General features: G+C 56.4%; 46 protein-coding genes and 2 tRNA genes (2 of these 48 cut by a window edge). 20 read left to right on the forward strand and 28 right to left on the reverse strand.

What is annotated here, in order from left to right; translation table 11 throughout:
• The 4 genes from ACXJJY_RS03925 to rnc form a co-directional block, all read right to left on the reverse strand.
• Positions 1-1,000, reverse strand: partial view of an endonuclease/exonuclease/phosphatase family protein gene (locus tag ACXJJY_RS03925; protein WP_456385402.1) — the 5' portion only. Its footprint begins 203 nt before the window's first position; the window shows 1,000 of its 1,203 coding nt (coding positions 1-1,000); it begins with the start codon at positions 998-1,000; its stop codon lies off the left edge, out of view.
• Between the two features lie 163 nt (positions 1,001-1,163).
• Positions 1,164-3,131 carry an ABC-F family ATP-binding cassette domain-containing protein gene (locus ACXJJY_RS03930; RefSeq protein WP_456385403.1) on the reverse strand — a complete coding sequence of 656 codons (1,968 nt, stop codon included), beginning with the start codon at positions 3,129-3,131 and terminating at the stop codon, positions 1,164-1,166.
• Positions 3,132-3,232: 101 nt separating this feature from the next.
• Positions 3,233-4,270, reverse strand: a complete 1,038-nt coding sequence (locus tag ACXJJY_RS03935) for an elongator complex protein 3 (RefSeq protein WP_456385404.1) — start codon at positions 4,268-4,270, stop codon at positions 3,233-3,235.
• On the reverse strand, positions 4,267-5,028 hold the full coding sequence (rnc, locus tag ACXJJY_RS03940; RefSeq protein WP_456385405.1) for a ribonuclease III: 762 nt from the start codon (positions 5,026-5,028) through the stop codon (positions 4,267-4,269). The genes ACXJJY_RS03935 and rnc overlap by 4 nt, the downstream gene beginning before the upstream one ends.
• A gap of 59 nt (positions 5,029-5,087) precedes the next feature.
• On the opposite strand from rnc, the gene ACXJJY_RS03945 reads away from it, so the two are divergent.
• Both ACXJJY_RS03945 and ACXJJY_RS03950 read left to right on the forward strand, forming a co-directional pair.
• Positions 5,088-5,162, forward strand: a tRNA-Cys gene (locus ACXJJY_RS03945).
• A 110-nt stretch (positions 5,163-5,272) separates the two neighbouring features.
• Entirely contained in the window at positions 5,273-5,761 is a 489-nt protein-coding gene (locus tag ACXJJY_RS03950) for a GNAT family N-acetyltransferase (RefSeq protein WP_456385406.1), read from the forward strand.
• Here ACXJJY_RS03950 and thpR read toward each other — a convergent pair.
• From thpR to ACXJJY_RS03990, 8 genes are all read right to left on the reverse strand, one after another.
• A complete protein-coding gene (gene thpR / locus ACXJJY_RS03955) occupies positions 5,719-6,267 on the reverse strand; it encodes an RNA 2',3'-cyclic phosphodiesterase (protein ID WP_456385407.1) in 549 nt (182 codons plus the stop codon). The genes ACXJJY_RS03950 and thpR overlap by 43 nt on opposite strands.
• 13 nt (positions 6,268-6,280) lie before the next feature.
• Positions 6,281-7,117, reverse strand: a complete 837-nt coding sequence (gene nadC, locus ACXJJY_RS03960) for a carboxylating nicotinate-nucleotide diphosphorylase (RefSeq protein ID WP_456385408.1) — start codon at positions 7,115-7,117, stop codon at positions 6,281-6,283.
• Positions 7,118-7,206: 89 nt separating this feature from the next.
• A complete protein-coding gene (locus ACXJJY_RS03965) occupies positions 7,207-9,870 on the reverse strand; it encodes a valine--tRNA ligase (protein ID WP_456385409.1) in 2,664 nt (887 codons plus the stop codon).
• Between the two features lie 48 nt (positions 9,871-9,918).
• Positions 9,919-10,992 (reverse strand): deoxyguanosinetriphosphate triphosphohydrolase, encoded by a 1,074-nt coding sequence (locus tag ACXJJY_RS03970; protein WP_456385410.1) that lies wholly within the window; start codon positions 10,990-10,992, stop codon positions 9,919-9,921.
• A 152-nt stretch (positions 10,993-11,144) separates the two neighbouring features.
• Positions 11,145-12,428 carry a (Fe-S)-binding protein gene (locus tag ACXJJY_RS03975; protein ID WP_456385411.1) on the reverse strand — a complete coding sequence of 428 codons (1,284 nt, stop codon included), beginning with the start codon at positions 12,426-12,428 and terminating at the stop codon, positions 11,145-11,147.
• A protein-coding gene (gene prfB / locus ACXJJY_RS03980; RefSeq protein WP_456385412.1) for a peptide chain release factor 2 occupies positions 12,428-13,541 on the reverse strand; the annotation gives its coding sequence in 2 pieces (ribosomal slippage) (positions 12,428-13,456 and positions 13,458-13,541; 1,113 coding nt in all). The genes ACXJJY_RS03975 and prfB overlap by 1 nt, the downstream gene beginning before the upstream one ends.
• A gap of 142 nt (positions 13,542-13,683) precedes the next feature.
• On the reverse strand, positions 13,684-15,264 hold the full coding sequence (gene lnt, locus ACXJJY_RS03985) for an apolipoprotein N-acyltransferase (RefSeq protein ID WP_456385413.1): 1,581 nt from the start codon (positions 15,262-15,264) through the stop codon (positions 13,684-13,686).
• Positions 15,265-15,482: 218 nt separating this feature from the next.
• On the reverse strand, positions 15,483-16,343 hold the full coding sequence (locus ACXJJY_RS03990; protein ID WP_456385414.1) for a hemolysin family protein: 861 nt from the start codon (positions 16,341-16,343) through the stop codon (positions 15,483-15,485).
• Positions 16,344-16,706: 363 nt separating this feature from the next.
• Between ACXJJY_RS03990 and ACXJJY_RS03995 the strand changes: the two genes are divergently transcribed.
• The 3 genes from ACXJJY_RS03995 (at position 16,707) to ACXJJY_RS04005 (ending at position 20,673) form a co-directional block, all read left to right on the forward strand.
• On the forward strand, positions 16,707-18,110 hold the full coding sequence (locus ACXJJY_RS03995; RefSeq protein ID WP_456385415.1) for a biotin carboxylase N-terminal domain-containing protein: 1,404 nt from the start codon (positions 16,707-16,709) through the stop codon (positions 18,108-18,110).
• Between the two features lie 93 nt (positions 18,111-18,203).
• On the forward strand, positions 18,204-20,471 hold the full coding sequence (locus ACXJJY_RS04000; RefSeq protein ID WP_456385416.1) for an acetyl-CoA carboxylase carboxyl transferase subunit alpha/beta: 2,268 nt from the start codon (positions 18,204-18,206) through the stop codon (positions 20,469-20,471).
• Between the two features lie 126 nt (positions 20,472-20,597).
• A tRNA-Lys gene (locus ACXJJY_RS04005) sits at positions 20,598-20,673 on the forward strand.
• A 156-nt stretch (positions 20,674-20,829) separates the two neighbouring features.
• On the opposite strand, the gene ACXJJY_RS04010 is transcribed toward ACXJJY_RS04005, so the two are convergent.
• Together ACXJJY_RS04010 and ACXJJY_RS04015 are read right to left on the reverse strand one after the other, a co-directional pair.
• Positions 20,830-21,033, reverse strand: a complete 204-nt coding sequence (locus ACXJJY_RS04010; protein WP_456385417.1) for a DUF2905 domain-containing protein — start codon at positions 21,031-21,033, stop codon at positions 20,830-20,832.
• Between the two features lie 118 nt (positions 21,034-21,151).
• Entirely contained in the window at positions 21,152-22,120 is a 969-nt protein-coding gene (locus ACXJJY_RS04015) for a DMT family transporter (protein ID WP_456385418.1), read from the reverse strand.
• On the opposite strand from ACXJJY_RS04015, the gene ACXJJY_RS04020 reads away from it, so the two are divergent.
• The 6 genes from ACXJJY_RS04020 to pgeF all read left to right on the forward strand — a co-directional run bounded on the left by ACXJJY_RS04020 (position 22,112) and on the right by pgeF (position 31,775).
• Positions 22,112-24,571, forward strand: a complete 2,460-nt coding sequence (locus ACXJJY_RS04020) for a hypothetical protein (protein ID WP_456385419.1) — start codon at positions 22,112-22,114, stop codon at positions 24,569-24,571. The genes ACXJJY_RS04015 and ACXJJY_RS04020 overlap by 9 nt on opposite strands.
• Positions 24,568-25,926 (forward strand): DNA polymerase III subunit delta, encoded by a 1,359-nt coding sequence (holA, locus tag ACXJJY_RS04025; RefSeq protein ID WP_456385420.1) that lies wholly within the window; start codon positions 24,568-24,570, stop codon positions 25,924-25,926. The genes ACXJJY_RS04020 and holA overlap by 4 nt, the downstream gene beginning before the upstream one ends.
• Before the next feature lie 95 nt (positions 25,927-26,021).
• Positions 26,022-26,339 carry an ATP-dependent Clp protease adapter ClpS gene (gene clpS, locus ACXJJY_RS04030; protein WP_456385421.1) on the forward strand — a complete coding sequence of 106 codons (318 nt, stop codon included), beginning with the start codon at positions 26,022-26,024 and terminating at the stop codon, positions 26,337-26,339.
• 349 nt (positions 26,340-26,688) lie between these two features.
• Entirely contained in the window at positions 26,689-28,962 is a 2,274-nt protein-coding gene (gene clpA, locus ACXJJY_RS04035; RefSeq protein ID WP_456385422.1) for an ATP-dependent Clp protease ATP-binding subunit ClpA, read from the forward strand.
• Between the two features lie 328 nt (positions 28,963-29,290).
• Complete coding sequence (locus ACXJJY_RS04040) at positions 29,291-30,907, forward strand: DUF3373 family protein (RefSeq protein ID WP_456385423.1); 1,617 nt, start codon at positions 29,291-29,293, stop codon at positions 30,905-30,907.
• 142 nt (positions 30,908-31,049) lie between these two features.
• Positions 31,050-31,775 (forward strand): peptidoglycan editing factor PgeF, encoded by a 726-nt coding sequence (gene pgeF / locus ACXJJY_RS04045; protein ID WP_456385424.1) that lies wholly within the window; start codon positions 31,050-31,052, stop codon positions 31,773-31,775.
• Between the two features lie 34 nt (positions 31,776-31,809).
• Here the strand turns inward: pgeF and ACXJJY_RS04050 are convergent, their stop codons facing one another.
• The 3 genes from ACXJJY_RS04050 to ACXJJY_RS04060 form a co-directional block, all read right to left on the reverse strand.
• A complete protein-coding gene (locus ACXJJY_RS04050) occupies positions 31,810-32,571 on the reverse strand; it encodes an endonuclease/exonuclease/phosphatase family protein (protein ID WP_456385425.1) in 762 nt (253 codons plus the stop codon).
• 21 nt (positions 32,572-32,592) lie between these two features.
• Positions 32,593-33,960, reverse strand: a complete 1,368-nt coding sequence (locus ACXJJY_RS04055) for a tRNA nucleotidyltransferase/poly(A) polymerase-related protein (protein ID WP_456385426.1) — start codon at positions 33,958-33,960, stop codon at positions 32,593-32,595.
• A gap of 217 nt (positions 33,961-34,177) precedes the next feature.
• On the reverse strand, positions 34,178-35,161 hold the full coding sequence (locus tag ACXJJY_RS04060; RefSeq protein ID WP_456385427.1) for an NAD(P)H-dependent flavin oxidoreductase: 984 nt from the start codon (positions 35,159-35,161) through the stop codon (positions 34,178-34,180).
• Positions 35,162-35,549: 388 nt separating this feature from the next.
• Between ACXJJY_RS04060 and hisS the strand changes: the two genes are divergently transcribed.
• Both hisS and aspS read left to right on the forward strand, forming a co-directional pair.
• Positions 35,550-36,863: a histidine--tRNA ligase gene (hisS, locus tag ACXJJY_RS04065; protein ID WP_456385428.1), complete on the forward strand. Its 1,314-nt coding sequence runs from the start codon at positions 35,550-35,552 to the stop codon at positions 36,861-36,863.
• 89 nt (positions 36,864-36,952) lie between these two features.
• Complete coding sequence (gene aspS, locus ACXJJY_RS04070; RefSeq protein ID WP_456385429.1) at positions 36,953-38,734, forward strand: aspartate--tRNA ligase; 1,782 nt, start codon at positions 36,953-36,955, stop codon at positions 38,732-38,734.
• Between the two features lie 48 nt (positions 38,735-38,782).
• On the opposite strand, the gene ACXJJY_RS04075 is transcribed toward aspS, so the two are convergent.
• From ACXJJY_RS04075 to ACXJJY_RS04100, 6 genes are all read right to left on the reverse strand, one after another.
• Positions 38,783-39,880 carry a permease gene (locus ACXJJY_RS04075; protein ID WP_456385430.1) on the reverse strand — a complete coding sequence of 366 codons (1,098 nt, stop codon included), beginning with the start codon at positions 39,878-39,880 and terminating at the stop codon, positions 38,783-38,785.
• A gap of 5 nt (positions 39,881-39,885) precedes the next feature.
• A complete protein-coding gene (locus ACXJJY_RS04080) occupies positions 39,886-40,236 on the reverse strand; it encodes an ArsR/SmtB family transcription factor (RefSeq protein ID WP_456385431.1) in 351 nt (116 codons plus the stop codon).
• A gap of 190 nt (positions 40,237-40,426) precedes the next feature.
• Positions 40,427-40,627, reverse strand: a complete 201-nt coding sequence (locus ACXJJY_RS04085; RefSeq protein WP_456385432.1) for a heavy-metal-associated domain-containing protein — start codon at positions 40,625-40,627, stop codon at positions 40,427-40,429.
• A gap of 71 nt (positions 40,628-40,698) precedes the next feature.
• Positions 40,699-41,802 carry a nitrilase-related carbon-nitrogen hydrolase gene (locus ACXJJY_RS04090; protein ID WP_456385433.1) on the reverse strand — a complete coding sequence of 368 codons (1,104 nt, stop codon included), beginning with the start codon at positions 41,800-41,802 and terminating at the stop codon, positions 40,699-40,701.
• The gene (locus ACXJJY_RS04095) at positions 41,799-42,506 is read right to left on the reverse strand and encodes a DVU0298 family protein (protein ID WP_456385434.1); all 708 of its coding nucleotides are present in this window, start codon (positions 42,504-42,506) and stop codon (positions 41,799-41,801) included. Before ACXJJY_RS04095 ends, ACXJJY_RS04090 begins: the two co-directional genes overlap by 4 nt.
• 28 nt (positions 42,507-42,534) lie before the next feature.
• The gene (locus ACXJJY_RS04100) at positions 42,535-43,044 is read right to left on the reverse strand and encodes a ferritin (RefSeq protein WP_456385435.1); all 510 of its coding nucleotides are present in this window, start codon (positions 43,042-43,044) and stop codon (positions 42,535-42,537) included.
• A 463-nt stretch (positions 43,045-43,507) separates the two neighbouring features.
• Between ACXJJY_RS04100 and ACXJJY_RS04105 the strand changes: the two genes are divergently transcribed.
• On the forward strand, positions 43,508-44,272 hold the full coding sequence (locus ACXJJY_RS04105) for an SDR family oxidoreductase (protein ID WP_456385436.1): 765 nt from the start codon (positions 43,508-43,510) through the stop codon (positions 44,270-44,272).
• Positions 44,273-44,278: 6 nt separating this feature from the next.
• Positions 44,279-45,493 carry a beta-ketoacyl-ACP synthase I gene (fabB, locus tag ACXJJY_RS04110; protein ID WP_456385437.1) on the forward strand — a complete coding sequence of 405 codons (1,215 nt, stop codon included), beginning with the start codon at positions 44,279-44,281 and terminating at the stop codon, positions 45,491-45,493.
• Positions 45,494-45,549: 56 nt separating this feature from the next.
• Here the strand turns inward: fabB and ACXJJY_RS04115 are convergent, their stop codons facing one another.
• The 3 genes from ACXJJY_RS04115 to thiC form a co-directional block, all read right to left on the reverse strand.
• The gene (locus tag ACXJJY_RS04115) at positions 45,550-46,635 is read right to left on the reverse strand and encodes a cyclic nucleotide-binding domain-containing protein (RefSeq protein WP_456385438.1); all 1,086 of its coding nucleotides are present in this window, start codon (positions 46,633-46,635) and stop codon (positions 45,550-45,552) included.
• A gap of 78 nt (positions 46,636-46,713) precedes the next feature.
• Positions 46,714-47,085, reverse strand: a complete 372-nt coding sequence (locus tag ACXJJY_RS04120; protein WP_456385439.1) for a hypothetical protein — start codon at positions 47,083-47,085, stop codon at positions 46,714-46,716.
• Positions 47,048-48,388 carry a phosphomethylpyrimidine synthase ThiC gene (gene thiC / locus ACXJJY_RS04125; protein WP_456385449.1) on the reverse strand — a complete coding sequence of 447 codons (1,341 nt, stop codon included), beginning with the start codon at positions 48,386-48,388 and terminating at the stop codon, positions 47,048-47,050. The genes ACXJJY_RS04120 and thiC overlap by 38 nt, the downstream gene beginning before the upstream one ends.
• 570 nt (positions 48,389-48,958) lie before the next feature.
• Here thiC and ACXJJY_RS04130 point away from each other — a divergent pair.
• The 5 genes from ACXJJY_RS04130 to ACXJJY_RS04150 all read left to right on the forward strand — a co-directional run bounded on the left by ACXJJY_RS04130 (position 48,959) and on the right by ACXJJY_RS04150 (position 54,022).
• Positions 48,959-49,297, forward strand: coding sequence for a P-II family nitrogen regulator (locus ACXJJY_RS04130; RefSeq protein WP_456385440.1), 339 nt, complete (start codon positions 48,959-48,961; stop codon positions 49,295-49,297).
• 57 nt (positions 49,298-49,354) lie between these two features.
• A complete protein-coding gene (locus ACXJJY_RS04135) occupies positions 49,355-50,692 on the forward strand; it encodes an ammonium transporter (protein WP_456385441.1) in 1,338 nt (445 codons plus the stop codon).
• A 131-nt stretch (positions 50,693-50,823) separates the two neighbouring features.
• Positions 50,824-51,567: a type 1 glutamine amidotransferase gene (locus ACXJJY_RS04140; RefSeq protein ID WP_456385442.1), complete on the forward strand. Its 744-nt coding sequence runs from the start codon at positions 50,824-50,826 to the stop codon at positions 51,565-51,567.
• Positions 51,568-51,578: 11 nt separating this feature from the next.
• Positions 51,579-52,889, forward strand: coding sequence for a hypothetical protein (locus ACXJJY_RS04145; protein WP_456385443.1), 1,311 nt, complete (start codon positions 51,579-51,581; stop codon positions 52,887-52,889).
• Positions 52,883-54,022 carry a LeuA family protein gene (locus tag ACXJJY_RS04150; protein ID WP_456385444.1) on the forward strand — a complete coding sequence of 380 codons (1,140 nt, stop codon included), beginning with the start codon at positions 52,883-52,885 and terminating at the stop codon, positions 54,020-54,022. Before ACXJJY_RS04145 ends, ACXJJY_RS04150 begins: the two co-directional genes overlap by 7 nt.
• A gap of 20 nt (positions 54,023-54,042) precedes the next feature.
• On the opposite strand, the gene ACXJJY_RS04155 is transcribed toward ACXJJY_RS04150, so the two are convergent.
• A complete protein-coding gene (locus ACXJJY_RS04155; RefSeq protein WP_456385445.1) occupies positions 54,043-56,031 on the reverse strand; it encodes a hypothetical protein in 1,989 nt (662 codons plus the stop codon).
• Between the two features lie 29 nt (positions 56,032-56,060).
• Positions 56,061-57,671, reverse strand: partial view of a hypothetical protein gene (locus ACXJJY_RS04160; RefSeq protein WP_456385446.1) — the 3' portion only. The gene runs 162 nt beyond the window's last position; the window shows 1,611 of its 1,773 coding nt (coding positions 163-1,773); the start codon falls outside the window, past its right edge — the gene reads right to left on this strand; the stop codon is at positions 56,061-56,063.

The raw sequence follows: 57,671 nt of genomic DNA on the forward strand, positions 1-57,671 counted from the left end.
AAGTATATCCTCTGGTCTCTCTTTCTTTCATGGTCCAGACGTCACGATAGCCGTATTCGAGTGCAAGCGCATAAGGCTGACTTTCGGGATCCTTCGGAGAACTGTTGAAGTCTCCTGCCAGGATGACAGGTTTCGTTTCCAGTGACAGGATTTCCAGAAGCTCCTGCATCTGAGCTGCCTGAACCAGAGAAAATGGACTGTAACGAGTCGCTCCGCCAATCTCAAGGTGGGTATTGACAAAACGATAGCTCGCTCCCCTTACCTCCACATCCACAGCAGCAAAGCCTCGACTGAACGGAACGACAACCCCTTCACTGATGGGCAAGCTCAACCTGTGTGAATAGCTGTATGTCTGAGGATTCGCGGTAAGCACATCTCCGCGGACCAGTATCACATCATGATCTGTGAGCCGGACATCATCAAAAAGAGGCTGGTCGTCGTCATCCTGTCCTGTCAACATGGGAAGCTCTACATCTGCATTTGTTACCACTGCGGCAACCCGGTAATCAAGCCCGCGGGCGGCCAAAGCATCATTTAATATCTCAAGATAATCGTATACAACTTCACTGGCATTCAATTCGGTATTTCCCTGCATAAAATCACCAGGACTCTGACGGCGAATTCTCGTCACCTCCTGCAGACCGATAAGATCAGGACTGAATCGTTCGATCTCGTCGGCAATCGCCTCGGCCCGCTTAGTGAAATCAGTGTATTGCATGATATGGTAAATCTCGGCCACGGTCCGTGGAACAGCCAGGGGATCCGGATCAACGAGGGCATCGACAATTCTGAAAATGTCCGCCCCGAGATAGAGATTTCTGGTCATAACCCTGACCCTGTCACCCCGGGCAGTGAGTTCACTTGCCAACGACAAAGAAACAAAGACAGAGAAAACAGACATAATGATGCCCATAAACAGGACACTGACAACAACTTTGCTCCTGAACAGCGAACCCTTATTTCCACATGAATCAATTATGATGGTTCTTTCTGCTTTCATGGCTATCCTCCTTAACTTTGAAAGAGCCGTCCGTTGCCCTCTGGATGAACCTGAAACCTGCTTTACAAATCACTTCATATCAGATTGATATTAGGCACCCTTCTTTTTGTCAAGTGTTACACCGGGATTAAACAGATATGCCAGCCGGCTGATTTCACCATCCTCAATCATTAAGTTGTGCTTCAATACGCTCTATTTTTCCCTGGACTTCTTCCCACTTCTGGTAGTTGCGTTCCAGCCGGCGTTCCACTTTGGCATATTCCTTACTTACCTTGCTCCAGCGATGCGAATCGGAATACAGTTCAGGATCGGCCATCAGCTGTTCAAGCTCTGATTTGCGCTTTTCCAGCTGGTCAATTTCCTTCTCTGCCGCCTGGGCCTGCTTCTTCCAGGGCCCCAGCTTCCTGCTCTGCTCCTGCCTGAGCTGAGCACGCTGACGACGGAGATTTTTTTTATCCCTGGATTTGCCGGGTCTGGAGCGGTCATCGGAATTCCGGGCTGAAGACTCCTCAATCATTCGGCCTGGCTCGTCTTTCTTCAGCTTCAGATAGTCGTCGATATTGCCCTGGTACAGCGTTGCCCTGCCGTCACGGATCTCCAGCACCTTGTTGACAAATGAATTGGTGAAGTAGCGATTATGGGAGACCACGACAATGGTACCCTCATACTGGGTCATGGCCTCCTGCAGAACCTCCTGCGAGGAGATATCGAGATGGTTGGTAGGCTCGTCAAGGAGCATCAGGTTGGCTGGCCGCACCAGCATCCTGGCCAAAGCCACCCTGCTCTTTTCACCGCCGGACAGGACCTTGACCTTTTTTTCCACCTCGTCGCCGGAAAAAAGAAAGGCTCCGAGCAGAGAGCGGACCTGGGTGATGGTCATATCCTTAGCCCCGTGGTAGACCGTATCAAGCACACTCTGCTCACCCGGCAGCTCCTGAGCCTGGTGCTGACCGAAATAGGAAAGAATCACGTTGTGGCCCATGCGGACAGTACCCTCGGCATCTTCCATGCCGACGAGAATTTTGAGAAGCGTGCTCTTCCCTGCCCCGTTGACTCCCACCACTGCCAACTTGTCGCCCCGCTGGAGATGAAGATCCAACCCATCGAGAACCACCCGGTCACCGAAAGCCTTGCGGAGACCCTTCAGGGTCAGAACATCACGGCCGGAAGGGGCGGCCGGCGGGAAGGAAAACCGGATGGAGCGGTCTCTTTCCGACAGCTCGATCCGCTCCATCTTCTCCAGTTGCTTGATCCGACTCTGGACCTGGCGGGCCTTGGTGGCCTTGGAGCGAAACCGCTCGATGAACCGCTCGGTCTGCCTGATCTTGGCCTGCTGGTTTTCATAGGCCGCCCGTTCCAGCTCGAGCCGCTGCTGTTTTTCCTCCAGGTAGTGGGAGTAGTTGCCCTTGTAGACCGTGAGCCGGCCAAGACTGAGCTCCCAGGTGATCGAGGTGACCCGATCAAGAAAAGAGCGGTCATGGGAAATAATCACCATGGCGCCGTCATACTGGAGCAGAAACTCCTCAAGCCAGGTGAGGGATTCGATATCCAGATGGTTGGTGGGCTCGTCCAGGAGCAGAAGGGATGGCTTTCGCAGCAAGAGTTTGGCCAGGAGCAGGCGCATGATCCAGCCACCGGAAAAACTGGCCACCTCTTTTTCAAAATCTGCGGCCGAAAACCCGAGTCCGAAGAGAATACGTTCTATCTGGGGCCGGATGCGAAAGACGTCTCGCCCTTCAAGATGATGCTGCAGTTCACCCTGGCGCTCCAGGAGCCTCTCCACCTCCGGATCATCCGCTGGAAGCGTTGCCAACCGCTCACCGATCTGTTCCATCTCCGCTTGAAAAGAAAGTACATCGGCAAAGGCGGTCTCGGCTTCGTCGTACAGGCTGCGGCTGGTGAGTTCGATGGTGATTTCCTGGGGCAGGTAGGCCACCGTGAACCATGAGGCCCGGCTGACAATGCCGGGATCGGTCTCCATCTCGCCGACCATGATTTTCAAAAGAGTCGATTTACCGGCCCCGTTCACTCCGGCAAGCCCTATGCGATCGCCGTCATGGATCTGGACCGAGACATCTCGAAACAGGTGCTTGCGACCATACTGGAGATTGAGATTGTTGATACTGAGCATGTGTGACTGCGATTTTTTTAATAAGTGTAATGGCAACGGCCTTTTTACAGGTCCATTTCGGAAAGAGTGCCCAACCAAACAGGCCCGGCCATGCTGGTTTGTCAGGAAACAGGAACCATACTGAGGGTCATGCGTGACTGGTCCGGGACCGGATGCAGGATGAACCGGTCACGCAGACCGAGCTGTTCCAGGCGGCGCATGTTGGTGGATTTGATGCCGCGGAATATGGACTGGTCTCTGCTGTTTATTCGCAAAAGATATCTTTTGTCCGGAGACGCGGCGGCGAGCAGTTTTCTCGCCTTCTGCAGCATGATCCGGCTCTGGACCAGTTCACCGAACGCCGGATGGTACGGGCCGGCAACCAGGGCCTCTTCGAGCTCAGCTCCGGCCTGGAGGCCCATGCGTACCACCGAAATACCAGCGGCGTCAAACCGTTTTTTCATCCAGGCTGTCAGCAGTACCGCGTATTCAAGACCAAGAGGACGATACTGCCCCTGCCTGTACATATACTCCAGCTCGCTTCCGGAAAGGACCAGCAGGGGATAGATACGGACAAAGTCCGGTGCCAGGGTGACGACCTCTTCCACGGTTGCCCGCAAACTTTGGCGATTCCACCCTGGCAGGCCCACCATGAGCTGGGCCCCGACCTGCAACCCGGCCCGACGCAGAATCGCCATGGCGCGGCGGGTATGGCGGGCCAGGTGACCGCGCCGGGAGTACTTGAGCTCGTTGTCGTCCATGGACTGGACTCCGAGCTCCACCACCGCGACCCGGTACCTGCAAAGCAAATCCGTAATCCGGGTATCGATATAGTCCGGCCGGGTGGAAAGCCGGATAGAGTGGACCAGGCTCCGCTCGAGCCAGGGCTGCACCGCTCCCAGCAACTCCTCCTGCCGCTCGCGGGGCAACCCGGTGAAACTTCCACCAAAAAATGCCACCTGCACCGTTGCCGGGTTGCCGCGGCCATAGCCGAGCCAGTTCTCGATGATCCGGTGGACATCGGCGGCCGTCACCCTCTCGAACTGCCCGCTGATCCGGTGCTGATTGCAAAACACGCAGCAATGGGGACATCCCTCGTGAGGAATGAAAACCGGGATGAGAAACTGGCGGGCCACAGGGGAGTATACCTCCAAAGTCAACCCACTGCCTGATCGTCGACAGCAGGGGCGGGTATATCCTGGGCAAAAGAGTCCAGAGCCGTCCGGGCAGCCTGCTGCTCTGCCTCCTTCTTGCTCGACGCTCTACCGGTGCCGAGCACCTCATCCCGAAAGCGGACCGAGACCGTGAAAATACGCGCATGAGCTGGACCTTCCTCATTCTCAAGCACATACCGGGGCCCTTCGTTGTATTTTTCCTGCAGCTTTTCCTGCAGACTCGATTTGGCATCAGCCAGCACAAGGCGGTCCCGCCCCTCGTCGATCAATGGCCCAAAGGTTCGCTGAACAAACGCCAGGGCCGCCCCGTAACCGCCATCGAGAAACAGCGCCCCCACCACCGCCTCAAAGGCACAGGAGAGGATGGATGGTTTCTCCCGCCCCTTTGAGGCGTCTTCACCCTTGCCCAGCAACAGGTATTTTCCCAGATTAATCTTGCGGGCCATCCTGGCAAGCCCGGACTCGTTGACCAGGGCGGAACGGATCCGGGTCAGCTTGCCCTCCCGCATCTCCGGAAACCGCTTGAACAGGATGTACCCCACCGTGAGATCCAATACCGCGTCGCCCAGAAATTCCTGGGTTTCATTGTGCAATCCAGAGCCGAGCCGCTCAAAGGCAAAGGAACTGTGGATAAGCGACAACTGTAACAGGCTGATATCCTTGAACTGATAACCGATAACCGACTCCAGTTCGCGAAGCTGTTTCTCGTTATCCTGAACCAATGTTTCCAGGGTGGCAGCCATTTTCGTGATTTCCCCTTGTCAAAATCAAAAACTGTGTTATAAAGTGCCGTCACAGAAGAGGCGACGTAGCCAAGTGGTAAGGCAGTGGTCTGCAAAACCATTATTCACCGGTTCGAATCCGGTCGTCGCCTCCAGCGAAACTGCAGGGTTTACAGGATTTCATGATATCCTGTAAACCCTTTTTTTATGCCCTGCAAAACAGTTCGCCGACAGATAGTATGGAGGAGCACAGCCACAAAAACCCATGATCTCCTACCGTATCTACCATCGTCCGTACCCCGCCCGTCCGGAACCGATTCTCCCGTGGTGGCCGGGTCACGGCCGTCCCGGCCAGTGGAGCAGAACGAGGCCGATCATTGTAGCCCGGATCAATAACGATGTCATCGGGTACCTGCGGCTGAGCTCCAGACACCCCTCAAAGACCTGGACCATCCGGGGCCTTGCGGTCCACCGGTCCTGGCAGGGCCGGGGAATCGGTGGGCGGCTGCTGCGCCTGGCGATCCGCTATACCGGGGAACATTGCCAGGGCAGGCAACTGTTCTCCTTTGTCAGGCCGGACAACAACATCTCCATGCACCTGCACCTGGGTCTTGGCTTCACCCCGGTTTCCCGGCCACCCACCTGGCATGGACCTGGCCGCCCGCAACCGTCCGCAGCCAACTCCGAACGACTGCACACCTGCCTGCACCTCTACCTGCCGGCAGCCTGCAGCAGGTACTCCTCTTCCACATAATGCTTTGCCCCGCTACGCCCAAGGACACTGGAATAGAGCAGGAACCTGTCCACGGTAAAGGAGCGGCTGGCAAGCAGCGCATGCTGAGCGAGAAAACCTGTTATTCTGGAAAGCGGTGTGTTTTTGAGCCGGGCCAGGGTGATGTGGGGCGAAAACTTTCGCCCCTCCGGGGCCAGGCCACAGGCAACGAGTGTGTTTTCGACCCTCTTCTGCAGCAGAATCAGTTCGTCGCTTGACTCGATCCCGGCCCAAATCACCCGCGGCCTTTTACGCGGCGGAAAGAAGCCGACCCCCTTGATCCGCAGGGAAAAAGATTGGGAGCGTACTCCGGCCAGGACTTCGCGGACATCGGCAAAGACCCCACCGTCCACATCGCCGATGAAACGCAGGGTCAGATGCAGCTGATCAGGCGGGACCCAGCGGGCACCGGGCAGGCCGCAGGAGATATCACCAAGCCCAGTGGTGATATCGGCTGGAAGGTCAATGGCTACAAAAAGACGAGGCATTTGCGCTTTGAGTTCAGATCCAGTCCAGACCTATATCGCAGGCAGGAGCCGAATGGGTGAGCGCTCCCACCGAGATCAGATCCACCCCTGTGGTGGCGATATCCCGCACGGTTTCCAGGGTTACGCCTCCCGAGGCCTCCAGCAGGGCGGACCCGTTCACCAGGGAGACGGCCTCACGCATGGTTTCAAGGTCCATGTTGTCGAGCATTATCACATCCACCCGGCATTCCAGGCATTCACGCACCTGGTCCAGGGTATCGGTTTCCACCTCGATACGGATCGTATGGGGAACGCTGCTCCGCACCCGCTCCACCGCCTCGGTGATGGACCCGCAGGCGGCGATGTGGTTGTCCTTGATCAGCACCCCGTCGGAAAGCGAGTAGCGGTGATTGACCCCGCCTCCGGTTCGAACCGCATATTTTTCCAGCATCCGCAAACCCGGAGTGGTCTTGCGGGTATCCGTTATCCTGGCCCCGGTACCGGCCACCCGGTCTGCAAACCGGCGGGTCAGGGTGGCGATGCCGCAAAGTCTCTGAACCAGGTTGAGCGCCACCCGCTCTCCCCGCAGCAGGGCACGGACCGGGCCGTTCACCGTCATAAGGACCTCTCCTTTTCCACACTCCTGGCCATCCCTGGCTATCTGGCCGAAGGTCAGGGTGCCTGTGCCCAGGAGGCAAAAAACCCGGGCCGCAACCTTTTCCATGCCGCAGGCCACCATGTCCTGACGGGCGACGAAGGTGGCCAGGCCGGTGGCATGGTTGTCGAAAATCGCATCAGTGGTGATATCGCCGTGCTCCAGGTCTTCTTCCACAAAACGGCGCAGATGCAGGTCAAGAAGGAAGGTATCCATACCGCTGTCCTCCATCGTAAGGGTGGGGCCGATCGGCTACGATTCAAGATGACCGGTTTCCGCAGAGGATCGCCTGCTCACTGTCCCGCTCAGAGCAGCTTTTCCAGCCGGGTCCGGTTGGCCTGGTTTTTCTCCAGCCGGGCGTGGAGTTCGGCCTGTTTCTCCCGTTCTTTCTCGACCACGGCCTCGGGGGCATTGGTAAGAAATTTTTCATTGCCAAGCTTGCCCTCTACCCGTTTGAGCTCTTTTTCAAGCCTGGTCCGTTCCCGGGCAAGCTTCTCCAGCTCGGCTTCCACGTCGATGAGCCCCTTGAGCGGCACAAAGAGTTCCACATCCTGAACCAGGGCATGGCCGGCGTCATCGGGGATTGCCGCCTCAGGCGTGACATGAAGTTTTTCCGCCCTGGTCATAGCCTCGATAGACGGCGAAAAGGTCTCGATCAGCTGGCGTTTGCCAGGATCGGGACAGATGGCCGTGGCCTCTATTTTGGCGGTGGGATGCAGTTCAGCCTCACTGCGGATGGTGCGGACTGCTGAGATCACGTCCATGAGCAGACCCATCTCCTGTTCAGCGTCCGCATCCTCCCACTCCGGTCGAGCCTCGGGAAAGGGTTCGAGCATGATGGTGGAACGCTCGCCGGGCAGCACCGACCAGATCTCCTCGGTGACAAAGGGTGCGATGGGATGGAGCAGCTTGAGAATATTCTCCAGTACAGTCAGCAAAACGCCCCGGGCCTGCTCCCGGCTGGCCGCATCTTCACCGTACAGTTCGGACTTGATCCACTCCACATACCAGTCACAAAACTCGTGCCAGGTAAACTGATAGATGGCCGAGGCGATTTCGTTGAAGTTGTAGCCATCCAGGGCCCGGCGCACGTCACCGATGGTTTTACCCAGCCGGCTCAGGATCCAGCGATGCTGCAGGGGCAGTGATTCCTGTTTATCGGCAACCCTGGTGATTGCCGGATCACAGTCCTTGATGTGCATCTGGGCGAAACGGGCGGCGTTCCACAACTTGTTGATGAAGTGGCGGTAACCCTCGATCCGGTCTTCATCCATGCGGATCTCCCGTCCCTGGGCGGCAAAGGCGGTCAGGGTGAAACGAAAGGCATCGGTACCGTATTTCTCTATCATCACCAGTGGATCGATCACGTTGCCGGTCGACTTGGACATTTTTTTGCCGTGCTTGTCGCGGACCAGGGCGTGCAGGTACACATCGTGGAAAGGTACCTCACCCATGAAATGGATACCCATCATCATCATCCGGGCGACCCAGAAAAAAAGGATGTCAAAACTGGTGATCAGGACCGAGGTGGGATAGAAAGTCTGCAGTTCCCTGGTGTTTTCCGGCCAGCCCAGAGTGGAAAACGGCCACAGGGCCGAGGAAAACCAGGTGTCGAGCACATCGGTCTCCTGTTCGAGCCGGGTGGAACCGCACCTGGGACAGTTGTCCGGATCCTCGGAGACCACGATCACTTCGCCGCAGTCCTGGCAGGTCCAGGCCGGAATCCGATGCCCCCACCAGATCTGGCGCGAGATGCACCAGTCACGGATATTATCCATCCAGGAGTAGAAAGTGTTGTACCAGGTGTTGGGGAAAATACGTATTTTCCCTTCCCGAACCGCCTCAACGGCCTTATCCGCCAGGGGCCGGACCGAGACAAACCACTGCTTGGAGGTGATAGGCTCGACCACTGTGGAACAGCGATAGCATTTACCCACTGCATGCTGGTAATCCTCGATTTTCTCCAGGAAGCCCTGCGCCCGCAGGTCTTCGACAATCCTCCTGCGGCATTCGAACCGGTCCAGACCTGCGTACATGCCGGCGGCCTCGTTCATCACCCCATGATCGTCCATGACCTTGAGGATCTCCAGATTATGACGCAGGCCGATCTCATAGTCATCCCGATCATGGGCCGGGGTCACCTTGAGGGCGCCGGTACCGAACTCCCGCTGGACATGACGGTCAAAAACCACAGGGATGGTACGGTCGGCAAGCGGCAGCCTGATACCCGCATCCTTGAGGTGCTGGTAACGCTCGTCCTCGGGGTGCACGGCCACGCCGGTATCTCCGAGCATGGTTTCCGGCCGGGTGGTGGCCACCACCACATGCCCGGAACCATCGGCAAAGGGATACCGGATGTGGTAGAGCTTGCCGTCTGTGGGGTCGTGCTCCACCTCGTCATCGGCCAGGGCCGTGTGGCAGCGCGGGCACCAGTTGACGATGTAATCGCCCTTGTAAATCAATCCTTCATTGTAGAGGCGGACAAAGACCTCACGGACTGCTTTTGACAGGCCCTCGTCCATGGTGAACCGTTCCCGGTCCCAATCGCAGGACGATCCTATCCTCTTGAGCTGATTGATGATGGTGCCGCCTTTTTCCTCGCGCCATTGCCAGACCCGCTCGATAAACTTGTCCCGGCCAAGATCGTGGCGCGTTTTTCCCTCGCTGGCCAGTTGCCGCTCGACCACATTCTGGGTGGCGATACCGGCATGATCGGTGCCCGGAACCCAGAGAGTATTGTCACCTTTCATCCGGTGATAGCGGACCAGAATATCCTGCAGAGTATTGTTGAGCGCATGGCCGATATGGAGCACCCCGGTGACATTGGGTGGTGGAATGACAATGGAAAAGGAGGGTTTGCCATCCTCCATGGTGGCGGCAAAGGTTTTATGTTCCTGCCAGTATGCATACCAGCGGGACTCCACCTCGTTAAACTCGTAAGCCTTGGGCAGATCGTATTTTTTCGTCATATCAACATTCATCTTTCGTTATGCAGGCTGTGGGAGCCTGCATGGATGTTAAAGCACACTCCACGGCTGGGGTATGAAGATGTGGGTATAGAGGTCAAGAGCGTACCGATCAGTCATGCCGGCGATGAAATCGCAGACCAGCCGGTGCCTCTTCCGCTCATCTTCCACCCCGTTCAGGGACGGGCGCTCGGCAAAAGGGATGCCGGAGCAGTTGGGGAACTCGTGTTCCATAAAGAAACTGTAGAGTTCCCTGATGATCTTCTGCGCCTTTTCAAACTCGGCATGGACCAGGTGGTTCCGGTACACATGATCGTAGAGAAAGGCCCGCAGCTCGGTGATGGTCTCCTGCATCGTCGGGCTGAGGTGCAGCCGGCCATCGTCGTGGCGCAGGGTCTCGCTTATCAGGTCCCGGACCATGGCATCGATCCGGCGCGACGGGTTATCGCCGATCACCCGGCGCAGATGGCCGGGCAGGTCCGTTTCCCTGATCATCTCGGCCCGCAGGGCATCGTCCATGTCGTGATTGAGATAAGCGATAATGTCAGCCACCCTGACGGCCTGTCCCTCTATGGTTGCGGGCAGTTCAGAGGAATCCTCGGGGAGGATATCACGATACCCCTTGGAATGCTTGATGATCCCGTTTCGTACTTCCCAGGTCAGGTTGAGCCCCGCACCATGATTTTCCAGAAAATCCACTACCCGCAGGCTCTGGATATAATGCCGAAATCCTCCGGGATGGAGCTGGTTGAGGCTAAACTCCCCGGCATGGCCAAAGGGAGTATGCCCGAGATCGTGCCCAAGGGCTATGGCCTCGGTCAGGTACTCGTTGAGCCGCAGGCAGACCGCGATGGTCCTGGCGATCTGGGAGACCTCAAGCACATGGGTGAGCCGAGTCCGATAGTGATCTCCGGCCGGGGCCAGGAAGACCTGGGTTTTATGCTTGAGGCGGCGAAAGGTCTTGGAATGAATGATCCTGTCCCGATCACGCTGGAAAACCGTACGCAGATCGCAATGATCCGGTTCATCCCGCAACCGGCCCCGGGACTCGCAACTCAGGCAGGCATACGGCGCCAGAATGCGTTGTTCCTGTTCTTCCTGTGCCTTACGGATACTTGTTCCCATGAAACCGGATAAACCCCTTGAATACCTGCCCGGAAGCCTCAACAATCAACAATTTTCAACCCGGCCCCTGCTGCTTAATCTCGTGCACAGCCTGCACACGCCTTTCCAGGACACACTCTTAGCAGCACTACCACCTTCAGACAAGGATTTTATTACCCGGCCTCAACCATTGCCTCGCCGGGGATTTTCTCTGTATCCTGCCCAAGACAATCGGCAAGAAAAACAGCAAGATGGGCCACGGGAACCGGCTTGGCGCTCCGGGCCATCCCCTGCTGCCACTGCATGAGGCAACCGGAACAGGTGGTCACCACCATCTCCGGACCCAGGGCCAGGGCTTTTTTCGCCGCCCTGGTAAAGATACGTTCCGACAGATCAGGACAGCCGATATGAAAAAGCCCACCCTGGCCGCAACAGGATCCGGGCTTCTCCGGATTGACCAGATGCGCCTTTGCCACAAGCTTGATCAGCTTTCTCGGCATTTCCCGTCCAGGAGCGGAAAATCGGAGATGGCACGGATCATGGTAGAAAAGGACCATCTCTCTCCGGGCGACAAACGGGAAACCCTGCATGCGGGCGAGAAAAAAGTCCGAAAACTCCCGCACCCGGTTGCTGAATTCGCGGGCCCGCACACGCCAGGGAGGATCATCCAGAAAGAGCTCGGGATACCTCTGAAGATGAGCAAAACAGGAAGCGCAGGAGGTCAGAATCGGGCCGGAAGAACCACCAAAGGCCTGGATGTTTCGCCGAGCAAGCTCCCGGGCCTGATCACGTTTTCCGGCCGACCAGGCGGCCAGGCCACAGCATTCCTGGGCCCCGGGTACCACAGCGAAACTGCCGATGGCTACCCGGCACAGCTTCTGTGTCGCCCCGGCCACCGAGGGTTGCAGATAACGGGCCAGGCAGCCTGTAAAATACTGAATCCCCGGACCAGCGTCTTCGCCCTCCTTTCCCTTGAGATGCGGCTCTACCATACCGGAACCAGCTCCTTCCTCAAGGATACCAAGCCTTATCCGCATCCCGCTGGAGACCGGCAGGGAGCGCAGTCTTTTGAAACCGATACCCGCCCGGACCAACATCTGCAGAAGCGCAGGATGGTCCAGGGTCATCCGGGCCAGCTCCCTGACAACGCCATGGGGCCCGTAAAACCGGGAAAACCAGCTCCGGGCCAGGCTGACCACCTCGGTTACCTCGATGTTACGCGGGCAGACCGACTCACAGGCGCCGCAAAGCAGACAGCGGGAAAAAATCTCCCTGAAATGTGGCGAAGAATGACCGGCCAATCCGGTTCCCAGGAGGTGGAGTCGGCCACGCGCGGTCAGCGACTCCCGGCCGCTGACCCGGTACACCGGGCAAACCACCGAGCAGGATCCGCATTTGGCACAGCTCCGCACCAGCTTGTCGAGGATTTGGTGCTGCCCCTTCCCCGAGGCATCCACTACGATGGCTGCCAGAGCAGGTAGGATTTGATGAACGGGTCCAGACGACCGTCGAGGACCGCATCCACGTTGCCCTCCTCGTGATCGGTACGATGGTCCTTGATCATCCGATAGGGCTGAAGCACATAGGAACGGATCTGGCTGCCCCAGGCAATCTCCTTCTTGTCGCCGTGGAGGTTTTCCTGCTCTCTGGCCTGTTCCTCTTTTTCCTTTTCGTAGAGCCGGGCCATGAGCATCTTCATGGCCATGTCCTTGTTCCGGTGCTGGGAGCGCTCGTTCTGGCACTGGACCACGATACCAGTGGGCAGATGGGTGATGCGGATGGCCGAATCCGTCTTGTTAACATGCTGACCACCGGCGCCGCTGGCCCGGTAGGTATCGATGCGCAGATCCTTTTCATTGATGTCGATCTCGATGGTTTCATCGAGCTCTGGCAGGACCATGACCGAGGCAAAGGAGGTGTGCCTGCGGCCCGAGGTGTCAAAGGGTGAAATCCGCACCAGTCGGTGGATACCCACCTCGGAACGAAGATAGCCAAAGGCGTACTTTCCCTTGATGAGGATAGTGACCGACTTGGTCCCGGCCTCGTCACCGGGCAGGTGATCGAGGATGTCGGTCTTGAAGCCCTTGTCCTCGGCCCAGCGCAGGTACATGCGCATGAGCATGTCGACCCAGTCCTGGGCCTCGGTGCCACCGGCGCCGGCATGGATAGTAAGAATGGCGTTGTTCATGTCATGCTCGCCGGAGAACATGCACTGGACTTCAACCACATCGACCCGCTTGCGCAGCTCGTCCAGACTCGAGACCACCTCGTCGTAGGTCTCGGCATCCCGTTCCTCCACGGCCATGTCGAGCAGCATGTCAGCCTCTTCCAGCTCCTCGAAATTTTTTTCCCAGACCGCGATGATGTCCTGGAGCTGACCAAGCTCTTTCTGGACCTTCTTGGCCCGGGCCTGGTCGTTCCAGAACTCCGGATCCATGGTCTCCTTTTCCAGCCTGGCTGCTTCCTCTTTCTTGCCGGCTAAGTCAAAGATGCTCCTTCAGGGCCAGCATCCGGCCCTTGAGATCCTGCAGTTTCTGTTTCGCTTCCGAGGCGTCGATCAGTTGAGCCATAACTTTTTTCCTTTTGCATTCGTTGGTATGTTCAAGCTGCCCGGATGCAGCGTACTTTTCAAGAACCGCAACCTTATATTTTACCAGAACATTACCAAACTCTCAAGCCATGTTCTCCCAAGGCCGATGAACCCTCCACCCGTCACCTCCCGGAAATACCTGCCTGACGACGCCAGAAAACGAGCAGAGCTGGAACCAGGGCCAGACAGACGGCGCCGAACCGGTAACCGGAACCGGTGAAGAGGGTCTTCTCCCTGTACATGGGCACATTCCCGGTCAGGGCGGCGGCCTCGAAAATCCTGCTCCTGGCAAGAACGTTGCCCAGGGGATCGACAAACCCGGAAATGCCGGTATTGGCGGCCCGCACCAGAGACCGGCGATTCTCCACCGCGCGGAAGACGGCCATGGCAAAAGTCTGATGCGGGGCACTGGACCGGCCGTACCAGGCATCATTGGTCAGATTGACGAGGATATTGGCCCCGCGCAGGACCTCCTGGCGGGCCAGCTCGGAAAAGATGGACTCAAAGCAAATCAAGACCCCGATTTTCATGTCGCCTGCCTTCAGCGGCTCCGGGGAGGTTCCCGGCGAAAAATCTCCCACATTCTCCACCACCGGCTTGAGAAAGGGGAGAAACTTTTTCAAGGGCACATATTCCCCGAACGGCACCAGGTGCTGCTTGTCGTAGCGACCGGTGACGATACCAGAGGGGGAAACCAGCAGTGCGGAGTTGAAGAAGGCTATTCTGTCCCTGCCGGCCGCCCCCTGTCCGGCCAACTTCCGGTAGGTGGGCGCTCCGGTCAACAGCCAGACATTTTCCCGACGGGTGAAATCGTAGAGCCTGGCGGCCAGAGGATCATCCTGGGGATAAAACGGCAGTGCGGTCTCAGGCCAAACCACAAGCTCCGAGGTATGCCCGGCCAGGGCCTGGCGGGAAAGGCGCTCATAGGCGGACACAGTGGAGGCCTTGAAAGCCGGACTCCACTTCCTGTCCTGCCTGATATTTCCCTGGACCACGGTGATCCGGGCCTGGAGGCTCCGCTGGACCAGAGGAGCCAGTGTCCGGTAGCGCAACAGGGAATATCCGGCCACAAAAACAAAAAAACAGCACAGCCCCAGCATCACCCGCTGCTCGCGACGCCGGTTCCATTCCACCCCGGGCTTCTGCCGATGAATAAAGTAGAAGATCAGGCTGTTGGCCAGCATAAGCCAGAAGCCCACCAGATAATGCCCGCCCAGGTCCGCGGCCTGAATCAGCCCCGGTTGTCCGGCCAGGCCATAGGCGATATCCATCCAGGGGAAGCCGGAAAAGAGAAGACCCCGCCCATACTCGAGCCCGGTCCAGAGCAGCGGCGCCATCCACACCATGGTGGACAGAGGACGTTCCCGGTAGAAATACCGGCCGGCGAAAAAACTGAGCAGCAAACAGAACAGGCCCCAGTAAAGGGCCATGTACAGAGCCAGAGCCACAAGCACGGGAACAGCCGCCCAGAGAGGCAGCCCGCCATAATGCCCAAGAACGATGACGATCCAGTAGAGCAATACCAGATGATAGACCAATCCGCCGGCCAGGCCGAAAAAGGCCGCACGCCGGGGCGTCTGATGGAGCGAAATACCCAGCAGAGGAATAAAGGCGACGAAAAGCAGCATCCAGGCCCCGGCTCCGCCGGGCATGGCCAGGGCGAGAAGCGCAGCGGTTGCCAGAGCAGAACCCGCCAGCCGCACAGGACTACCTGAAGGGACCATTCTGTTAGTACCGTTGATCCATGAACACCCATGCAGGCTCCCACCGCCTGCACAACAAAAGTTGAAAGCTATTATTACTCCCTGGAGAGCGGGACGAGACTTTCATGTAACAGGCTGTTGAACCAAAGGCCTTGACAAAACGGGATACAATGTGGACGAAATATCGTCTGCCTGTTCGATCTTCGACATTCAAAAAATTATTCTTCCCGCCGTATCCGGACACTCTTGATCCTCCGCTTGTCAGCGGCAAGAACCTTGAAGACCAGCGGCCCGATACGAATTTCAGCCCCGGCCTGAGGAACCCGGCTGAGCTGATGAATGACCAGGCCTCCCACCGATTCATAAGGTCCCCCGGGTAATTGGACCCCAAAATGGCTTTCCACCTCTTCGATATCTATCTTGGCATCCACCACAATGGTCCGCTCATCCACCACCAGAAGTTCCCGTTCCTCCTGGTCGTGCTCATCATCGATCTCTCCGACGATCTCCTCGATGACATCTTCCAGGGTGACCAGGCCACGCACCCCTCCAAATTCGTCGGTAACAATGGCCATATGGTTTTTTTTGGACTGAAAATCCCGCAGCAGCTCGGTGATCGGTTTGGATTCCGGAATGAACGTGGGGGGATTGAGATAGGGTTGCAGAGAAGGACTATCCTCATCCTGGAGGGAACAGATCCGCAACAGATCCCGGGCATGGAGAATACCGATGATATTGTCCTGATTGCCCCGATAGATGGGAATCCTGGTAAACCCCTCTTCGGTGACAAGGCGAATAAGCTCCGGCAGTGGCGTGCTCTCCTCGGCGCAGATCATTTCCACCGACGGGGTCATGATCTCCGAAGCCACAGTTTCCCTGAAATCGAAAATCGAATTGATGAGCCGCTCTTCCTGCGAGCTGATCAGCCCCTGTTCTTCGCCCTCTTCCAGCAACTCCTGGATCTCCTGCTCCAGCTCTTCCGTGGTGTCAGGTGGACGGTTGAAGCGCATCAGTCCCCGCAGCCAGGCAGGAAATCGTCTTTCAGGACCATTTTTCTGGTCGGTCTCTTTTGTTTTCATCAAAGATACTGTTTTATCGGCATGGATTCCGGCCAGGCGGCAAAGAAAGGGAAAGCCTCCCTGGTGACTGACGCCGGCAGACCATGTTTTTATGCACGTCCGGATTTGTAAGATACACCCTAATCCCTTTCCCCTGCTCAAAGTCAAGAAAAAAACAAATTGTCTCCTCCCGCGAACAGGCCCTGAGGGCGGCGAAATGAAATTCACCTGATTCAGGTCTTTGCAAGTTGTGACAGGTAGGGTATTGTATACGATTCAATCTGACACAGTCTATAATCTCTCCCATGCATTTTTCAGGAAACCTGCCCGGACAGGAGCAAGGTTCCGGGATATTATCGCACTTATAAACAAAGAGGATTTCGCGTGCAGGGCAAAATTCTGATCGCCAACCGCGGAGAAATAGCCATACGGATAATGGAGGCCTGCGAGAGCCTGGGCCTCGAGTATGTGGTCGTCTATACCGAGGCGGACCGGGATTCCGAGCATGTCCAGCGAAACCGGCTCTCCGGCCCCGGCCAGAATGCCTGGCGGGTGACCAGTTACACCGATCCCAATGATATCCTGGCCGTGGCCGATCACACACAATGCACGGCCATCCATCCCGGCTACGGATTTTTTTCCGAAGATTACCGGTTCGCCCGCAGAGTGACTATCCGCGACCGGCCCCTGATCTTCATCGGTCCAAGCTGGGAGGTCATCAAGGACCTGGGCGACAAAATCAATACCAAGCGGGTGGCCAACAAGCTTGGAATCCCCACCATTCCCGGCACAGACAGCCCCATCTACAATGAAATGGAAGCCGAGGAAATCGCCCAGCATCTCTTTGACGTCCAGGAAGAACAGGGCATCGCCAGGCCGGCGGTCCTGATCAAGGCAGCGGCCGGTGGTGGCGGCATGGGCATCGAGGAGGTCAACCGGATCGAACAGTTCCGCCGGGTCTACCGCCAGGTGCAAAACTATGCCAAGCGCCAGTTCGGTGACGGGGGTGTGCTCATCGAACAGAGGCTGCGCGATTTCAACCATCTCGAGGTCCAGCTGGTCTGCTCCCGCCATAACGAGCGGGTCCACTTCAGCTCCCGCAACTGCACCATCCAGTCCACGGGCCGGCAAAAACGGATCGAGGCCGCCCCCGGCTTTGACAACTCCTGCTTCGACTATGAATTCGATGCCGACGAGCTGCTCGACCGGATCGTCAACTATTCCCTCAAGCTGGCCGACCACGTCAAATACGACAATGTAGGCACCTGGGAATGGATTGTCAGCCGCACTGGCCAGCCATACCTGCTGGAGGTCAACACCCGTATCCAGGTTGAAAACGATGTCTCGGCCAGAATAAGTTATCTCAACGGCAAACACCCGAACCTGATCCGTGAACAGATTCGGCTGGCCCTTGGAGAGCCCATGGGATACAGTCAGGAAGATATCGAGTTCCGCGGCGCCAGCATCGAACTGCGGATCGTGGCTGAAAACACCCAGCGCGATTTTGCGCCGTGGATCGGCACCATCACCCGTTTCGACCTGCCCTCCTGTGAATGGTCGGCGGTCTACACCCACGTTCCCTCGGACCGGCCCTATCCCATTCCCAGCGAATACGACCCGAACCTGGCCCTGGCCCTTGTCTGGGGAGATTCCATGGAAGAGGCCAAGGCGAGGGCCCGGGAGTTCATCGACAACACGGTCATCGAAGGAGAGGACAGCTCCGGAGGCTCCATCATCACCAACCTGCGCTATCTCCGGGAAAATCTTGACCGACTGCTGACATTTTAACAACCTGTGGCCGATCAGCGGCCCACGTTTTTTCTACCCCTGTCTTTCTTGCAGGCCGATGGCGAAAGCTGCCGGCCGACGAATCATATATCTATGAATGATCTGTTAAAAAAACTCCAGGACATCGAGCAGCGCATCAGCTGCCTGATCCATATCAAGGACACGGACAACTGGGGCAACCTCTCGGTCTTTCGTGACGAATGCGAGCAGCTCAAAAATTCGTTCTACGACCTGGACGAAGACGCCCTCGGCGCGGCCCTGATCCGGCTCGAAGAGGCGGTGATCTTCCTCGAGGAGCGATGCGAGGCCGAGCTGACCCCGATGGAACGGGTACGAATCGTCCGCAGCCCGCTCAGGTTTTCACTCAAGGACATCCTGGAAAATGTCTACGAGGAATACACCGAGCTGGGCGGCGAAGGCGAGGCCAACATTGACCCGGCCATGATGGTCGCCAAGGCGTATATCGTCCGTCGAATCAAGAAAAAACCCTACACCTCACCGGTCATGGTCATTGGCCAGGAAGTGGGCCATGCCGAGGAATTCCGTAACGGCGGCTCATGCAAGCCCTGGGGCAACGAAAAGGCCCTGCGCTACATGAAGGTCGCCGAAACCGAAGGCATACCGATCCATTTCTATATTTTCACTCCCGGTTCCTACCCGGTGGAGGAATACCCCGGCGCAGCCCAGCAGATCGCCCGCAACCTGTACGCCATGACCAAACTCAGGGTACCAATGATCTCGGTTATTTCCGAAGGCGGATCCGGCGGAGCCGAGGCCATTGGCCTGTCCGATTTCCGACTGATGTTTTCCCATGGATACTATTCGGTTATCTCCCCCGAAGGGGCTGCGGCCATTGAGGGCAAGGTGCGGGAAGGACAGAAAGTACCCCCGGAGCTGGTCGAAAACTGTGCCCGTCAGCTTCACATCACGGCCGAGGAAAACCTCAAGCTCGGCACCATCGACCGAATCATCCAGGAACCACCCCTGGGCGCCAGGAACGACGACTTCAACTTCTTTGCCCTGGTACGCTCGGAGATAATCCGGGCCACCGACGAGGTAGTGCTCAAGACCAAGAGCCTGCGTGGATTCAGGGCTTATGAGGTGAAACGCAAAAAGGCGGAAAAGCCGGAAGAAGCTCCCCAGATCGATATTCCCTGGAACTTGAACGATGCAGAAATCAAACGGCTGCTGACCCTGCGTTCGAAAAAATACCGGGAAATGGCCATGCACGGCTTTGGAGGCCAGACATTGCCGGCCGAAAACATTCTGCGCTCGGTCACGACCCTCACCGAAAAGCTCTATTACACCTTCCGCTACGATATTCTCAAAACCCAGCAGAAACAGATGCAGAAGGCCATCAAGGAGGTCTCCGGCGAAGGATCTGCCTTTCTCAAGCGGATCACTTCACCCTTTACCTCGGCCTACGACATGATCCGCCGCAAGGAGGATCGCAAGAAGGCCCCACGGTCCTCGCCCCAGGTACTGACACCGTCCATCAGCAACTACCAGGATCCCCTGGAACTGACCGACACCTACACCAGTCCGGTGGCCAACGAGGACCGGACGGTAACCTGTCCCAACGCGGAGAAGTACGGCTGCAAGGATCTCTGGGTTCCGGATCTCTACGGTGAATTCTGCGGGGTCTGCGAGACCTGTGGCCACCATTTTCCCCTGGAGTACCAGTGGTATCTGAAAAATATCTTTGATCCCGAATCGATCCGGGTTTTCAACAACGATATCTATTCCAAAAATCCCCTGGGCTACAAGGGCTTTGACGAGCGGCTGCGGATGTCGCGCTCCAAAACCGGCCTTGGCTGTGCCAACCTGACGTTCCATGCCCGGATTATGGACATCAACCTGGTGGTCACCATGCTGTTCTCCGATTTCCGTAACGGCACTGTGGGATCGGCGGAAGGAGAAAAATTCGTTCAGGCCTGCGAAATTGCCCGGCGTAAAAAAAGACCACTGCTTGCCTATGTCCACACCACCGGCGGAATCCGGATCCAGGAAGGCACGCTCGGGGTTATCCAAATGCCCAAGTGCACCATGGCGGTGAGGGAATATATAGATGCCGGCGGACTTTACATCGTCGTCTATGACAACAACTCCTATGCCGGGCCGGTGGCCTCGTTTCTTGGCTGCTCGCCGTACCAGTTTGCCATCCGCTCCTGCCGGATCGGCTTTGCCGGGCCACGGGTTATCCGGGAGACCACGGGACAGGATATACCGCCGGATTATCACAAGGCACGCAATGCCTTGAAACGGGGCCACATCCAGGGCATCTGGGATCGGCGCGATTTCAGGCGTAACCTGTACAAGGCCCTGCTCACCATGGGCAGCCCGAGCCTCTATTATCGATAACAGGCTGTTGAGCAAGACGCCAAAAAACAGGCTCAGGACCACCGCTTCTCCTTGACGGCCTGTTGTTCTTGTGCTAAGAAGAGACCGTTTTTCCGCATCACGCATCAGAAAGTATTTGCAATTGCAGGGCCGTTAGCTCAGCTGGTAGAGCAGTGGACTCTTAATCCATTGGTCCGGGGTTCGAATCCCTGACGGCCCACCAGAAAACAAAAAAGGACCTGGTCAGTGAGCCAGGTCCTTTTTTTTCCCATTGCGAGCTTCACTCGAAACACCGCCAGACACAAGCGGTCACAGGGCAGCTGAAAAATCCTGAGACTGAAATCGCTCTATCAAAGTTGTTTCAACTTGCCGCTTTTCCTCAAAACTTTCGACTGATCCACAGAATCAGGCTGAGGACGACGCTGACCACGATGGAAGTGGTCAGCGGAAAATAAAAACGAAAGTTTTCCCGGCTGATAATGATATCGCCGGGCAGTCTGCCAAAGGGCAGGTTTTTAATCCAGGGCCAGAGAAGCCCGGCTGCCACCAGCAGCACGCCAAGAAAAATCAACGTCCTTGCCATCCCTTCTCTCCTGTTTGCTTTTCTGCACCGAAATTTTTACACTCCTCTGTATCCAGACGACATCAGGGAGCCGGAACATTCCGGGTGATCCCGGGTCTACGGTTCCGGCGGTTCCAGATCAGGAACGTGCGGGTCGTCCCGGGTTCTTTATCCTTGTGTCCGACCCGGATCCGCGATCTCTTGCTTCAGGGTCGTTCTGGCTGAACATCACCCCTGCAAAGACCAACAGGCAGGCCACGATCTGCCAGGGTCTCAAACGCTCGTCCAGAATCAAAAACCCCATAACTATAGTAAACACCGGAATGAGATTGATAAAGGCTGCCGCCTGATTTGCCGGCACCTTGCTGATACCGTAATTGTACAGCCCGTACGCCCCCACGGTCACGGCGATCCCCAGGTAGACCACAGCCCCCAGCCCGGAAATGGTAATGGTCCGGGGCAGCTCGGTGGCTGGCAGAAAGATCAGTGGCAGGAAGAAGACCGTACCGATAAATGCCTGGACCGCGGTTAAAAAGAAGGGCGGCAGATCGCGGCTTAAATATTTCATCAAAATGATGTATCCTGTGGCACTGATCATGGCGAGAAACTCGAGAAAATTACCGAGAGCCGGCCGTGGCGCCTCCTGATCAAAGCCGGCGGCGCAGCTGAGCCAGATGGCACCGGCCGCGGCCAGGACAAAGCCCAGCACGGTCCGCAACCCGATACGCTCACCCAGGAAAAACCCGGCCGCCATGGCCACCATAAGGGGCAGCATGGTGGTAATCATGGCTGCCTGCGAGGCGCTGGTGTTCTGCAGGGCAGCCGCTTCGAGCAGAAAATAGAGACACGGTTCGAAAAACCCCATGGCCAGCAGCATGGGCAGGTGTTCTTTTCCAAGCGAAACCCGTCGAAAAGATGGTATAAACGGAACAAAACAGAGTGCGGCAACGGCCATGCGGCCAAAAACAACCACCATGGGCGAGAGCTCACGGAAGGCAAGCTTCATGGCCACAAACGAACTTCCCCACAGCAGCATGGCAGTGAGCAGCGCCAGGGTGGGAAGCAGACGGCCCCTGGATATTATGGACGACAAGAGATAATGCATCATCGCCACACCATATACCCACAGATTTCAAGGGCAATCATTTTTTTACCGCTCACCCTGCTGCTCCTTGCCCTTTCCTGCCCGGACCTTCGTGCCGGCCGCACGAAATCCGACGATGTCAGCTGGAGGCGTACTGTGGAGCTGTACCAGATGGTGCCCTGCCTGACCGAAGATGAACTGGATTTCGGCCGGGAGGTCATCCGGGGCCTTGACTACAACAGTCAACGCTGTTTCCGCCGCATCTGCCTGCTGCCCGGAATCGATTTCGAACACAGCCGACGGGCCTGGGCCGAACTGCTGCGACTCAACCTCTCCTATGAACAGACCCTCTCCTTTGAACAATGGACTCTGCTCAGGGGAGTGGACGCCGAGCTGGCCATCCAGGCCTTGGGAAAAATCAAAACCCTCAGCTACGAGGCCGGCCGCGCCTTCCGCGCTTACCTGCAACTGCCCGGCATCACTCCACGCCACGCCCTGCAGACCATTTCCCTGCTGACCAGCATGGAGGACGCCAACAACCGGGCGGTCCGGGCCTTTTTCACCATCCAGGACATCGACGCTGACCTGGCCCTGGACGGGCTCATGGTCCTGGCCCTGCTCAAAGATAAACAGGGCTGGGCCTGCGAATCTTTTGCTTCCATACGGAACATGAACACCCAAACCATGCTCGATGCCCTGCCCTTGTTCAGGCAACTGCGCCAGGACGATGCCTGGAATGCCCACAAGCTCTTTCTCCAGCCCGATATGGACCGGATCAGCGGCTGGAACTGGCTGGTACGTTATTTCGCCAATCCTTCCGAAATCCAGGAGATCCAGTACTATAAACTCTCAAGGGAAGACAAAAAAGCCCTCTTGCGGGCCTTTTACGACGGCGGAGAGGAAATTATCTGGAAGATCAACAACCTGCATTCGATAACAGACCGGTTCGGTTTCGAAATTTCCCTGGCCGTGCTGCGGCGCTGGTCTGACCGGGACCTGCGTCGGAAATTCGAGCAGCTCTCGAGGGAGGTGGTGTACGAATATGGCACGGAATTTTACCGGGCATTTGACGCTGACAAAAAAGCGGCCATGATCACAGCCCTGCGCCGTGCCACTGCGGCCGAGAGAAAAGCCACGGCCCGCAACCTGACATCGCCAAACATCTACGCCCTTCTGGCCCAGGGAAGCGAGCTCTACGATTCGTCGTTCCGGGACATTCTGGTCCCGGTGCTGAAGAAGCGGATAAGGGAGAAATACAGGGACAACCTTCTGTCCTTTCTCCAGGATACCGACCCGGACAACATGCTGGTCTCAAGCTTCATCGTCAGCCTGGCCCAGAAAGGTAAACTGACCACCTTTTTCCCGGAAAACGAACCGGAGCAGGAACAGATTCTCAACCTGGTGGCCAGGTCCGCTTTCAAGGATCAAGATTCGATCATCATCTTTTCCGCCACCTTCATGCACCTGCTTGAAGTGCTCAAACCGTCGGCCCGCAGCTACCTGGTCGAACGGATGGTGGAAGAAGCCGACCGGGGCAGCGAAGTATTCTCCCGCCTGATCAGCGTCATTCTCCAGTACTACCTGCAGGAATACCCCGATCTCCTGGGACCGGAGGACAAGTTGCGGATTATCCGGATGACCGTACGGCTTGGAGCAGTGAATCTCGGCCGCTACCTGGCCACACCCTTTTCAGAATGGAAAGCAGATGGCCGGCTTGCCTCCATCTCGGTGTTTCATCCAGACGATGACGGCCGCCGCTCTTTCCTGTCCAACGGCCGCATCCTGCTCAAAAACGGCTATCATCTCGCCCTCTCCGACCAGTACACTCTGATGCCACTTTCCGCAGCCAGACGCCAGGAGATACGAAATCTGATCAAAGCGACCCGGAGCCATCATGCAACCCTGCTGCGACTGTACCAGGCCATGCTCCAGACCCGCTTCGCCCTGGAGTTCAGAAAGAATATCAATGGAATCGAGATACGCCACGCGGTTTACATATACAAGGACCAGAAGGATCAGCAGAAACTGCTGACCCGGTTCCTCCGCAGCGGTGACGAGATGTTTGCCCAGCGCGGCCACAGTTACTGGCGTTCGGAACAGATCACCGATCCACTCACCGAGCTCCTTCGGGAACGGATCATTTCCAGCGCCGACCTTACTGCCAAACAGCGATTTCTCAGTCTTGGTTCCTGCGGCGGGGTCAAAGCCTACACCAAGCTGACCCGGATGTTCCTTGGCCATGTGGATCTGCTGGCCACCATCGGTACTGGTATGGCCGTGATCAACGATCCCTACAACAAAAATTTCTTCGAGGTGATCGCCCGCAACCCTTCAGAGATAACCTGGAAAGACGTGGCTGTCCAGTCGGCCCACATCTTCGGTCAGAACCTGGGCCGCGACTATCTGCAACCCGGCTCCCTCCCGGCCATTCTCCACAAGCTGCTGGAAGAGTCAAAAAAGGACGATCCGTCATGACACTGATCAGCCGGGAAAAACTGACATCCCTGGTCAAGCAGATCAAACAGGGGAACATTTCGCAGGTTTACCTGGTATTTGGCGACAGGTACCTTTGCCAGCAGGCCGCCGACATCCTGTGCCAGGCCCTGATGTCCGACGGCGGTACCGTCCATGCCGTTGACGGCGAACAGGAGGACCTGGCTGTCACCCTTTTGAATCTGCGCAGCTTCAGCCTCCTGCCCGGCCGGCAGATCTACCGGGTCAGTGATACCAGGCTGTTTCATTCAAAAAACGTGGCCGGTGGTCTGTGGAAAAAAATGTGTGCAGCCCGGGAAAACAACAAGGAGGACCTGGCTGCCCGTCACCTGCAATCCATGCTCGTTGCCGCAGGACTTGATCCCGCGGATCCGGAACTGTGCCTGGCCGGGTTGGCAGCCACCCGGTGGAAGCAATACTTTGGTTTTCCAAAGCCGGGAGATCCCCTGGACTGGCTTGAACCTTTGCGCGAAAAAGCAGGCTCCCTGCCGACACCGTCTTCCAGCGCCGATCCGGTGGACATTTTTAAAAAAATTCACCACGAAGGCCTGCCTGAAAACAACATCCTCCTCCTGCTGTCCGAGGAAGTTGACAGGCGCAAAAAACTGTTCAAACTGTTTAAGGACAAGTTTACAGTGATTGACTGCAGCGTGGAGAGCGGCAGCTCGTCCAGGGCGCAGAAGGTCCAGAAATCGGTTCTCCGTGAGCTGGTCAAAAAAACCATGGACGAATTTGGCAAGACCATGCCGGCCCCGGTCACGGACCGGCTCATCGAACGGGTTGGTTTTCATCCGGTGGCCGTGGTCATGGAAAGTGAAAAGCTGGCCCTCTATGTGGGTAATCGGCAGCGGATCACCCCTGAAGACCTGGACGCGGTGGTCGGCCGAACCAGGCAGGAAGCGCTTTTTGAGCTCACCGACGCGGTGGGGAAAAAAAATCTCGACAGGGCCCTGCTTGTTGCCGGGCGTATCCAGGAAAACGGTATCCATCCGCTGGCCATCATCGCCACCCTGCGCAATTATGCCCGCACCCTGCTGCTGTTCAGGTCGCTGCTGATGCAGGAGCGCTATGACTACCGGCCGACCATGAACGCTGACCAGTTCAAAGGGCAGTGCCTGCCCCTGCTCAAGGAAAACGGTTCCTGGGCAACGGAACTGAGCGGGCACCCTTATGCGCTGTTCATGCAGTTTCGCACCGCGGCCTCGTTTTCCCTGACCACCCTGTGTCGCTGGCCCCGTCTGATCCTGGAGGGTGAACTGCGTCTCAAAGGCTCTCCGGTATCGGCCCGGACGGTGATCGCACACCTGCTCGCCTCCATGCTTTCCAGGGAAGCGTAAACCGGTCTTGCCAAAAAATTAACGGAGTATTACAATTATAGAAGATAGATTCAAGTCAACATTCTTGAATTATCTACTGGAACCCAAATGAAATCATGAGTAAAAACAAAACCAGGGGTCAGGAAGAGACCCTGACCAGAAACCAGGAAGAACTCCAGGAGCCCCCGCTGTACAAGGTGCTTCTGCACAATGACGACTATACCACCATGGACTTTGTGGTGATGATCCTTCAGTCCGTGTTCGGCAAGGACACGGCCGAAGCAACCCGGATCATGCTCAACGTGCACCACCAGGGTGTGGGAGTCGCCGGTATTTATACCAGGGAAATCGGGGAAACCAAAATCGCCGTTGTTCATCAGATGGCACGGAAAAGTCAATATCCATTGAGATGCTCGCTGGAAAAGGCGGGCTGAAAGTACAGGAGGCACCACTGCGGTGGGCAGGGCCATAACAGGCTCCGGATTCCAATCATATGAATAACAGGCTGTTGAAAAACGTAACGAGCGAAGATGAGACAAGGAAAAATGAGGTGAAAAGCGCAGTGTACATGGAGTACATGTCCATTTTGCGCCGAATTTTGACATATTATCATCAAGCGCAGTAGTTTTTCAACGGCCTGACAAAGCAAGAGCTCACAGATGGTGCAGATTCACGCCGATGACCGGCCGCTGGACGGGTGGTGGCCCCGACAGCCAGCCTGTGCGGACGGAAGTAATCGCGCGAAAAATATGGCGCATGTGGTCTCTTGAGGAGATATCAGATATGTTGAGCAGAGAACTTGAACTGGCCCTCATCAAGGCCATTAAAGAAGCGAAACTGCACAGGCACGAGTACGTGACCGTGGAACACATGCTCTACGGCCTGCTGCACGACGACCTGGCCCGCCATATAATCGACAGCTGCGGCGGAAGCTACACCAACCTCAAGGAGCGGCTCGAACGGTTTTTCTCCGGCGGGCTACCCACCCTAAAAGATGAAAACAGCGAGCCTTCCCAGACAGTTGCCTTTAACCGGGTTCTCCAGCGGGCGGTAAACCATGTCCAGAGCTGTGGTAAGAAACAGGTGGACACCGGAGATGTCCTGGTTTCCATCTTTGCCGAGCCCGACTCCCATGCGGTCTATTTTCTCGGCAGCGAGGGAATCGGACGGCTTGAAGTGGTGGAGTACATCTCGCACGGACTCCCGGAATCGCTGCAGAGTGAACCCTTCCGTCAGCCGCAGCCTGAACCGCGCAAGGGAAAACAGAGCGAGGTCAAAACCGACGACGCCCTGGAAAAATACACGGTCAACTTCGCCCGACGGGCAGCCGATGGAAGCATCGACCCGCTGATCGGTCGGGACCGTGAACTTGAGCGGATGATGCAGGTACTGTGCCGGAGAAGGAAAAATAATCCTCTGCTGGTGGGCGAGCCTGGTGTGGGCAAGACAGCCATGGCCGAGGGACTGGCCCTGCGGATCCATGAAGACAGGATCGCCCGGCAGCAGGAAAAACCGGACCCGAAAAAACTGGTACCGGACCTGCTGCGCGATACCGAGATTTATATGCTTGACATGGGCACCCTTGTGGCCGGCACCAAGTACCGGGGCGATTTCGAGAAGCGGCTCAAGGCGGTGGTGGCCGCGATCGAGAAAAAGGACAATGCCATCCTCTTTATCGACGAGATGCACACCATTGTCGGGGCCGGGGCCACCAGCGGCGGTTCGATGGACGCGTCCAACCTGCTCAAGCCCGCCCTGCAGGCGGGAACCATCCGCTGCATAGGTTCGACCACCTACGAAGAGTACAAAAACCACATAGAAAAGGATCGCGCTCTTTCCAGAAGATTTCAGAAGATTGATATCGAAGAGCCATCGGTGGCCGATACCTGTAACATTCTCAGGGGACTTCAATCCCGCTACGAGGAACACCACCAGATCCGTTACTCAAAGCCCGCTGTCCAGGCCACCGTCGAGCTGGCCGACCGGTACATCAACGACCGCTTTCTGCCTGACAAGGCCATAGACGTGATGGACGAGGTTGGCGCGGCCTTTCGGCTCGCCGGCAGACTGGGAAAAACGGTGTCGGTGCGGGATGTGGAAAAGGTTGTCTCCAGGATGGCCCGTGTACCGGTCAACTCCAGGAGCACCAGTGACGTGGCAGCTCTCAGGGAACTGGACAGCCAGCTCAAGTCTGTCATCTTCGGCCAGCAGGATGCCATTGACGCCGTGGTCCGAGCGGTGAAGCGTTCCAGGGCCGGACTGGGGAATCCCCAGTCACCCACAGGATCTTTCCTGTTTGCCGGCCCCACCGGCGTGGGTAAGACCGAGGTGGCCCGTCAGCTTGCCGCCGCTCTGTCAGTGCATTTTGAACGGTTCGACATGTCCGAGTACATGGAAAAACACGCGGTGGCCCGCCTCATCGGCGCTCCTCCAGGCTATATCGGCTTCGACCAGGGAGGCCTGTTGACAGATGCCATCCGCAAGCACCCGTATACTGTGCTCCTGCTGGATGAAATCGAAAAGGCACACCCCGACGTCTTCTCCATCCTGCTCCAGGTGATGGATCATTCCACCCTGACCGACAATGCCGGCCGCCAGGCGGATTTCCGCAACGTGATCCTGATCATGACCACCAATGCCGGTGCCCGGGAGATGAGCGAGCGCAGCATTGGTTTTCTCGGCGACAACCGCGGTAAGGAGCAGAAAGCGCTCAAAAATCTGTTCTCTCCGGAATTCCGTAACCGGCTGGATGCCATCATTACCTTCCGGGCCCTGGAACCGGAAACCGTGGAGAAAGTGGTGGACAAGATGGTCGGCGAACTCCAGGCCCAGCTCGCCGAAAAGAAGGTCCGCATCAGCCTGACTCCGGCAGCCCGACGGTGGCTGGCCGACAAAGGCTATGATCCAGCCTATGGAGCCCGGCCCCTGCGACGGCTGATCATGAAGGAAATCGGTGATCCACTCACCGAGGAAATTCTCTTTGGACGACTGAGCAAAGGCGGCACTGTCAAAATCAGCCGCACGAAAGGTAAAACAATTTTTACCTTTGACACCTGATGATTTCATACCCTTTCAATGGGGGTTCCGACAGCGGAAGCCCCCATTGTGGTTTCTGGACCCTCCTCTTTCCCTTATTTCAGCACAGTACAATTTTTTTTACTTTTTTCGTCAGCCAGGTTGACATCCAGCGGGCGATACGATAGAAATGCATATACATGTAATTGGTGTTTCGGTCCGAAAATCGGCGCCAGGCGGCATAGTCACCGCCATGTAAAAAAAATTGTATTTCCAGAACAGACTATACTTTCAGCTGTCACCATACCCGTCCTTACAGGTTGAAGATGGGGCCATGCCCCTTGGGATAAAAAAAGTAGGAGGAAGAAGAATGGTAAAGAAATTTTCCATGCTGGCACTGGCCGGGCTGATCGCCCTGCCGGCAGTCGCCTCTGCCAGTGCAGGCAAAGCGCCCTCGGATCTGGAGGCCAAGATCGAGGAGCTCTCCCGTCAGCTGGATGCGCTCAAAGCGCAGATGGCCAGGCAGAACGAAGTCATCACCGAGTATGGTGACAAGGTCGACGACATGGACGAGATGCTCGAGGAAAAGGGCGAGTCCTGGGACCTGGCCGCCCGGTTTAAGTTTTACGGCGATTTCCGCGCCCGTATGGATTACTATAAGGGAGATACCGTCTTTTCAGCCGGTACCCCGCTTCAGTTCCCCACCGGATTCCCAGCCTTAGCCGCAGGTTCATCTGCCGGGGACCTTTACAACGACACCATCTTCACCAACCGGTTCCGGCTCAACATGCGGGTCAAGGCCACCGAGAATGTCGAGTTCAAAGGGCGGCTGGCCATGTACAAGGCATGGGGTATGGAGTCAACCCCGAACGGTATTGGAGATATGTACAACAACGGTACGGCCATGCCGGTTTTTGACGGCAACACCACCAGGACTCCCGACGATAACGCCCTGCGGGTTGACCGGGCCTTTGTCAACTGGAACAACATCGGCGGTCTTCCCATCTGGTTCTCCATCGGTCGCAGGCCCACCACCGACGGACCGCCAGCCCAGATCCGCATGGGCACAGACCAACGGATGGCCACCCCCATTGCCTACATGGACTACCCCTTTGACGGCATCTCCCTTGGCTATGCCTATGCCTGGGGCAACGAGGCCCTTGGTACCGGTCGGATCCGCTTCTGCTATGGTCGCGGCTTTGAAAACGGCCTCCTCGACGATGGACCCGGGAGTTATCATATCGACGACACCGATTTTGCCGGTCTGAGCTGGGACGTGTTCAAAAAAGGCCACCGGTTCATGAACATCCAGTCCTTCAAGGTCTTCAACCTGTTCAACTATCCCGACTTCCTGGATCTGTACAGTGAAGACAACCTTGCAGCGACGAACGGCCCCCGGGATACTCTTGGAAACCTGTACCATACCACAGCGATCTATATGGACAAGATCAATAACTTCAGCTACTTCATAGCTGGAGGCTGGAGCCGTACCGATCCTGATTCCAGCGGCATGTTCAACGAGTATGACATGAGCCTGGCCGCCATACTTGCCAACGGCGGGGTACCACCAGTCATCGCCAATACCGACTCCGAGAACGGCTACTCCATCTATGTCGGTGTCCGCTATGACATTGATGACCTTGGCCTGAAGATCGGTGCCGAGTACAACTATGGTTCTCAATACTGGGTTGCCTTTACCCCGGGAAGTGACGATCTGTACAACTCAAAGCTGGCCACCCGTGGTAACGCCTACGAAGTCTACATGATCTACGACCTGCCCACCGGTGAAGCCATTTCCAAGTACGCCAAGACCTTTGTCCGTCTGGGATGGCAGTACTATGATTACCAGTACTCCGGCATCAACGACTGGAACCTGAAACCATACGAACTCGACGATGCTAACGATCTGGCCATGTTGCAGAGCCTTGGCATGAATCCCATCGAGAGCGCCAACCAGATCTACCTGACTTTTGATGTCTATTTTTAGACAGATGTCCTGATCTGGCAGTTGCAACATTAAAAAAGGAAAGCCCGCCTGGGCTTTCCTTTTTTACTTCCCGGCCAGGCAACCAGTTCCTCAGATGTCTCCCACACCACCACATCATCGCCTGGCACCACTTACAAGCCCTGTGCTGACAATACCCCATGCCATGCTGAACCGGCATGGCGGAGTCAGCAAAAAACCCTATGATTCCCTCAACCTTGGCCTGCATGTGGGTGACCACGAACCGGATGTTGAGCAAAACAGGAAATCAGTCAAAGAACAACTGGGCCTCGTTCACCTTGTCTCCGCGCGCCAGGTCCACTCCACCGGCATCAAGATAGTGAACGATATACGTGCTGACGTGCAGATCGATAACTGTGACGCTCTGGTTACAAAACAGGCCGGAATCGGTCTCTTGATCCAGCAGGCCGACTGCCAGGCCGTCCTGCTCCATGATCCGATCAGGCATGTGGTGGCGGCGATCCACTGCGGCTGGCGCGGCAGCGCGGCCAACATAATCGCCCGCACCATCAGCGCAATGCAACTCCATTACAAAGTGCAACCGTCAAACCTTCTGGCCGTAATCAGCCCGTCGCTTGGCCCCTGCTGCGCCGAATTTATCCATTTTCACCATGAGCTGCCACCTGCCCTGCACCGTTACCAGGTAAAAAAAAATAAAAATTATTTTGATTTCTGGAAAATCAGCCGTGATCAACTGCAGCAGGCTGGAGTTCCCCGCAGACAGATCGACACGACAGGGATCTGCACCTGCTGCAATCTCGACTTTTTCTCATATCGGAGGGCAGTGAAACAGGGGAGTGGTATTACCGGCCGCAACGGGTCGGTCATTGGCCTGCCCTTGTCGGCCTGAGCAAAAACTGGAGCGAAGGCAGGATCACCCGGCCTTACCGAAGCTCCAGATCACAGATCAGGGGAACGTGATCGGAGTAGATCACCGGTGGAGCCTGAAATCCGCTTACCTTGAACTCCTCACTGTGCAGGATGAAATCCAGCTGCCTCTTGGGTGCAGTGCTTGGATGCGAAGGGGTTCCCAGGCCGTTGGCACTTGCAAGACCGGTGGCCGCCAGGAAAAGTTCCAGCTCCTGATCGCCCCAGAGGACATTGAAATCGCCGGCTACGATAACCGGTCCCTGCACCTCGGAAACAAGACGATAAAGATTTTGCAACTGCACCTGCCGGACACGGTAGGTAAGGGAGAGGTGAACCAGAAACACGGTTGCCGGTTCGAGCTGCGCCTCGATCACAAGCCGCTTGACACCCTTGTTAAAATAATGAAAACGATGGGCGTTGAGAGGAAGACGGGTAAGCAGGGCATTGCCCTGCTTACTGAGGACCGGCACCCTGGTGGCCACGGAATTTTCACCATACTTGTTCCCAACCACGTGAAAATGACCGAGCTTGCGGGCAATGACCTCGGCCTGGCAGAGTTTTTCCGAACGAAAGGAGCCGCCGTCGACCTCGATCAAACCGATAATATCGGCATCGACCTCCCGGATAAAGGAGATGATTTTCTCCAGGTTTTCGCTGGAGCGTTTAAAATAGCCGGCATAAGGAACCGGCAGGTGGAAGCGCGCTCCGATCCCTGTACAATAACGGATATTGTACAGTAGAAAACGAAACGTCGACCTGGCAGATTCCCCCTTCACTCTTTCCACGTCCGTGTTCAATTATCCCCGACGCAGCCCGAACACACCATGTTTTCTGCTGGTAAAGGCTGGATTGATTCCCTTGCGGGCCCGCGGCCGTTCCCGTCCATTGTCACCCCGGTGCTCAACGGTGACCGGACGGATATCCCCGCTCTCCACAAAAAGATATTCATCGGCAGGACGTCCCTGCATGGCCTCGAGATAGAGAGCGTAAAACCTGGAGCAATCACCGAAATAACTCTTGCGCCGCAACCATTTGGGCCAGGAAGAACCGTTGTGGTGCTGACTGAAGGTGGAGATGTTGACCAAAAGAGTTGTGATGGCCTCCTTGATCATTCGCTTCATATTGAGCTGCTGACCGAAAAGAGTGTCGATCTCGCTGCGGATCTGGCGGGAGAGCTGATGATACACCGGGCCCCGCACACGCTGTCCCGGCAAATCGAAACGTTTGCAGGCCCAGGGGGCCAGCAGGAGAGCAAAAAGCATAAAATCCGGTACCACTACCCTGCCGCCCCGGATATCCTGGCCATACAACCGATCCAGCACACCAAGCATGGACAGCAATGCACCTTTCACTTCCCTGTTGTCTGCAATATCTTCATAACATGGAAGCAGGGTGCAGAGCAGACCGCATTTTATGGCAAGCTCGGCCCAGGGGCGGCTGGCTCCGGAACGAAGATCCTTCAACAGCTCATCGCGCAGCCGGGATGGTGGACAGAGCAGCAGTTTTTCCCTATTGGCGACAATCGCCTTCCAGGTAATCGGCTCGATTTCAAAATTACTCCGGGCCGCATGACGAACCGCCCGCATGATCCGGACCGGATCCCGGGTCACCCGCCGTTCCGGCTCACCGACAATCCGGACCACGCCCTCGTCCAGGTCGCGAACACCACCGACATAATCGATAATGGTTCGATTTTCTATCTCATAAAACAGGGAGTTGATGGTCAGATCCCGGCGGAAGGCGTCTTCCTCAAGGGTGCCATAGGTATTGTTACTGGGCAGGACCTGATCCTGACCATTGATGTCGTATTCACTGAGCGAGCGAAGGGTGGAGACCTCGATAATCTTGCCGCCCCGGAAGAACACCTGCACCAGGCGAAACCGGCGGCCGATGGTCCGGCTGTTGCGGAACAGCTTGCGCAACTGACCAGGACGGGCATCGGTTGAAATATCAAAATCTCGTGGCTTCTTGCCAAGATACAGATCGCGCACCCCGCCTCCGACCAGGTATCCGGAAAAACCGGCGTCCCGCAGGCGATAAAGTACCTTGAGAGCTTCCTTGTCGATATCCTTTTTGCGGATAGGGTGGTCAGACTCTGGAATGACCCTGGGGGTCATGTTTGGTGAAAAATCGGGAAAATCCCCGACATCTGATGCAGTAACCATGTAGTGTAGAGAAGTGTTCCACAGTAAAACGAAACACGTTTATTCAAAAATCACCCCGGCGCGCAGGCGCGTATTCTTTTTTCTAATCAGGGTGATTTTCACGGGTTCCTGTGACTGGACGGTACGGAAACATGATCCAGCCAGGCTGGTTTGCGTGGAAACGGTCTCTCTGACCCTGCCTTGACAGAGCCACAAGAGATACAGCTTTCACGCGCTGTTAAGATTTCTTTTTTGTCTTTCCCTCGCGGTAGACTGATTCGGCCTGACTGACAAACATATCAAATATTTCCCGGACCGAAAGAATCTCATTCATCTTCCAGGTGTTGGCGCCGGAAAAAACAAGCCCGTTTTCCACATCACCCTTGTATGATTTTGTCAGCCGCTCATTGATGCAGTAGCGAAAACTGCACTTTTTAAGGCACTTGAATTTACACTCCCTGGCCTTCACGTCCTCGCCCTGTTCCATCTTCCGAATAAAGTTTGTTTTGATGGCCCGTCCGGGCATACCAACCGGAGATTTCACCAGGACGATATCTTCCTTTCCGGCCCTGAGAAAGGTTTCCTTGAACTCCTGGGAAACCGAACACTCCCTGGAAAGAACAAAACGGGAAGCAATCTGAATGCCGTCAGCCCCGAACTCCTCCATCATCTCGGCCATCTCGAAACCATTGGTTATACCGCCGGCGGCAATGAGAGGAACCTTGCTCACCACCTTGCGGATGGACGGGAAAAGTTCGCGCAGCGGCTTGTCGGTTCCGAGGTGACCTCCGGCTTCGGTCGCTTCGACGACAATGGCCGCCGCGCCCAGTTTTTCCGCCAGCCTGGCAAAAGCCGGAGAGGAGACAATGGAAACAATAGGTACGTTGTGTTTTCTGCCGATCTTGAAGATGTCCCGGGAAAAACCGGCGCCGGTGATGATGATATCCACCCCGGCTTCAATGGACCCCATGACGAGCTCGTAAAAATCCTTCATCGCGTACATGATATTGACCGCGATGACGCCGTTGGTCGCTTTTTTCGCCTTGCGGATGTCTTCCTGCAGCTCCTCCACCGGGATACCGGAGCCGCCTATGGTGCCGACTCCGCCGCATTCGGCAACCGGTATGGCCAGGGAGGAATCAGACACCCGGATGGACATACCGCCCTGGATAATTGGTATTCGTGCTGTAAACCGGCCTATTTTAAGTTCTGGCAGTTTCATCTGGTACTCTTTTCACTGGAAAATATTACACCTGAACGGGGGACGGCAGCTCAAAGGGTGGTTGGAAAAAGAACCACGGTATCACAATGGATTTTCCGGATGTTGCCGCTGACAAGTATAATGAATGCCCTGTTCAAGTTATGGTACAAGTGATAATGCCCTTCCCGGCATGGCTTTGTCAAGTCACATGCCATAGTGAAAAAGACAAATCTTCTGAAACCATTTATTTTACCACAAACAGACGTCATCGGCTTGACTTTTCGCTATCTGTTCGAGTAAAATTTAAATTTTTTTACCCCACACCCGCATACAGCAAAAACCGAAGGTTGTTCAGTTGCGGACAAGCTGCATCACTGTTTAGGATCCGTACCGTCACAAGGAGATATTCTTGAAGATCAAGGCCATAAACGGCTTCAAAGACATACTGCCCGAAGACGTGGCCCGATGGAAGCGCATCGAGGCATGTGCCCGCGATATCTTCCAGCGCTTCGGGCTCCGGGAAATACGGCTGCCCATCCTGGAAAAAACCGAGCTCTTTGCCCGCTCTATCGGTGAGGCCACGGATATCGTCGAAAAGGAAATGTACACATTTCCCGACAAAGGCATCACCATGCGACCCGAGGCCACGGCCTCCCTGCTCCGGGCCTTCATCGAACACAGCCTGCACCTGCAGCGGCCTGTCCAGCGACTCTTTACCATCGGCCCCATGTTTCGTCATGAACGGCCGCAGAAGGGCCGGCTGCGCCAGTTTCACCAGATCGATGCCGAGATCATCGGCGCCCGGGAACCGCAGGTAGATGCCGAGCTCATGGCCATGGGCCAAATGCTGCTCGCCGAACTGGGACTCACCGCCAGCCTGGAAATCAATTCGCTTGGCTGCCCGGATTGCCGGCCGGATTTCCGGGATAAACTGGTCACATACCTGGAAGAGAAAGAAGAAGGTCTGTGCAAGGACTGTCGGCGAAGGAGGACTACCAACCCCCTGCGGGTCCTGGACTGCAAGAAGGATACCTGCCGCGCCATGGTCCAGAATGCCCCCTCGATCCTCGATTCGCTCTGTGAGGCGTGCAGGGAGCATTTCGAGGCCGTGTTGAAAAACCTTGATCTACTGGGAGTGACCTACAGAATGAACCGATTCATGGTCCGCGGGCTCGACTACTACACCCGTACCACCTTTGAGTTCATCGCCTCCGGCCTTGGGGCGCAGTCGGCGGTAGGCGCCGGAGGCCGCTACGACGGCCTCATCCACCAGCTCGGCGGCCCCAGGCTGCCAGGAATCGGCTTTGCCATGGGCATGGAACGGCTGGTGCTGCTCATGGAGTCTACGGACCAGGGGCGACAAATCCCGGACCGGGAGACAGACATATTTACGGCTGCCCTGGGCCGGGATGCCATGAAGTTTGCCACTCCGCTGATCCACGCCTTGCGTAAACTCTCTGTCCGGGCGGCCATGGACTACAGCGGCCGCAGCCTCAAGGCCCAGATGAAACAGGCCGGCCGCATGAACGCAGCCTTTACCCTGATCATCGGCGACCAGGAACTGACAGACAAAAAGGCTATCCTGCGCAATATGGATACCCAGGAACAGACCTTTTTTTCCCTGACAGACGACGCGGGAGAGCTGGCCAGAAAACTGGCCAGAGCATGCACGGAAAAATCATTGCCGGAAAGTCAGGAGAACTGCAGAACATCCGGAACCTGACAGGCTGCTGAAAAACGGCGCGAGCAAATCCGTCTTTTTCAACTTTCCACTTTTTACTATTCACTTACACCAGCGGCTGGAGAATACCAATGGACACACTGGGAACGCTTTCTCGTACACATAACTGCAATGAACTTGGCCCGGACAACCTGGACCAGGAAGTCGTCCTCATGGGCTGGGTTCTTCGCCGCCGGGACCATGGCGGCGTTATCTTTATAGACCTGCGGGACCGGTGGGGCATCACCCAGGTGGTTTTCAACCCGGAGGTCAATGCAGAAGTACATGCCAAGGCGCACCGGTTACGCAGTGAATGGGTCCTGGCCGTCCGGGGCAGGGTCGAGCGGCGCCCGGAGGACATGGAAAACCCAAAGCTCAAAACCGGCGCCATAGAGGTTCTGGTTTCGGAGCTGCACATCTTAAACACCAGTGAAACGCCGCCCTTTCCGCTGGACGAGGAAGTCGAGGTTTCGGACAACCTCCGGCTCCAGTACCGTTACCTGGATCTTCGGCGGCCGGAAATGGCCCGCAACCTGTTCATGCGCCACAAAGCGGTCCAGGCCGCCCGCAACTACCTCTCGGAAAATGATTTCCTCGAGATCGAAACCCCCATGCTTACCCGATCCACCCCGGAAGGGGCCCGGGACTACCTGGTGCCAAGCCGGGTAAACCCCGGCCGGTTCTACGCCCTGCCGCAGTCACCCCAACTCTTCAAACAGATGCTGATGGTCGCCGGCATGGACCGCTACTTCCAGGTGGTAAAATGTTTCCGGGATGAAGACCTGCGCGCCGATCGGCAGCCGGAATTCACCCAGATCGACATGGAGCTCAGCTTTGTGACCGAGGAAGACATCATCGGCATCACCGAGGGGATGATCGCCGAGATCTTCAAGGCTGCACGGGGCATCGAACTGAGCCCTCCTTTTGCGCGCATGACCTATGACGAAGCCATGGAGCGTTTTGGCACCGACCGACCCGACACCAGATTTGGCTTTGAACTGATCGACCTGACCGAAAAACTGCGCGGATGCGGTTTCAAGGTCTTTGGCCAGGTCATCGAAAAAGGTGGAGCTGTCAAGGCCATCAACGCCAAGGGCTGTGCCGGTTTTTCCCGCAAGGACCTGGACGACCTGACCGAATTCGCCGGCCGGTTCGGTGCCAAAGGTATGGCCTGGATCAAGATCAGGGAGAACGAGTGGCAGTCACCCATCACCAAGTTCTTTTCGGACGAGGAAATTGACACCATGCGTAAGGCCCTGGATGCCGAGCCGGGCGATCTGATCCTTTTTGGAGCCGACAGCCGCAGGATCGTCAACCAGGTCCTGGCCGAGCTTCGACTTGAACTGGCCCGACGCCTTGAATTGATCGGCGCAGAAAGCTTTGACTTCCTGTGGATCACTGATTTTCCACTGGTCGAATATGACCACGGGGAAAAGCGCCACACCGCAGTGCATCATCCTTTCACCGCACCCCGGGAAGACCACCTGGAACTGCTGGAGAGCGAGCCGGGCAAGGTCAAGAGCCGGGCTTACGACCTGGTTCTCAATGGCAATGAGATCGGTGGCGGCTCGATTCGTATTCATCGCAAGGACATCCAGGAACGGGTCTTTAAGGTCCTGGGCATCGACCAGCAGGAGGCAGAGGAAAAATTTGGCTTCCTTCTTCGGGCCCTGGAGCTCGGCGCTCCTCCCCATGGCGGCATCGCCTTTGGAGTTGACCGGCTGATGATGATCCTGACCGGCTCCGACTCCATCCGCGACGTCATCGCCTTTCCAAAGACCCAGAAAGCCACCTGTCCGCTCACCGAGGCCCCGGCCCCGGTGGCCCGCAAGCAGCTCACCGAACTGCACCTGCGACCGGACTGGAAAGAGTAGAGCGGTTCCCGGGCAGTGGGCCGGCTCGGAACCGGTTCACCTGGAGCTTCAGATCACCAGGTTGAAGAGATACCCCACCAGCAGGATGCCACTGCCCACCACCCCGACAAAAACAGCGATCAATTGGGGCTTGAGCACCTTGCGCAGGATAACCATCTCGGGGAAGGAAAGGGCCACCACGCTCATCATGAATGCCAGCACCGTACCGAGCGCCGCCCCCTTGCCCAGCAGGGCCTGAATCACCGGCACCACCCCGGCCGCACTGGCATACATGGGGATACCGATCAGCACTGCGGCTGGCACCGACCACCAGGCGTCTTCACCCATGATCCGCGCCATCATACCTTCCGGCACATAGCCATGGATCGCCGCCCCTGCAGCAATGCCACCAACCACATAGGGCCATATGCGACCGACGATATCCCTAACCGACTCCCAGCCGTGAACGATCCGTGCACTCCAGCTCACGGGGCCGGTTGCTTCCTCGCCTTCACCGGCAAGTATACTGCGGACCCAGTCCTCGATGAAATGTTCCAGGTGCAGCCGACCAATGATCCAGCCGGAGACAACAGCGATCACGAGCCCGGTCACCATGTACAGCAAAGCTATCTTCCAGCCCAGGAGGCCAAAGAGCAAAACCAGAGCTATCTCGTTGATCAGCGGTGCCGCTATCAGAAAAGACAGGGTCACGCCCAGGGGTATGCCGGCGGTGACAAAACCGATAAACAGGGGTGGAGCCGAACAGGAACAAAACGGTGTCACCACTCCAAGCATGGCGGCAAAGATATTAGCGACAAATTCCTTGCGGCCGTGGAGCAGCTTCCTCGCCCGCTCCGGGGTGAAGAAGGAACGGATAACGCCCACCGCAAAGACCACAATGGTCAGGAGCATGAGTACCTTGGGAGTGTCGTAGAGAAAAAAGGACAGGGCCTCACCGAGGTGACTCCCCCGCTCAAGCCCGAGAAGCGAGTAGGTCAGATAATCGGAGATGGGGCCAAGCTGACGATAGAGACCGTACCAGAAAACAAGACCCACTGCGGCCAGCACCATCTGCAGGGGACCGAAACGAAAAGGTGGTTGTTTCTTTCGGGGTTGGGGTTCACTATCCTGCGCACAGGGACAGGTTGCCATTTTGAGCGGTTCCATGGTGTTCACCTCGTCGTTGTATCCGTACATGTCCGGCTGAGCTGATGGACGTTTTTTTTCATAGCCCGAATGTCTGGATCATCGCCAAGCCACTGGCGGAAAGACTCAAGCATCCGGGCGGCGTAAACGGACTGTGAGCCATCTGCCAGCCGGTATATGACCCACTGTCCATCCTTTCTCTTCTCCACCAGACCAGCATCCTCAAGAATTCTGAGATGTTTGGATGTCGTGGACTGGGAGAGCTTGAGCCGTGGCTGGATCTCGCAGACACAGAGCTCGCCGCCCTCAAGCATCTTCAAGACCTTGATCCGATTGGGATCCGACAGGGCCTTCATAACCCGCACACATTCCTTCATGGTCAACCAAACCTCCATTCCCCGCACCCCCGGGCCCTTACCGTTTCTTCCATATCGTTATATTCACAAATATGAATACAACGATATGACTCGTCTGTCAAACCCTTACCTGTTTTCTTATCATCGTTACAAATTCAACAACCGGGCAGGCCGATCGCAATATCCGGCCTGCGGCTTAAAAGAAAAAAGATCAACCCTGATCCGCCACCTCATACCCTGCCCTGATGATGGCCTCCCTGACCTCCTCAAGGGAAGCTTCTCCCTCCCAGAAGGCCTCGCCCTTTTCCAGGTCAACGCGGACCCGGCTCACCCCGTCCAGGGCTTCCAGGGCTTTTACCGCCGAAGCGGCGCAATGCTGACATTTCATTCCCCTGATTGTAATGGTCGGCATAACGAATTTCTTTGTGGATTTTGATAAAAACAGCACCCTCCCTCAAGGCGAGTTACCCTCTACAGCAAGTTTTACTCCCCCAGAGAAACCTGAACATCGGGCCGCACCAACCTGAACAGGTCCCGGCGAGACTCCGCAAAACCAAGGACCACAAAGTCCACGCAGCCAAGGGATGCGAGTAGCCATCCCTGCCGGGAAAGGTCCGGGCTGCCGGGCTCCGGTACGACCAGGAGCAGATCACCCTGACAACGGGCCTCCTCCAAACTGGTCACAAGTTCTGGCGTCAGCTCCGTAAACCGGCCACTGGCCAGAACGATACGGCTGCCCTGATCACGGATGGGAGCAAGGCGGTCTTCAATGGTTTCCGGAGTAACGAGCTTGTCCCTGTCCCGGTGCAGCCAGGGTCGTTCTCCCACACTGCAGAAGCGGGAACGGATTATTTCAAGCCGTCCCTGGTCCAGATCCAGAACCGTGACAACCCCGCTTTCCCCTGATTCGGCCAATACCTCGCCGTCCGGGGCGATGATCATGGAATGGCCCGCCAACTCATGGTGTCCGACCTGGCCACACCCGTTGGCAGCGACGACAAAGACCTGATTTTCAACCGCCCGGGCCCGCAGCAGGATCCGCCAGTGGTCAAGCCGCACCCTGGGCCACTGGGCCGAGACAACAAGGAGCCCGGCTCCGGCAAACACCTGTTCCCGGGCAAGCTCAGGAAAACGCAAATCGTAACAGACAAGTGCCCCCACCGGGGAACCGCCAATCAACACAGGAGCCGGCCTTGAACCAGGAGCGAGGTAGCGATCCTCTTCCCATAACCGGAACAGATGCATTTTGCGCCAGGTGCCGAGTACCCCTTTGCCACCGACGAAAAAAAGAGTGTTGTAGAAATCTCCCGTTTCCTGATCCCGCTCAAGCAGCGAACCACCAAAGACACAACCGAACTCGTCTGCCAGGGCGGTCAGGCCCTCGAGAAGACCCGAAGTTTCATGGGCCAGCTCCGGAAACCGGTGATAAACAAAACCGTATCCCCATAACTCCGGCAGGATCAGCAAACCACCTTCCACCGGTGGACAATCCCGGCAGAGACCACGAACCCGGTCCAGGTTGACACCCGGCTCACCCGGTGCAATCCTGAACTGGACAAAACCGGCCCGGGGAACCAGTGAAGTCATGCGGCCCTCTCTCCAAGGGCCGCACCGGCGAGCTCGGCCACTGTGGTCTCCCGAAGCCGACCGTCCTCGTACACCCGGACCGGTTCAGAGTCCCGGGCAAGCTCCCGCACACGATCCGTGGCAAGGTCAACCCGGCCCAGCAGCCCCAGGGCACGGGCCGCCAGCCCGCGCACTGTTGCGTCCGGGGACTCCAGGTAATGAACCAGGTCATGGTCTGCTCCCCGCTCAAGGAGCATATCCGGCCTGGTTCCGGCCAGGCGCCCTATTCCCCAGAGCAGCCCCCGCTGCAGAGTCTCGTGTTCGAGATAATTGCCATCCTGGGCAATCTCCTCGCCGTCTTCTCGCATGTAGGAGATCAGCATGTGGATGTATTCCCGGGCAAGACCCGGGTGACGACTCACGACCTCAGCCATGGACTCGGGCGCACCCCAGCCGATACCGCCGGATTCATCGTTGAGGCTCCAAAGGAACCTCCGCATGATGATCCGTGCCTCTTCCATGTCCCTGTCGGCCAACCGGGCCACCATCTCGCCCATGGCTGTGATGCCATGCCAGCGCAACGGCTCCTCAGGGCGATATATCACGGAAAACAGCGCATTGACCACATCCTTTGGCTCAAGTTTACGCAGAGATGAAAGCGCTGTTTCCAGATCTTGTTCCGCTAACAGGTCAAGCACCTGTTTCTTTATCCTGCGCGCGCTCACGGATTATCCTGCTTCGCCACCAACAATATCATTCGCCCTGCGGAAGCTGAAAGACCCGCTTCCCAAGCTCGGCGTCGAGAAAAAACAGACCCGAAGGATCATCCCCTATCAGTTTGAGCCTGTCGACTATCTCGCCTACCGTGGCCTCTTCTTCCACCTGTTCGGTGACAAACCATTGCAGAAAGATCCTGGTCGCGTGATCCTTTTCCTTTTCGGCCAGATCTACCAGGTCGTTGATAAGCCCGGTAACCAGTTGTTCATGCCGCAGGATATGCTCAAAAGCGGCCCGGGGAGACTCCCAGGAGGAATCTGGCTTTCCTATGGCATCCAGGACCACCCGTCCGCCGCGCTCACCGACAAAATCATACAATTTCATGGCATGGCTCAGCTCTTCCTGCACCTGCCCCCGCATCCAGTTGGCAAAACCAGCCAGACTGATGGACTGAAAATAGGATTCCATGGCCAGGTAGAGATATGCCGAGTACATCTCGGCATTGATCTGTTCATTGAGGGCCTTCTGTATTTTCTTTTTCAACATCAACAAATCTCCATCATGCGTTTGTCGGGCCTGAAACTACTGTCAGGACCTCTTTCATGGTATACGGACCCGGGCTACTGTCCGTCGAATACTATACACGCTTTACTATAATCACTTGCCAGCCGTTTACCACCTCCTTCCCGGACCAAAACGGATGGCAGCAAACCCTCTGCCGGGAAGTCGGGACGCCTCATATACCGGCCGCCGGAGCAGCAGTCTGTTTTTTCGACCCAATGGGCCGCGAAACCCCACAGAAACAAAAAATCTTGTATTTTAGCACTAAACCTGCTTCTCTTAAGCCCATCTGAAGAAATATTTGTCCCTTTCAACCAGGCGGTTCCTGTTTTCAGACGCAAAGACCGGGAACACCCATCCGGTTGACCGTCCAGACGCTCCTTGCATAAACATAAATAAACATAAACTCAAAAGCCAGAAAGCGGTTCAAGCTAAACGGTGATAACCCATGGCCAAGACAATCCTCATAACCGGAGCGACCTCAGGTTTCGGCCGCGCCTGCGCCGAAAAGTTTGCCCGTAACGGCTGGCAGCTGATCATCAGCGGCCGCCGCACCGAAAGGCTGGAAGAACTGCGCAATGCCTTTCCGGATACTCCCATGCACATGGCAGTTGTTGATGTGCGTGACAGAATTGCGGTAAAGACCATGATAACATCCCTGCCGGCACGATTTATGGAAATCGATGTCCTGCTCAACAACGCCGGCCTGGCCCTGGGCCTTCAACCGGCCCACAAGACCGATCCGGAAGACTGGGACACCATGATCGACACCAACATCAAGGGCCTTGTCCACCTTACCCGCAACCTGCTGCCGGGCATGGTTGAACGCGGCCGAGGGCATATCGTCAACATGGGCTCTGTGGCGGGCACCTGGCCCTATCCCGGCGGCAATGTGTACGGGGCCACCAAGGCCTTTGTCAAACAGTTCTCCAACAACCTGCGGGCTGACCTGCTTGGCACGGGAATCCGGATCACCAACATCGAGCCCGGCCTGGCCGAGACCGAATTTTCTGTTGTCCGGTTCCATGGCGACCGGCAAAAAGCGGATCAGGTGTACCAGGGCACCCAGCCCCTCACCGGCGAGGACATTGCCGACATTGTCTGGTGGACGGTCAACACCCCGCCCCATGTCAATATCAACTCGGTGGAGGTCATGCCCACCTGCCAGAGCTGGGCCCCTTTTGCCATCCATCGGAACCAGGACAAAGGGTAAAGATTCATGCGCCGCGCAGTTATCACCGGAATAGGCATCGTCTCGCCCCTTGGCGACACAGCGGCACAGGTATTGGACTCGCTGCAACAGGGAAAGTCAGGGGTCACCTTTCAGCCGGCCTACGAAGAGCTGGGCCTGCGTTCAAGGGTCGGCGCCTTTACCAGGATCAATATCAAGGAACATATCGACAAGAAAACCCTGCGGTTCATGGGAGATGCCGCAGCCTATGCCTATATCGCCATGCAGCAGGCCATCGAGGACGCCGGGCTCTCTCCGGAACAGGTGAGCAATCCATCTACCGGCCTCATCATCGGTTCCGGCGGCACCTCGGCGGAAAACGTGGTCGCCACCGCCGACACCATCCGCCAGCGGGGCATCCGGAGACTCAGTCCTTTCATGGTTCCCAGAACCATGAGCTCCACGGTTTCGGCCGGGCTCACGGCTCCGTTCAAAATCAAGGGGCTGTGTTACTCCATCTCCTCGGCCTGCGCCACCGGCGCCCACTGTATCGGCGCCGCAATGGAGCAGATCCTGCTCGGCCGCCAGGAGATCATGTTTGCCGGCGGGGCGGACGAAGAACACTGGACCCAGACCTGCATGTTCGACGCCATGGGAGCCCTGTCGAGCCGATTCAACCACTGCCCGGAAAAGGCTTCACGGCCTTACGATGTCGACAGGGACGGTTTCGTGGTCGCCAATGGGGCCGGAATCGTGGTCCTGGAGGAACTGGAACATGCCCGAAGACGCGGAGCAAAAATCTACGCGGAAGTAGTCGGCTACGGTGCCACGGCCGACGGGCACGAAATGGTGGCCCCGTCGGGTGAAGGAGCGGCACGCTGCATCCGCCAGGCCCTGAGGACCGTCCCCGGGCCCATCGACTATATCAATGCCCACGGAACATCCACCCCCATTGGCGATCTGGTGGAACTGCAGGCCATCCGGGAGGTATTTGGCGACAACAACCCGCCCATCAGCTCGACCAAATCCCTGTCCGGACATTCTCTCGGCGCGGCCGGTGTACACGAGGCGATATACTGCCTGCTCATGCTCGAGCACGGCTTCATCGCCGCCTCGGCCAATATCGAAAACATGGACCCGGAAGCCGAGAACATGCACATCGTTACCCGGATGCGGGAAACACCGTTGGATACAGTCATGTCCAACAGCTATGGTTTCGGCGGCACCAACGCCTGCCTGGTCTTCAAAAAAACCATTTCCTGATCCCTGCGACAGGACCACGGCCCTCTCCTTGCCCGCCCGGCCACCTGCCGGCCTGCCTACTGCCCGTCCCGTTCCCTCTGCTCGTCGATACGCCGCATACCTTCCATGATCAACCCCATGAATCCGCCCAGCACCGGCAACTGCTTCTGCTCCTCGGCAAGACCCGAGGTGTAGCTGAACCGGCCCCGATTCTTGCCCAAAAGGGCAAAAAGCGCCTCCTTACCGGTCTGGTTCCGGTAGCGGGCCTGGACCAGCTCGCCCTCGTTGAAAAGGACCACTGCCTCACCATCTTCCAGCAGCATTTCCACCCGGCCGGTCTTCTGGCTTGAATTTATCAACTGAAAAAGATCCACAGCCGCTATCTCGGCCAGATCACCGGTCATACCCGAGACGATCTTGCCGGCCCGCATGGTATTGGCCTGGGCCCGGTCCACCAGCATCCGATAAAAAAAGACCTGCAGGACGGGAAATTTGTTGAGGACGTGCTTGAAATCCTTACTGCCCAGGGTGGCCAGCTTGGTGTGCTCCCTGGAATGAACCGAGGTGGTCACCGGTTCACCGGAGAGCAGGGACATCTCGCCAAAGATCTCACCAGCGCCCAGTTCAGAGAGAACCAGGTTGTCCTTACCCACGACCACCACTTTGCCGGTAAGAATAATGTATAAATGGGTTCCGGGCTCACCTTCCTGGAGAATGACCTTGCCGGGCGGGAATTCCCGCAACTTGAGCAAAGCCGCCAGATCGCTGAGATCATCGTCGTTCAGGGGCTCGAAGATATCCAGACAGCGAAGCAGGTCGAAAAATTCCTCGAGATGACGCATACGCCGGCGCTGTTCGGCAGCGGCCAGCAGCTTCATCTGCAGGGTGGCAAATTCCTTTTCTTTCTTGTACTCGAAGCGGATCAGCCCGGAACAGCCGCCGCAGTCGAACTTGGACCGTTGAACCCCCTGGCCCGGGCTGAAATGCTCGAATGCCCGTTTTTCTGCAGTGGCTTTTATGATTTCCTGAACCAGGACAAGACATACTGGTTTGGCTTCCGGCACGGTCAGGCCGTTGTCCTCCACCTTGAGCTCCTCACCCACGTTGTATATGGGGCACCCCTGCTCCTCGGTGACAACGAAGATGGCGTTTCGAAACTCCATAAAAAACCAGGATAAACTTGCAAGCCCTTAAGACTTGGACCTGACAGCAGGCTGAAGCTCCCGCCACCGGGTATCGCGTCAGGACCGGCCGAAAAGAAGATAAATAATCACCCCGAGAACCGTGGCCCCGCCAAACAGGACAGGGAGCACCTTGGAGATCTGCAGCTCGTCACCCACCACCAGAGTCTGCATGTAGTCGGTGCCCGATACCCACCAGACCCCGATGATCAGGGCGACAATGATAATATCCCGAAAGGCCTGCTTGTACAGCTCATAGCCGATAAAAAGCACAAACGGGACCAGGAACCAGGGATTGGCGAACAGGGCCCCGGCGTCCACATCCTGTATCTGCTCCGGGATACCGGTGGCCTGAACCAGATCACCTATTTGGGATAAAACTCCTGTAATCAGGTCACTTGCCCGATCCGCAACTGCTCCCGCATCCATCATTTTTCAGCTCCTTTTCAAGGTTGTGCTGGGACCGGTTGAACACCTGGATGGCGCAGTAGGATCCGCACATCGAACAGGTGGGGCCCTTGTCGCTCAAGCCCTCTTCCCGGAACCGCGCCGCCTTTTCCGGATCCACCGACAGCTCAATCTGTCCTTTCCAGTCCAGGGCATTCCGGCGCCGGGCCATTTCATTGTCCAGCTCCATGGCTCCGGGGACCCCCTTTACGATATCCGCTGCATGGGCCGCGATCTTAGAGGCGATCACCCCTTCATGTACATCCTGGATATCGGGCAGCTTCAGATGCTCGGCCGGAGTGACGTAACAGAGATAATCGGCTCCGGCGGCCGCGGCAATGGCCCCGCCTATGGCACCGGTAATATGATCATATCCCGGCGCGATATCGGTGACCAGCGGCCCGAGAACATAGAACGGCGCCCCATGACAGATCTTTTTTTGCAGTAGAACATTGGCCGATACCTGATCCAGCGGCATGTGCCCCGGCCCCTCGATGATCACCTGCACCCCTGCTTCCCAGGCCCGCTGGGTCAATTCGCCCAAATGTATAAGCTCCTGAATCTGGTTGCGGTCGGTGGCATCGGCCAGACAACCGGGCCGGATACCGTCACCCAGGCTCAGCGTCACCTCGTGCTCCTTCAAGATGGCCATCAGGTCATCGAAATGTTCATAAAAAGGATTTTCCTTTTTGTGGTGGCTCATCCACTCAAGCAGAAAGGAACCACCCCGGCTGACCACGCCCATGATCCGTTTTTCCTGCAGAAGGCGCTGCTGGAGGTTACGGGTGATACCGCAGTGGATGGTCATGAAATCGACCCCGTCCATGGCCTGCTTCTCAATGGTCTTGAACATATGGTCGACCGTGACCTCGACGATCTCCCTGTTCTGCTGCTCCACGGTCTCGGCCACGGCCTGATAGATAGGCACTGTGCCCAGCGGCACCGGGCAGTTCTCCAGAATGCCACGCCGAACCGCATCAAGGTCCCCGCCCATGGAGAGATCCATGACCGTATCGGTGCCGGCCTTGACCGAAACCCGCAACTTCTCGAGCTCTGCGTCCAGACTGGCGATATCCCTGGAAGACCCGATATTGGCGTTGACCTTGGTGGACGTTCCCTTGCCGATGGCCATAATTTTATCAAAATTGTGATGCCGGTTTTTCGGAATGGCAATAGTTCCTTCGGCAACCCCCGCCATCAGGATTTCCACATCCATATTCTCGCTGGCGGCACAGGCAACAAAAAGGTCGGTTCTTTTACCGGCCAGGGCATCTTCACGAATACTCATCATTTTTTCTCCAGACGGATTGCAGCTGAGAAGCTATTGGTTACAGGTTCTAAAACACCCTTGGAAGGACATGCCCCAGGGGCACCTGAAGGTTACATAAAAGGCTGTGGTACCAGGGACAGGGACAGGCATGAAATCACCATATAGACCGGTGGCTTGCTTTCCACCAAAAGGGTACATGCAGGCTCCTTCCCACCGGCTCCTGAACGCGGAAAGGGAGCCAGTATATAGAAATTCAGGACGAAGATACCAGCGGAAACAAAGAGATGTCAATGGTAAACCTGGAACCGCACCGCAGACAAAAGATCCACTGACCCCGCGCCCCCTCCCTTTCCCGGACAAATTTTACAATTTTGTTTTATTAATCTTAATAGCGCCACATATATGTAAAAGGTATCTCTGGGTCAAAGAGTGGCCATCCATCAAGCCATATTTTTATACATGTATTATCAGACTGTTAGACAAATATCACCCACGAAAACACCGGATGGCACATTCCTTGATAATGAGAAGACCAGAAAGCAGGTTTTGATTTTACACCTTATACAAATACAAAAAAGGAGAAACACCATGAAGAAAATTGAAGCAATCATCAAGCCTTTCAAGCTCGATGACCTCAAGGAGGCCCTGCACGAGCTTGGCGTTCAGGGCATGACCGTGGTTGAAGTCAAAGGCTTTGGCCGGCAGAAGGGCCACACGGAGATCTATCGCGGGGCCGAGTACGTCGTGGATTTCATTCCCAAGATCAAGGTGGAAGTTACGGTAACCACTGACCTGGTGGACAGGGTTGTGGAGACCATCACCCAGGCTGTACGGACAGGGAAAATAGGTGATGGCAAGATCTTTGTCCTGCCGGTGGAAAAAGTTGTCCGCATCCGTACAGGTGAGACCAACGAGGATGCACTGTAAACAAAAAAAACACCGGTTTGACCGGGTTAAGAAAATCCATTTCAGGGAGACATACCAATGAAAAACAAAATGATTCCACTACTACTACTGCTGGCACTTTCTGGTGTCACTGCTTCGGCATTCGGGGCCGAAGAAACAGTAAAGATCACCGTTGAAGGAAATGCGGCCGCGGTCGAAGCGGTACAGACCAACCTCAACTATGTCTGGACCCTGGTCGCTGCCGCTCTGGTCTTTTTCATGCAGGCCGGCTTTGCCATGGTCGAATCGGGCTTCACCCGTGCCAAGAGTGCCGTGAATATCATGATGAAGAATCTGCTCGACTTCTCCATGGGATCCCTGGCGTTCTGGGCAATTGGTTTCGGCCTGATGTTCGGGGCCACCAAAACCGGATGGTTCGGTACCACTGATTTTTTCCTCTCCGGATGGACCGGACCGGACGGAGACCCCTGGGTTCTGGCCTTCTGGATGTTCCAGTGTGTATTTGCAGCCACAGCTGCCACCATTGTTTCAGGTGCGGTTGCCGAGCGTACCAAATTCACCGGCTACCTGGTCTATTCCTTCGTGGTCTGCGCCTTTATTTACCCGATTTTCGGTTCCTGGGCCTGGGGTTCGCTGCTCAATGGCAACGGATGGCTGGAAGGCAAGGGGTTCATTGATTTTGCCGGTTCAACAGTGGTCCATTCCATTGGCGGCTGGTGCGCCCTGGCCGGCGCTATCGTCCTTGGACCACGGAAAGGCAAATATGGCCCCAAAGGCGAGATTCGCGCTATCCCGGGCCACAACATACCCCTGGCTGCCATCGGCGTATTCATCCTCTGGCTGGGCTGGTTCGGCTTCAACCCCGGTTCCACCACAACCGGCGACACCTCCATCGCCATGATCTTTGTCAACACCAACCTGGCCGCGGCTGCAGGTGTTGTCGCAGCCATGACGATCTCCTGGATCATGTTCAAAAAACCTGATGTGGGCATGAGCCTCAACGGTGCTTTGGCCGGCCTGGTAGGCATAACCGCCGGATGTGCCAACGTCAGCCCGACCAGTTCCATCATCATCGGCCTGATTGCCGGTGTTCTCGTGGTCCTCTCGGTCGTGACCCTGGACCGGCTCCACATCGATGATCCGGTCGGCGCGGTATCTGTCCACGGGGTCTGCGGGGCCTGGGGCACACTGGCTGCAGGACTCTTCAACATGGAGGGTGTAACCACTGCCATCATCACCACCCAGCTGATCGGCATCGTCGCTGCCTTTGTCTGGGCCTTTGGCACCGCGTTCATCCTCTTCAAAGCCATTGACAAGACCATTGGCCTGAGGATCTCCGAAGAAGACGAACTGCTTGGTGTGGACATCGTCGAACACGGCGCCCACGCATACAACGACTTCCAGACCACAAACTGATCACCCGGCCACACCAGACCATACCGGCCCTGATCGCAGGGCCGGTTTCCCCTCCCCCGTGGCTGCTTCTGTACTCCCCTTATTTTTGCTCCTCCACACAGAAGCAGCCATTTTTCTGATGGAGAAAAACCATGGCCCTTTGTTTCCTCGTTCTGCAGCATGTTCCCTGGGAGCCACCGGGACTTCTGCTTCTGCAAGGAGCCAGACAACTCGGCATCAAACTGCAGGTCGTCAGAATGTGGGAGCAGACCCCACCGGACCCGGCCCACTTTGACGCCCTCATTCTGCTCGGTGGCCCGGATGACGAAACCCGTGAGCAACACTACCCGTTTCTCGGCCTGGAGCGACGCTATCTCATGGCCTGGCTGTCCCTGGACAGACCCTGTCTTGGTTTTGGACTTGGCCACCATCTCATAGCCCAGGCGGCAGGAGCGACCATTGCCCCCAACTTTCTGCCCGGTGCCGGTTTCGTGGAAGGGCACCTGACCCACGATGGCCGTAACCATCCGCTGTTCGCGGGTATCGATACCCCGTTACCACTTTTCAAATATCACAGCCAGTCCATACAGACACCGGTGCCATCCGACATGCTTTTGCTGGCCACCTCGAGCCAGTGCGTGGTAGAGGCGTTCTGCATAAAAGGCCGGGCCCATATCATCGGCCTGCAGTTCGATAACCATGCCGCCCATCCAGTCGACATGGAACACCGGTTACAACATCGGGACCCGACGCGTCCCGCTTTACCTTCCCGGAAAAACAGGATAGTATCCCTGCTTGACGAAGCCATACGCCACCAGCGCACCCTGGCAGACGATTTTTTCCGAATCCTGAAAAATTTTTCCGGCCTGGTCACCAGCTGGTACCAGACAACCTGACCTGCAGTACCATGAGTATACTCAACCGCAAATCGATCTTCACCACCATGCTCCAGGAAGGACCCTTCGCCATCACGGAGGAGCCACCCCTGCATCACCCCTTTTCCAGGGAAACCAAAGCCTGGGTCCGGGAACTTCGCAGCGATCAGCTGCTCAAAACAAAGTACCGGGCGGTGCGCAACCAGATTTTCGACTTTCTGGGGATCAACTCTTTTGACGAAATTTTTGCCCTGATCCACAACCGCAGCCTGCGCGTCCGTAACGGAGCCAGGGCCCAGAAACTGCTGGGCAACATGTTTGGCATCGACGGAAGTTCCGGTGAAATCAACCGCTACCTGCGCGACTACGCCCGCACGGCCGATGACGTCATCAACTCCCTCCGGGCCAAGGTCCTGGCACCTTACAGCTCGCACATCGAGATGACCAACGAGATCGAGACCACCAACGATCCGGTGGAACTGCTTCTGATCATCTTTGATGACCGGTTCCACCGCAAGGCCCGTTTCGAGGCCAAACGCAAGCTCATGCTCATGGGCCTGGCCGGCTCCATCGACCAGCGGGAAAGGGAAACCGAGATAGAGGAACAGTTTGCCCGCTTTCTTGATTTCCTCAATGATTATGTCTGGAGCCCAAGCCTCAAGATAGGTGACCTCAAGATAAGCTACCTCCACAGCCATCACGCCAAGGATGATTTTTCGTGTACCGATGTACGGGTGATCTCCGAGGAAGAGGCCGCCGGTCTTGTCCTCGAACCAGGCGAAAAACTGACCCTTATCAAACGCAGACGCTTCCGCACCGGTAACAGGGAGGTCCCGATCTACGTGACCATTCGCAAGAAACCGCCCGCTGCAAAGGTGCTGAAACTACTGCGAAAAAACGAAAAAAATCCGGCTGCCGCCGTGGATGATGAGCTGGGTCTCATGGCGGTATTGAACTCTATCGGCGACGTTAAACTGTTTCTCCGCCACCTGACCCGCAGTGCGGTCCGGGCCAATTCGTTCATGACCCTGGAAGACATCTCGGACACCCTGACCGGAGGCGACTATGGAGGCACGGCCACAGGCAGTTCAACCAAGACGCCGATGCTCAAATTTTTTGCCCGGCTGGGAGGCATACGGGTGGAATTCATCATCCACACCAATCGCTCCTACCTCAACTACTGCTATCAACGCGACGTGGCCCACGATGAATACGAAGTAAAGAGGATCATCGACTCCGGGGTGGCTGAATTTCTCTTCCCCTTCGACATCTACCACCTGGACATGGCCACCATACGTGAACAGCAAATCCGCCGTTTCAGAAAACAGATCGAGGAATGCTGAGGACAACCTGCCGGATAACCAGGCCGTCACGGACACTGTCCTGGTTCCAGGGTGTCGTCGACTCGACCCTGCGCGAGGGCGAACAGACCCCCGGGGTGCACTTTTCCCCAGACCAGCGCCTTGCGATCGTCTGCCAGCTGGCAAAGGTCGGGATCGAGGAGATCGAACTTGGCATCGCCTCGGCCAGGAACACCGATCTTCCAGGATTCATCGGCCGGGTCAGAGAGCGCATCGGCCGACAGGGCCGCCTGGCTCTCTGGTGCCGCTGCCGCCGGGAGGATATCGACTTCGCCGCGATCTGCGCCCCAGACGTTCTTTCCCTCTCCATTCCCGCCTCGGACCTCCATATAAAGGAGCGGTTGCAAAAAGACCGGTCCTGGATTCTCAGAACCCTTGATGAATCCATCGCAAGGGCCCTCAAGAACGGAGTACCATTCGTTTCCGTCGGTCTCGAGGATGCCACCCGGGCCGACGAGACATTTCTGTATAAGCTGGTACAGGTTGCGCAACAGAGCGGGGCCCAAAGGATCCGCCTGGCCGACACCGTGGGTATCTGTTCCCCGGCCGGGATCGCCGACCTGGTCCGGAAGATCGGAAAAACGAGCAGCCTGGCCCTGGGCGTCCATACCCACAACGACTTTGGCATGGCCACTGCCAACGCCATAGCTGCCCTGGAAGCCGGGGCATCCTGGATCGACGCCACGGTACTGGGCCTTGGTGAACGAGCAGGAAACTGCCGGCTTGAAGAAGCCATCGGTTTTCTCAGCCTGCAGAAAGGTCTCAAACGCTATCGCACCATCGAGCTTCGCCCCCTCTGCATGCTGGTCAGCAGAGCCGCCGGCGCCACCATCTCCCCGGATCACCCTGTGGTCGGCGAAGAAATCTTCACCTGTGAAACCGGCCTTCACCTGCACGGTCTGGCCAGAAATCCAGTCATGTACGAACCCTATGATCCGGTCATGGTCGGCGCCCGGCGGGACCTGCGCTTCGGGCGCAAGATCGGACGCCGTGCCCTTGCCAGCCATCTCCAGACCCTTGGCCGCCAGATGGACGACAATGAACTCGAAGAGTTGCTCCACCAGTTGCGCAGCGGCGCTATCGACCTGCCAACAACCCGGAAACCATGCAAGTGATCACTGGCGATCACCGGTTATCAGAAAACGCTCCTTATCTTGTCCACCATCTCGGCTGAGGGTGAGCAGTACACATAGGCCCCATCCATGGTCGACCATTCTCCCGTCATCTTTCCAAGTTTTTTGTGATGCAGGACCAGCCTGTACTGGATCTGTCCATCATTGCGGTCATGATAAATGGTCTTGGACGCGACCGGATCACCGATGGCAGGAGACAGGGCCAGCCCCTTCCGGTCATGATACACCTTGTTGAATCGCTTGTATTTCAGCTCCACACTCACCCTGGCTATACCAAGATCAGCAAGCTCTTCCAGATCCGCCTCTGCCTCCACGACCATTGGGGTCACCGGAGCGGCCAAGGTAACAGCCATCAGCTCTCCAGTCCGCCAACCTGGAGCGTCCGGAAAAATGTACCCTCCCCTGATGCTCCACTGCACCGCATACTGGTAGCTCTGGGCATCGTCTCCCATGCGGGCGTAGGTGAGAGTCGCTGTCTGCCCGTTCTGTTCCAGGTACTTCCTGTCAATGGTCACCTCATCTATGAAGGGACGCTGTCCCTCTCGGGGGACCCGCACCTGGATGGTGGCATAGTTGACCACATTCTTGAATATGTCATAGGTCTCGTTGTCTATGACAAAACGCATCTCCCTGCGCTGGAAAAAGGGATCATCCAGGTTTACCTCAGCTACCAGCTTTGGATCATTCTTGAACTTCTTGTACCACCCCCCGACATTCCCGGTCATGGAAAAATACTCATACCGGGCAATGCTCTTTTTGAGCCAGAGGGTCTGCTTGGATTTTCTGGTGATATCCTTCCGCTTGAGCATGGTATAGGTGTACTTCCTGGCAGATGCAGCCTCTCTGCGCCTGACATCCTCCCTGTTCTTGGCATCCTTGCCACTATCTTCATTCCCTGCTGTTTCCTCAGATGGTGGAGTCCCAAAACGCCTCTGCATATCAAAGAAAGATTCCAACACCAGCTTATAAAGACCGCTCTCCACAACCTCTTTGTCTGCCTCAGGCACATGCTGGTTATATTCAAAGGTGACCACTCCACTCTCCTTGAGAAAATCAACAAAATTGCGCTGTTCCTTCTCTGTCAGGCTGACCACCTCATTCTTGGAGCTTACATTGAAGATACTATACCATTTGGGATTCCAGTAATATTTACGCTTGGTCTTCTTCTCTCGGGTATGGGTATATTCCTCCTGAATAGTGTTAAAGGTTTCATAATCTATTGTAACCTTGATATCATAAGCCGGGAGCTTGACCACATACTTGAGATCAAACACCACAGAAATATCCGATGTAGGCATTTCCAGGCTCTTGGCCAGCAAGGTAGCCCCGTAAGAATCCAGTCTGGCAGCCGCTGCCACCTTCTGCCCCTCCATGACAGGGGCTTTGCCGCTGGTTACCAGGTTTGATGTAAAACCTCCCTTGTCGTTCAGGACAGCAGAGACGATGTAGAAACTGTTGCCTTCAGCCTCCACCTCCAGGGGTACGGCTCCTTTGAGCACAGCGCCTGGTACCATCTTCCGCAGGGCCATCTTCAATTCCTGCTTCTCTTTTGGAGTCAGCCCATATTCCGCCAAAAAGTGGATTATTGCCCCGTCAACCCCGCCTGCCTCCCTGGTCTTGTCTGTAACGAACCGGATCAGTGAAAATTTCGGCACCCCGTCCGGCCCCCTTGCAACCCTTGGACTGGTGGGAAGATAGTAATAATTTTTTGATGGACGATTTGGATCATTGGTGGCAGCAGGAAAACAGCGCACAACATTGCCATTCTTCAGGGTGATGTCTATGTGTTTGCCATACTGAATCCCACCAATTTCCTTTACAGCATCCCTGGAAGGCACAGTTGGCACCTTCTGTATCAGGGTTTTGTCTATCTTTGCGGGTTTCAACTTACCGATATCAAACTTCGGTGCTGCTGAAGAGTGTTTGGGACAGATGAAGCAGATGAACAGAAGCAAAAAGATAAAACTGAAAAGGCGGATCCTTCTTGTCATAACCTTCCTCCTATTATTAACCAGCCGTTCTATTGCTGTTCAGGTGGTATCAATACCAGGTATGATCCATCCAACGCCTGCCATTCTCCCTGAACCGGGTTGCCCCTGGCAGGATACCAGTTGACCCTGTACTCCACAGGATTACCCGGATCGTGGAAAAGGACCGCCCTGTTTATGGATTCCGCATCAGAGGCGCGCATCACTGCTATCCGCTGCCTTTTTTCCCGGCCAAAGACCTTGTACCTTGCCTCCAGCATGGCACTGCGGATTCCGGCGTCCTGAAAAAGGAACCGGTCAGCATCCACCTCAAGATCCAGCCGGTTCAGGGGCGGAGCCAGGGTAATGATAGGGTCGCTTGAAGAAATCCACTCATCCTCATCCTTTGGTACCTTTATCTTGTGGCGTCCCTGGATACTCCAGGTCACCCGGTAGCCATAGTTGAGCCACTGATCCGTGTCTTCACCCAGACGTGGATACCGCCAGGACTTGGTGAGCTCTCCCTTCCGTATATCTTCACGGGTGAAAATTATCTCCCCGGTGGCGACCGGATGCCGGGCATATCTCTTCCTGACAGTAACACCGGCAAAATTCATTATACCCTCGAATGCACCGGAATACTCACCATCTATGCGAAAATATATATCCCTCTTCTGAAAGGCAGGATCTGCCAGATTCACCACCCTGAACATCTCCGGATTGTCCTTGAAGACCTTATAGAGCCCTGAGATGTTGCCAGAGGTGTTCACCGGCACCCTGATCACTGCGCGTCGGGTAAGATTGATGCTGAAGACAGCACGGTTGATATCCTCGCGCTTTTTCAGCACATACTGGTTATCGGTATAGTATTTCTGATCACCTGTGGAAGTGAAGAGCCTGGCAAGCCATCCCTTTTTCTGCCTTCCCTTTATCTGGCCCGGCTCCACTGCCTTCTCCTTTTCCGGAATGGCAGTAAAGCCGGTCTTCTGGTCGAAAATTATCTCCGTCAGTTTTGCGCTCACCATATCCACCAGGGACTGCATGGCCTTGTTGGCCTTGTCCTCAGGAAGACGGTCCAGCACCTCTATCTCTATGGTCCCGTTACGCACCAGCTCATCGAATATATCCCTCAACTGCCTTCGAGTATATTCCTGCTGGACATTTCTGACCTGGGAGAAGTGTTTATAGACAGTGTTGATATCTGCATGGATCCGTGCCCGGAATGATGGCAGCACCGCCTCGTAATATGCGCTGATGGCAACGGAAACGTCAGAGGTGGGCTTGGTCAGGGAGTCCCAGAGCAGGGTGGCACCCTGTGGAGACAGCACTGCTGCTACTGCAGCCTTTGAGCCAGGGGATACAGGGGCCTTGCCACTGGTTATCAGCCGTGAGGTAAAACCCTTTTCAGTCAAAGTGGCGGAGACTATGCGAAATCCGCCATCCTCCTGGAGCAGGGGTACTGCACCTCTTAATTTGGCCCGGCCATCCACCTTTTTCAGCTCCTCCTCAAGGGCCTCCAGCTCATCTTGAGGAAGGGTGAATGCAACAAGCATGTGGAGCAGACCGCCGCTGGTATCCCCCTTGGGATCAACAAACTTGACCATGGTTATCTCAAGGCCGCCATCCTTACGGGTGGCCACCCTGGGATAAGGGGGCAGATAGTA

Source organism: Desulfolithobacter sp., assembly GCF_054025815.1.

What these genes read in the sequence shown, in the direction of transcription:
- ACXJJY_RS03930 (WP_456385403.1), bottom strand. Translation starts at nt 3,131, where the DNA reads ATGCTCAGTATCAACAATCTCAATCTCCAGTATGGTCGCAAGCACCTG.
- rnc (WP_456385405.1), bottom strand. Translation starts at nt 5,028, where the DNA reads ATGGCTGCCACCCTGGAAACATTGGTTCAGGATAACGAGAAACAGCTT.
- ACXJJY_RS03950 (WP_456385406.1), top strand. Translation starts at nt 5,273, where the DNA reads ATGATCTCCTACCGTATCTACCATCGTCCGTACCCCGCCCGTCCGGAA.
- thpR (WP_456385407.1), bottom strand. Translation starts at nt 6,267, where the DNA reads ATGCCTCGTCTTTTTGTAGCCATTGACCTTCCAGCCGATATCACCACT.
- nadC (WP_456385408.1), bottom strand. Translation starts at nt 7,117, where the DNA reads ATGGATACCTTCCTTCTTGACCTGCATCTGCGCCGTTTTGTGGAAGAA.
- ACXJJY_RS03965 (WP_456385409.1), bottom strand. Translation starts at nt 9,870, where the DNA reads ATGACGAAAAAATACGATCTGCCCAAGGCTTACGAGTTTAACGAGGTG.
- ACXJJY_RS03970 (WP_456385410.1), bottom strand. Translation starts at nt 10,992, where the DNA reads ATGGGAACAAGTATCCGTAAGGCACAGGAAGAACAGGAACAACGCATT.
- ACXJJY_RS03990 (WP_456385414.1), bottom strand. Translation starts at nt 16,343, where the DNA reads ATGAAAACAAAAGAGACCGACCAGAAAAATGGTCCTGAAAGACGATTT.
- ACXJJY_RS04000 (WP_456385416.1), top strand. Translation starts at nt 18,204, where the DNA reads ATGAATGATCTGTTAAAAAAACTCCAGGACATCGAGCAGCGCATCAGC.
- ACXJJY_RS04010 (WP_456385417.1), bottom strand. Translation starts at nt 21,033, where the DNA reads ATGGCAAGGACGTTGATTTTTCTTGGCGTGCTGCTGGTGGCAGCCGGG.
- ACXJJY_RS04020 (WP_456385419.1), top strand. Translation starts at nt 22,112, where the DNA reads ATGCATCATCGCCACACCATATACCCACAGATTTCAAGGGCAATCATT.
- ACXJJY_RS04015 (WP_456385418.1), bottom strand. Translation starts at nt 22,120, where the DNA reads ATGATGCATTATCTCTTGTCGTCCATAATATCCAGGGGCCGTCTGCTT.
- holA (WP_456385420.1), top strand. Translation starts at nt 24,568, where the DNA reads ATGACACTGATCAGCCGGGAAAAACTGACATCCCTGGTCAAGCAGATC.
- clpS (WP_456385421.1), top strand. Translation starts at nt 26,022, where the DNA reads ATGAGTAAAAACAAAACCAGGGGTCAGGAAGAGACCCTGACCAGAAAC.
- clpA (WP_456385422.1), top strand. Translation starts at nt 26,689, where the DNA reads ATGTTGAGCAGAGAACTTGAACTGGCCCTCATCAAGGCCATTAAAGAA.
- ACXJJY_RS04040 (WP_456385423.1), top strand. Translation starts at nt 29,291, where the DNA reads ATGGTAAAGAAATTTTCCATGCTGGCACTGGCCGGGCTGATCGCCCTG.
- ACXJJY_RS04055 (WP_456385426.1), bottom strand. Translation starts at nt 33,960, where the DNA reads ATGGTTACTGCATCAGATGTCGGGGATTTTCCCGATTTTTCACCAAAC.
- ACXJJY_RS04060 (WP_456385427.1), bottom strand. Translation starts at nt 35,161, where the DNA reads ATGAAACTGCCAGAACTTAAAATAGGCCGGTTTACAGCACGAATACCA.
- aspS (WP_456385429.1), top strand. Translation starts at nt 36,953, where the DNA reads ATGGACACACTGGGAACGCTTTCTCGTACACATAACTGCAATGAACTT.
- ACXJJY_RS04075 (WP_456385430.1), bottom strand. Translation starts at nt 39,880, where the DNA reads ATGGAACCGCTCAAAATGGCAACCTGTCCCTGTGCGCAGGATAGTGAA.
- ACXJJY_RS04080 (WP_456385431.1), bottom strand. Translation starts at nt 40,236, where the DNA reads ATGAAGGAATGTGTGCGGGTTATGAAGGCCCTGTCGGATCCCAATCGG.
- ACXJJY_RS04085 (WP_456385432.1), bottom strand. Translation starts at nt 40,627, where the DNA reads ATGCCGACCATTACAATCAGGGGAATGAAATGTCAGCATTGCGCCGCT.
- ACXJJY_RS04090 (WP_456385433.1), bottom strand. Translation starts at nt 41,802, where the DNA reads ATGACTTCACTGGTTCCCCGGGCCGGTTTTGTCCAGTTCAGGATTGCA.
- ACXJJY_RS04100 (WP_456385435.1), bottom strand. Translation starts at nt 43,044, where the DNA reads ATGTTGAAAAAGAAAATACAGAAGGCCCTCAATGAACAGATCAATGCC.
- ACXJJY_RS04105 (WP_456385436.1), top strand. Translation starts at nt 43,508, where the DNA reads ATGGCCAAGACAATCCTCATAACCGGAGCGACCTCAGGTTTCGGCCGC.
- fabB (WP_456385437.1), top strand. Translation starts at nt 44,279, where the DNA reads ATGCGCCGCGCAGTTATCACCGGAATAGGCATCGTCTCGCCCCTTGGC.
- ACXJJY_RS04115 (WP_456385438.1), bottom strand. Translation starts at nt 46,635, where the DNA reads ATGGAGTTTCGAAACGCCATCTTCGTTGTCACCGAGGAGCAGGGGTGC.
- ACXJJY_RS04120 (WP_456385439.1), bottom strand. Translation starts at nt 47,085, where the DNA reads ATGATGGATGCGGGAGCAGTTGCGGATCGGGCAAGTGACCTGATTACA.
- thiC (WP_456385449.1), bottom strand. Translation starts at nt 48,388, where the DNA reads ATGAGTATTCGTGAAGATGCCCTGGCCGGTAAAAGAACCGACCTTTTT.
- ACXJJY_RS04130 (WP_456385440.1), top strand. Translation starts at nt 48,959, where the DNA reads ATGAAGAAAATTGAAGCAATCATCAAGCCTTTCAAGCTCGATGACCTC.
- ACXJJY_RS04135 (WP_456385441.1), top strand. Translation starts at nt 49,355, where the DNA reads ATGAAAAACAAAATGATTCCACTACTACTACTGCTGGCACTTTCTGGT.
- ACXJJY_RS04140 (WP_456385442.1), top strand. Translation starts at nt 50,824, where the DNA reads ATGGCCCTTTGTTTCCTCGTTCTGCAGCATGTTCCCTGGGAGCCACCG.
- ACXJJY_RS04145 (WP_456385443.1), top strand. Translation starts at nt 51,579, where the DNA reads ATGAGTATACTCAACCGCAAATCGATCTTCACCACCATGCTCCAGGAA.
- ACXJJY_RS04150 (WP_456385444.1), top strand. Translation starts at nt 52,883, where the DNA reads ATGCTGAGGACAACCTGCCGGATAACCAGGCCGTCACGGACACTGTCC.
- ACXJJY_RS04155 (WP_456385445.1), bottom strand. Translation starts at nt 56,031, where the DNA reads ATGACAAGAAGGATCCGCCTTTTCAGTTTTATCTTTTTGCTTCTGTTC.